The sequence below is a fragment of the Rhizobium sp. NFR03 genome, assembly GCF_900111275.1.
GTDB lineage: Bacteria > Pseudomonadota > Alphaproteobacteria > Rhizobiales > Rhizobiaceae > Ferranicluibacter.
In genome coordinates this window covers 1-57,671 of sequence record NZ_FOGR01000001.1, presented here as the reverse complement: position 1 = coordinate 57,671, position 57,671 = coordinate 1, and the positions used below count along the sequence as shown (strand labels likewise).

Below are 57,671 nucleotides of genomic sequence, written 5' to 3'. Positions count from 1 at the left end.
AGGCCGGCGGAAGCGGCAACGGATTTGATGACGGCTTAACGTGAGACGGGCGTCACGTCTCCGGCATGCGGCGTCTGGCGCCATTGCTGGCGGGGGCCTTGCGCGGTAACACCGTCTCCGTCCGTCCAGCGCTGTCACACGCGAGCGGGATCGTTTCGAAGGAACAGGTTTTGTCGATAGCCGATATTTCAATCTGGACGGCGGTGCTTGCGGGGGCCCTGTCGTTCCTTTCGCCCTGCGTTCTACCACTTGTGCCGCCTTACCTCTGTTACATGGCCGGCGTCTCCGTCGATCAGTTTCGCGGCGGAAATGGCGTGGCGGCGGTTGCAACGCGGCGTGCCGTCTTGCCGTCTGCGCTTTTGTTCACGCTCGGCTTTTCCACCGTCTTCATCTCGCTGGGAATCGGTGCGTCGTCTGTCGGTCTTCTTCTCCGGCAGCATATGGATCTGCTTTCGCGAATCGGCGGCATCGTCGTAATCATCATGGGTCTGCATTTCCTCGGCGTGCTGCGCATCGGCCTGCTTGGGCGGGAGGCGCGCTTTCAGGGCGGTGGGAAGCCGGCCACGCTGTCGGGTGCTTACATCATGGGGCTTGCCTTCGGCTTCGGCTGGACGCCCTGCATCGGCCCCGTGCTCGGGACGATCCTTGGCGTCGCGGCAGCGCGCGATACGGTATCGGAGGGTGCGATGCTTCTTGCCGTCTATTCCCTCGGCCTCGCCATCCCTTTCTGGATCGCAGCCGCATTCTCCGGTGCGTTCATGGGTTTTTTGTCGCGCTTCCGGCGGCATCTGGGGCTTGCGGAGAAGATCATGGGCGGCCTGCTTGTCGTTGCCGGCCTTGCGTTCCTGTTCGGCCTCGTCAGCACGGTCTCCATCTGGTTTCAGCAGACCTTTCCGGTTCTGATGCAGATCGGTTGAGCAGACACGCGCCACCTACGGGATCACGACATGACAGATGTTTTCAGCCTCGTGGCACCGTTCTTTGGCCTGATCCTCCTCGGCTACGGCGCAGCGTATGGTCTCGGGCGGCGAAACAGGGGTGGAGGTGTTCCAACGAGGCCGGGCCTCGAAGGCATGGCGTGGCTGAACGTCTACATTCTCTATCTTGCGCTGCCATCGCTGTTCTTCACGCTCATTTCCCGCACGCCGATACACGAACTGACCCGGTTCGATTTCATTCTGGCGGATGTCGCTGCGACCTATTCCGTTTTTGCGCTCATTTTCGGGGTGGCGTTATGGGTTCGCCGCGCGCCTCTGGCTGAAGCGACGGTGCAGGGGCTTGCCGCTGCCTATGGCAATATCGGCTACATGGGTCCGGGACTTGCCCTTCTTGCACTTGGGGAACGGGCGGCTGTGCCCGTCGCGCTGATATTCTCCATCGAGAACGTCGCGCATTTCATCACGGCCCCGGCGCTCATGGCGATTGCGGGAAGCGAAAAGCAGAACCCGGCACGCCTCGCACTATCCGTCCTGCGCAAAATTCTGCTGCATCCCTTTATACTGGCGACGGCTATCGGCGTCGCCGCGGCTGCTTTTCAGGTGCAGCCGCCCGTCGCGATCCGCCGCCTGATCGAGGCGCTTGCGCCGACGGCAGCGCCTTGTGCGTTGTTTGCGATGGGGGTGACGCTTGGCCTTCGGCCGCTAAAGAGGGCGCCGGTCGAACTGACCTATATCGTACCGGCCAAGCTGCTGCTGCACCCGGCGGTGATGTATCTCGTGCTGAGTGCGGCCGGTCATTTCGAGCCGGTCTGGGTGCAGGCTGCGGTGCTGCTTGCGGCGCTACCGACCGCAACGAACGTCTTCGTGATCGCCGAGCAGTACGGCGTCTGGCAGGAGAGGGCGTCTGCGACAATCCTCATCACGACGGCTCTCTCCATGTTCAGTGTCACCGCTCTTCTCTACCTGATCGGTTCAGGCGGGGTGCCGGCCGATCTTTTCCCGTAAGCCGCCCAGCATCGACCGTATCGCACTTCCCGGGCGCAGACCCTCTTGCATGACAACGCTGCGCAGTGCGCCTGCCGACGAAAGAGCCTGAAGCCCGCCCGCCCGAAGCATCTGAACCGGAAGGAAGCCGGTGAGCAGGGAACGGTTCAGCAAATCCACGCTGACCGTGCGGCTGAGAATATCCGCGCGGCGGCGCCGATCGTAGCGATTACCGAGATCCGCTGGCACGGCCGGCAGTTCGGCGAGCATGGCGACCAGCGTCATGACGTCGCGCAGGCTGAGGTTCAGGCCCTGCGCGCCGATGGGCGGGAACGCATGCGCTGCCTCGCCAACGAGAATCACACGGCCTTTACCGAAGCGGGTCGCGGCCATGCCGGAAAGCGGAAACGTCTGCGGCTCGGTGTCGATATCGACTTTCCCGAGCATGGACTGCATCCGTTGCTCCACCGCGCTCGACAGCGCGGCCCTGTCCCACGTCAGCGTCTGCGATGCGGCATCCGGCGTCATCACCCAGACGAGGCTGGAACGTCTTCCGGGAAGCGGAACCTGCGTAAAGGGACCCTGCCGAGTGTGAAACTCCGTCGAGATGTTCTCATGCGGACGTTCATGCGCGAAATTCAGCACGAGCGCCGTCTGGGGATAGCTCCAGTTGCGCGTCTCGATATGACAGGCATCGCGGACGAGCGAGCGCCGTCCGTCTGCGCCGATCACCAGTGATGCCGTCAGCGCCTGTCCATCGGCCAGCGTCAGGGTGCACCTCGTCGCGTTCTCCACAAGGCCCTGCAGTCTCGCATCAATGCGGGTTATGGCCGGTGCGGCTTCGATGCGGCGGTTCAGGACATCGAGGAATGGCGCGTTCGGAAGATTGTAGCCGAAGGCGTCGAGGCCAATTTCGGCTGCCCGGAATGTGACGACGGGCGCGCGCAGAAGACGATCCGTGCCGTCGATGATGCGCAGGGTTGCGAGCGGTGCGCCGAGCGATGCCGCCTCTTCGCCAAGATCAAGCCGTTTGAGAAAGCCAATAGCCTCGTCCATCAACGCTGTTGTTCGCCGGTCATGCGGGGCGGCCGGTGCGATCAAGGCTACGCTGCGTCCGTCTCTGGACAGAGCGAGCGCCGCAAGCGCTCCTGCGAGGCCGGCGCCGATGATGGCGATGTCGTAGTGATCCATGATTCGGTCCTCTTCCTTCGCCTCAGCCGTCTCATTATCCGCGAAGGGCCCAGGCGCGCACCGTACGATCCGATATCGGCAGCGCCGTGCGTCATACATGACGCACTTAGGTCCGCTGTAGCCTTTTACACCTGCTGCATCATCTTTTGTGAAATCGATTCCGATTTACGGAATTATGCAGTACCGCCTGGCAAGCCTTTTTGGAATGGTCGCCGTTGCCGCACTTGGTGCCTAAGTCCACAGCGGATTACGCAAGGCTATCGGCAATCGTTTGTTTTTGCTGGCAGAGCAGGGCAAACGATGCATATTACGGACATGCCGGCAGCGACACCGTCGCGGCGGAGGAGGCGGTGCGGCATGGCCTGGCGATATCCGGGCCGCTCACCGAGTTTACGCGAAGCGTCAGCACAGGATGCGTCTGCCGATGAAGTTCTTCAATTACAAGCCGGTTCCCTACGCCGAGATCCGCGCTTTCTCGGTCCATGTGCTCACGGCTTCGGGATCGTTTCTCGCTTTCCTCGGCGTCGTCGCCGCTGCGGAACATCGCTTTGTTGATATGTTCTGGTGGCTGGGCCTGGCGCTGGCCGTCGATGGTATCGACGGACCGATCGCACGGAAGGTCCGCGTCAAGGAAGTGTTGCCCAACTGGTCGGGCGATACGCTCGACAACGTCATCGACTATGTGACCTATGTCCTTCTCCCGGCCTTCGCGCTCTATCAGAGCGGCATGATCGGCGAGCCCTGGTCATTCGTCGCGGCAGGCGCCATCGTCATGTCGAGCGCGATCTATTACGCCGACATGGGCATGAAGACCGACGAGTATTTCTTCTCCGGCTTTCCGGTCGTCTGGAACATGGTCGTGTTCACGCTCTTCGTGGTGCAGGCAAGCGAGCTTGCGGCGTCCATCGTCGTCTTCGTCTCGGTGTTCCTCACCTTCATGCCGATCAGCTTTCTCCACCCCGTGCGCGTACGGCGTTTGCGGCCGCTCAACCTCGCAGTCTTCACCGCCTGGTCGGTGCTCAGTGCCTATGCGCTTCTGATGCATTTCGAGACCCCCGGCTGGGTCGTCTGGGGCGTCGTCGGCACAGGCGTCTATCTCTACGTCATCGGGTTTATTCTGCAGATCTTTCCCAATCTCGGACGCGAATAAAGGAACAGGCCATGGCAAGAGCAATCATGATACGGGAGCTTGGCGGTCCCGACGTCCTGAAGATCGAGGGCTTGACCGTTCCGCCGCCGTCGCGCGGCGAGGTTCAGATCCGTCAGGAGGCGATCGGCGTCAACTTCATCGACGTTTACTTCCGGACCGGCCTCTATAAGGCGGCAAGCCTTCCCTTCGTTCCGGGTAAGGAAGGCGCGGGTATCGTGACGGCGGTCGGCGATGGCGTCACGCTTTTCTCGAAGGGCGACCGCGTCGCCTATGCCGGTTCGGACGGGGCCTATGCGAGCGAGCGCAACATCGATGAGCAGCAGCTGATCAAGGTGCCGGACGATATTCCGTTGGAAACAGCGGCCGCTATGATGCTGAAGGGCATGACCGCGCAGTACCTGCTCAACCAGACCTTTGCCGTCGGGCCCGATACGGTTCTCCTGTTTCATGCGGCAGCCGGCGGCGTCGGACAGATTGCCGGGCAGTGGGCCAAGGCACTCGGGGCGACGGTGATCGGCACGGCCGGCTCGCCAGAGAAGATCGCGATGGCGCTCGAGCATGGTTACGACCATGTCATCGACTATCGGTCCGAGGATTTCGTTGCGCGGGTCAAGGACATCACCAAGGGCAAGGGCGTTGATGTGGTGTATGATTCCGTTGGCAAGGACACCTATCCCGCCTCGCTCGACTGCCTGAAGCCTCGGGGTCTCTGGGTGAGTTTCGGCAACTCGTCCGGCGCCGTGGAGGCCTTCAACATCGGCATGCTGTCGCAGAAGGGATCGCTGTTTGCCACCCGTCCGACACTCTACACGTACACCTCCACGCGGCCGCAGTTGGAGGCGTGTGCAAACTCTTTGTTTGATGTTGTGCGGAGCAATAAAGTGCGTATCAATATCAACCAGACCTATGCGCTTGATAATGCCAGCCAGGCACATGCGGATCTGGAAGCCAGAAAGACGAGCGGAACAACTTTGCTGATTCCCTGAGAAGCCGAAAACGGCGCCCGGGCATCTGCGGCTTGAAAGAGAGGGATGGCGTGGCGGTTCAAGGACCCAGCGCCGACAGCACACTGCTGTCGGTCAGCAAGCTGACGAAGATTTTCGGGACATTTGCCGCCTGCAACGGGATCGATCTCGATATACGGCCAGGCGAAATCCATGCGCTTCTCGGTGAGAACGGCGCGGGGAAGTCCACCCTCGTCAAAATGCTCTTCGGCGTGATTGGGCCCACGAGCGGGCAAATCTGCTGGCGTGGCCAGCCGGTGCACATTGCAAGCCCCGGTGCCGCACGACGCCTCGGTATCGGCATGGTGTTCCAGCACTTTTCCCTGTTTGAAGCACTGACGGTTGCGGAGAACATCGCGCTTTCGATGGACCCGGGCATATCGCTCAACAAGATCTCGGAAGAGGCCGCCGCCCTGTCGGTCAGCTACGGGCTGCCGCTCGACCCGAAAGCACATGTGGCCGACCTCTCCGTCGGCGAGCGCCAGAGAATCGAGATCGTGCGGGCGCTGCTCCAGAACCCGCACCTCATCATTCTCGACGAGCCGACATCCGTGCTGACGCCGCAGGAGGCCGACCGGCTGTTCGAGACGCTGGCGAAGCTCAAGGGCGAAGGCCGTTCGGTTCTTTATATCAGCCATCGGCTGGAGGAGGTTCAGCGCATCTGCGACCGCGCGACCGTGTTGCGACACGGCAAGGTGACAGGGGCCTGCGATCCGCGCCGGGAAACACCGGCATCGCTCGCACGCATGATGGTGGGCAGCGATGTTGCCCATGTCAGCGCCTCGGCTACGTCGGCGAAGGGCAAGGTGCAACTCGAAGCGCGACATCTCAAAGCTGCGGCCCGCACACCGTTCGCCGTGGCGCTGAAGGACATCTGTCTGAAGGTGCATGCCGGAGAGGTGCTGGCGATTGCCGGTGTTGCAGGCAACGGACAGGGTGAACTCTTCGATGCCCTGTCGGGTGAATATCCAACCGCTGAGAACGACGCCGTCTTCATCCGCGAAAAACCCGTGGGCAGGCAGGGCATCAACGAGCGACGCGCGCTGGGCGCCGGTTTCGTGCCGGAGGAGCGACACGGGCATGCTGCGGTATCCGCCTTGCCGCTGTCGGAAAATCTCGTGCTGGCGCGCTATTATTCGGACCGCAAGGCCTTCATTGGCGGCGGCGGATTGGGCTTGATCCGCAACGGTGCGGTCAAGCGGGCTGCAAAACGCATTTCGGAAGCGATGGACGTGCGCAAAAGTGGCGAAGATCCGCTTGCCGGCTCGCTGTCGGGTGGAAACCTGCAGAAATTCATCGTCGGGCGCGAGCTCGATCGTCAACCTTCGGTGCTTATCGTCAACCAGCCGACCTGGGGTGTCGATGCCGGCGCGGCAAGCCGCATCCGTCAGGCGCTCGTCGATCTCGCCAAGGCCGGTTCCGCCGTGCTGATCATCAGTCAGGATCTCGACGAAATCTTCGAGGTGGCGACCGAGATCGCCGTCATCAACGAGGGCAAGCTTTCACAAATCTATCCTGCCTCAGCCCTGTCACGCGAAAGGATCGGGCTGCTGATGGGCGGCATGCACGGGACGACGGCGTCCGAGGCGGGTGCTGCCGCGACTGCGAAAGAAACTGCCCATGCGCATTGAACTTGAAAAGCGACCGAAGGTCTCTCTTCTCTACGCCTTCCTGTCTCCCGTCATCGCGCTCGTTCTGACTGTCGTGGCCGGCGCGATCATGTTCGTGTTTCTCGGCAAGGACCCCGGACTGGCGCTCTACAGCTTCTTCATCGAACCTCTGACGGAAGTCTGGTCGCTGCACGAACTCGCCATCAAGGCGGCGCCGCTCATTCTGATCGGTGTCGGGCTGTCGGTCTGCTACCGGTCGAACAACTGGAATATCGGTGCGGAAGGCCAGTTCATCATGGGTGCGGTGGCCGGCTCCGTCATCCCCGTCGTCTTTCACGAGTGGCATTCCGCGCTCGTCCTGCCGCTGATGCTCGTCACGGCCATGATCGGTGGCGCCCTCTATGCCGGTATCCCCGCCTTTCTCAAGGCACGGATGAACACGAATGAAATCCTGACGAGCCTGATGCTGGTCTATGTCGCCCAGTTTTTCCTCGACTGGCTGGTGCGTGGGCCATGGCGCGACCCCGGCGGGTTCAACTTCCCGGTGACGCGCACATTCGCACCGGAAGCAATCCTGCCGGAAATGCTGGCCTCCGGCCGCGCCAATTATGGATTCGCCTTCGCGATCGTCGCTGCATTCGCCATCTGGTTCATGATGCGCTTTACGCTCAAGGGCTTCGAGATCTCGGTTCTCGGACAGTCGGAGCGGGCAGGGCGGTTCGCCGGCTTTTCCTCGCGGCGGATGATCTGGTTTTCGATGCTACTGTCGGGCGCCTTTGCCGGGCTTGCCGGCATTTCCGAGGTCTCCGGCGCCATCGGCAAGCTGCAGCCTGTCATTTCGCCCGGCTACGGCTTCACCGCCATCATCGTCGCCTTTCTCGGGCGTCTCAACCCGCTGGCGATCATCGTCGCCGGCCTCGTTCTCGGTCTCACTTATCTCGGCGGTGAGGCGGCGCAGATTTCGCTCGCCCTATCGGACAAGGTCGTCCGGGTGTTTCAGGGACTGCTGCTCTTCTTCGTGCTCTCCTGCGACACGCTGATCCAGTACCGCATCCGGATCGTCTGGCGCCGAATGTCAGGCGGGGTGGTGACGGGCCAAGCGGTACCGGGCGCAGCGGCTGCGGAAGGAGCACTCTGACATGGGTATCATCGAAGCCATTCTGCTGACCGTGATCACGGCCGCGACGCCGCTGGTGATTGCAGCCGCTGGCGAACTGGTCACAGAGCGGTCCGGCGTGCTCAACCTCGGCGTCGAGGGCATGATGATCATCGGGGCCGTCTGCGCATTCGCTGCCACTCAGGCGACCGGGTCGCCCTATATCGGCATCCTCGCGGGTATTCTGTCCGGCACGGTGTTCTCGCTGCTCTTCGGTTTCCTGACGCTGACGCTGGTGGCGAACCAGGTCGCCACCGGTCTGGCGCTGACCATTCTCGGCCTCGGCCTTTCCGGTCAGATCGGGGAGCCCTATGCCGGGCAGTCGGGTATCAAGCTGCCGCAGATCGTCTTTCCCGTCCTCAGCGATATCCCGGTCATCGGCCGGCTGCTCTTTCAGCAGGACCTGATCTTCTATCTGTCCATCGCACTGATTGCCGGCATCCACTGGTTCCTGTTTCGCAGCCGCGCCGGGCTGAAGCTGCGCTCGGTGGGAGACAGCCATACCTCGGCTCATGCGCTCGGCATCAATGTCATCCGTACCCGTTACCTCGCCGTCATGTTCGGCGGCGCCTGCGCCGGGCTCGCCGGCGCGCAACTGTCGCTCGTCTATACGCCGCAGTGGGTCGAGAACATGACAGCCGGGCGCGGCTGGATCGCGCTCGCACTGGTCGTCTTCGCATCCTGGCGGCCGTGGCGCATCGTTGCCGGTGGCTATCTGTTCGGCGCGGTGTCCATCAGCCAGCTTTATGCACAGGGTAATGGCTTCAACGTGCCGTCGCAGCTTCTGTCGGCGCTTCCCTACCTTGCAACGATCGTGGTGCTCGTGCTCATCTCGCAGAACCGCCGTATGACGATGATCAACACGCCGGCCTCGCTCGGCAAACCCTTCGTGCCGGATCGCTGATCGGCTACTCGTATTCTTCGACAACATAAGAGGTTCAAAATGAAGAAACTTATCCTCGCTCTCGTCGCCACGACGGCGGCTATCGGGTTTGCCGCTTCGGCAAGCGCCCAGGAGAAGGCAAAGATCTGCTTCGTCTATGTCGGCTCCAAATCGGACGGCGGCTGGACGCAGGCTCACGACATCGGTCGGCAGGATCTCGAAAAAGCGCTTGGCGACAAGATCGAGACGCAGTTTCTCGAAAACGTGCCGGAAGGCCCGGATGCGGAACGCGCCATCGAACGCCTGTCGCGCTCTGGCTGCGGCCTGATCTACACGACGTCGTTCGGCTTCATGGATGCGACGGTGAAGGTCGCCGCCAAATTCCCGAAGGTCATGTACGAGCACGCGACCGGCTACAAGACTGCGCCGAACGTTGCAACCTATAACAGCCGCTTCTACGAAGGCCGCTACATCCAGGGGCAGATCGCGGCGAAGATGTCGAAAAAGGGCGTGGCGGGCTACATCGCCTCCTTCCCGATCCCGGAAGTCGTGATGGGTATCAACGCCTTCCTGATCGGCGCGCGTTCCGTCAATCCGGACTTCAAGATCAAGGTCGTCTGGGCGAACACATGGTTCGATCCGGGCAAGGAAGCCGACGCGGCCAAGGCGCTCATCGACCAGGGCGTCGACGTGCTGACGCAGCACACCGACACCACCGCGCCGATGCAGGTTGCAGCCGAACGCGGCATCAAGGCATTCGGCCAAGCCTCAGACATGATTGCAGCCGGCCCGAAGACGCAGATGACGGCGATCGTGGACACCTGGGGCGCCTACTACATCAAGCGCACGCAGGCCTTCCTCGATGGCAAGTGGGAAACCGCTTCCAGCTGGGATGGCCTGAAGGACGGCATCCTCACGATGGCGCCCTACACGAACATGCCCGACGATGTGAAGGCCATGGCCGAAGCGACACAGGCGAAGATCGAATCGGGCGAGCTGAAGCCTTTCACAGGCCCGCTGAAGAAGCAGGATGGCAGCGAGTGGCTCAAAGCTGGCGAGACCGCGGAAGACAAGGTTCTCCTTGGCCTGAACTTCTACGTTGACGGCGTCGATGACAAGCTGCCGCAGTAAGCTCGGCTGAGGGTTCGCCGTAAGACTGTCTCTCTACAAATCTTCCAAGCAGGGCTGCGAAAGCTGCCCTGCTTATCATTTTGCCTCCCGGCAACGACCGATTTCCATTATTGCGTTCGAATTCCATTTCATTCTCGGATGAAATGGAAATTCTACCCTCTCCCTCCAAGACACTCATATTATCATATGATATGATTTTTACGTCGTCCGGGAGGAACGTGGCGACGGAATGTGTATTGAGTCCTACGAGGGGGAAGCATGAAGAAGGGTCCGCTGGAGACGCTGATTACCGGCGTCGATACGCGCACGAGCCATTCGCAGGTTGTGGATGTGCTCGGCCGGGCGATTATTTCCGGTGAATTCCCCGTTGGCACGATCCTGCCAGGCGATCAGGAACTGGCCATGCGCTTCAAGGTATCCCGCACCGTGCTGCGCGAAGCCATGAAGACACTGGCTGCCAAGGGATTGATCGTGCCGAGGGCGCGCATCGGAACGCGGGTAACAGCGCGTAACCAGTGGAACCTGTTCGACAGCGACATCCTTACCTGGCACTTCCACAACGGCATCGACGAGGACTTCCTGACGCATATCAGCGAGGTTCGCATGGCTTTTGAACCGCATGCCGCAGCGCTTGCCGCGATTCATGCGACCGAAGCCGAGATCAGCCACATGATGCGGCTTGCCGTGGCCATGGGCGATCCCGCGCATACACCCGAATCGCTGGCTGTCGCGGATCTTCGTTTTCACCTTGCCGTTGCCGAAGCATCCGCCAATCCGTTCATGCGCAGCGTCGGCAGCCTGATCGAGGCAGCACTGGTCGGCATCTTCAAGCTCAGTTCGCCTGCGGCCGACCGCGAGGGCATCGAAGACGTCTCGCGCAACCATATCCGCATCGTGGAACAGATCAGCAGACGGGATGAGGCAGGGGCCCGCGCGGCGATGGAAGTCGTCATCCGCGTCGGTCGCGCCCGTGTTCGCGTGGCCATGGACGACGTTCCCGAAACGGTTGCGGGCTGACATTCAGCGCACTGCGGCCGCAAGAATGGTAAAACTTGCCCCGTACCGCCTTGCTGCATTGCGCGGTTCCGCCTATTTCATGAAAACGATGAACTCGTAAACCCTCAAACCTGCAGGGTGTCGAGCATCGGTTTTCGAGGATCCATGTCCGAACTGCTCGTCATTTTCGTTCTTCTTCTGATCAATGCCTTCTTCGCCATGTCGGAAATGGCCCTCGTTTCCGTCAGCCGGCCGATGCTGCGGCAAATGGCCCGGCAAGGAAACGTCCGTGCGGAGATGGCGCTGAACCTGGCGGAAGATCCGGGCAAGTTCCTCTCGACGGTACAGGTCGGCATCACGCTCGTCGGTACACTGGCCGGCGCGTACGGCGGCGCGACGATCGCTGACAAGCTGGCTCCGATCCTGAACGATATCAGCTGGATCAACCCCTATGGCAGTACCGTTTCGGTCGCTGCCGTCGTCACCCTGATCACCTATCTCTCGGTCGTCATCGGCGAGCTTATTCCGAAACAGCTGGCGCTCCGCAATTCCGAAGGCATCGCCATGTTCGTGGCGCGGCCGATGTCGATCCTGTCGAAGGTGGTATCGCCGGTCGTCTATCTGTTCGAAGGCTCGGCGAAAGTCTTCATGCGCGTCTTCGGCGTGACCAGCAACAAGGACGCGGTGACGGAAGAGGAGGTTCAGGCGATCATGGCGGAAGGTGTCGAAAGCGGCGCCATCGAGAAATCCGAACATGAAATGTTGCGCCGCATCATCCGGCTGGGAGATCGCAACGTCAAATCCATCATGACGCACCGGACCGAGGTGAGTTTCATCGATGCGAATGACACGCTGGAGGCTGTGCGCGCGAAGATCGAGCAGACCTCGCATTCCCGTTATCCGGTCATGGACCCTGCCACGGGCGAGATCCTCGGCGCCGTGCTCGTGAAGGAGGTCTTGAACGTCGGAGCGCGTGGGGCGTTCGACATTCGCGCCTTCGTCAAGGAACTTCATGCGCTGCCGGAGACGGCGTCTTGCCTGAAGGCGCTGGAAGCTTTCAAATCCTCGCGCATCAACATGGCGATGATCGTCGACGAATATGGCAGCATCGAAGGCATCATCACGATCGCCGATATTCTTGAGGCAATCGTCGGCGTGCTCCCGTCGAACTACGACGATATCGAGCATGCGCTGATTCGCCTCCGCGAAGACGGGTCTTATCTCGTGGACGGTCGTACACCGATCGACGAAATTCACCTGACGATCGGCATTGATGAAATCGATTCGGATGGCAGCTACGAGACCATCGCTGGCTTCCTCGTGCAGGAGTTACGTAAATCTCCTGAGGAGGGGGATGTTGCCGAGGCGTTCGGATACAGATTCGAAGTCGTGGATATGGATAGCCGCCGGATCGACAAGATCCTGGTGTCGAAACTCGACGTCGCTCCGTCGGAAAAGTGAGGCGCGACTAACCGGTACATTCGAGACAAACAAAAAGGCCGGGGGTTGCCCGACCTTTCGTTCTCAGAGTTCCTGTAACCTGCTAGTTCATCCGTAGTCAGATCACCTGACCCTGAGTATCTGCTGGAATGGTTAATGAAGATTTAACGTGCAGGCCTTGCGTCGGCCTTACGCGCTTCAGTTTTCCTGAACCGAAATGCCATTCTCGCCGATCTTGAGTTCGACGCCCTGCGGTTCCTTCTCGCGGTCGTAGATGTAAACGCCCATGACGATGACGAGAACAACCAGTGCGCCCAAGAGAGCGTAGAGTCCGTTTCGGTTCATGCTGATATCCCCTTCGTTACCGATACTTACCAGCAGATGAGATAGGGTTGCGGGCCGTTTTGGAAAGGTCGCCAAAACGAATCGCTGTACGATCCCAATGAACTCTAGAGGTCGCGTAGCAGCAAGACGGTGCAGGCCGATCCCGCGTCTGCAGCCGGTGCGCCCGGCGCCCTGACGATCAAAGCGTCCGACTGGGCAAACGTTTGCATCATCGAGGAATCCTGCCGCTCGAAGGCTGTTGCCGAAAGGCTGCCATCGGCCGAGCGAGCGAGCGTCGCGCGGATGTAATCCTGCCGCTTGTCGTTGGCGGCGAGGGGCCGGGCCGACGTGGCAGCCGCAAGGCGGTTGCGCGCTTTGAGATGGCCGAGGGTGCGGATGAGGGGCTCAAGGAACAGGAACCCGCAAACGAGGCTCGACACGGGGTTTCCGGGAAGGCCGAGCACCTGCATGTCGCCGAGGCGGCCGACCATCAGCGGCTTGCCCGGGCGCATGGCGATGCGCCAGAAATCAAGCTCCATACCGGCGCCGACCAAGGTCGATTGCACGAGGTCGTGGTCGCCGACAGATGCACCGCCGAGTGTGACGAGGATATCGGCGTCCGCCGCCTGTGCAGCCGCCAGCTGTTCCTCTATGCTCGATCTGCTGTCGGGTGCGATGCCGAGGTCGATAATCTCGGCGCCGCTTTCCCGCGCGATGGCGGCGATGCCGAAGGTGTTCGAGGCGACGATCTGGTCGGGCCCCAGGTCGCTCCCGGGCGGCAGAAGTTCGTCCCCTGTCGCGAGAATAGCGACACGGACACGCCGGAAGACGTGTAGACGGGCGTGGTTCATACCTGCAGCCACCGTGAGACGACCAGCATCGAGCTGCTCTCCGCTATGAAGGACGACATCGCCTTCACGGAAATCCTGGCCGCGTGGGCGAATATGACGACCCCGTGCGGGCACGAAGCGCGTCTGTATGCGATGATCGTCAAGCCGCTCGGCATCTTCCTGGATTAGCACCGTATCGGCGCCGTTCGGCACAGGAGCACCGGTGAAGATGCGCACTGCCTGTCCGGGAAGAACTGTCCCGGCAAAGCGGTTTCCCGCCGCGGATTCACCGATGACGGTGACAATGGCGCCGATCTCGGCGATATCCTCGGCGCGTAACGCATAGCCGTCCATGGCAGACGAGTCGAAGGGCGGTTGGGTGAGGCGGGATGCAACGTTCCGGGCCAGGACCCGCCCGTGGGCTTCGCCGATAGCGACCTCTTCCGTCTCCGTCACAGCGCGGGCGGCAGTCAGCAGGCGCGCCAGCGCATCCTCAACGGGAAGCAGGCTCATGGCTGTTCGCTCTCGCGGCTCGTGCTGCCACGCACATAATCGCCGGAGCGTCCGCCCGACTTCTTCAGGAGGCGGATGCCGCCGATTTCCATCTCGCGATCGATGGCTTTCGCCATGTCGTAGATCGTCAGGCAGGCGACGCTTGCGGCTGTCAGCGCCTCCATTTCGACGCCGGTGCGGCCGTTGAGCTTGGCCAGTGTCTCGATACGAAGGCCGGGAAGAGTGTCGTCGGGTACGATATCGACGGAAACCTTGGTCAACATCAGAGGGTGGCAGAGGGGGATGAGGTTGGCCGTCTGCTTGGCTGCCATGATGCCTGCGAGGCGGGCCGTGCCGATGACGTCGCCCTTTTTTGCGTCGCCAGCGAGGATGAGGCGCAATGTTTCCGGTTGCATGCGAACATAGCCTTCGGCAACGGCGATCCGGACCGTCTCACCCTTGTCGCCGACATCGACCATGCTGGCTTCGCCCGTTTCACCGAGATGGGTCAGCGGCGTGTTCGTCATCACTCGGCTGCCTGTGTTGCGGCGGCCTCTGAGAGCAGGAGCCGGGTAGCAGCCGCTACATCCTCCTGCCGCATCAGGCTCTCGCCGACGAGGAACGTGCCAATGCCGGCAGTTTTCAGGCGGGCGCAGTCGGCCGGGGTAAAGATGCCGCTCTCGCCGACGAGGTGCCGATCGTCCGGCACCATCGGCGCAAGACGCTCGGACACTGCGAGATCAACCTCGAAGGTTTTCAGGTTGCGGTTGTTGATGCCAAGGAGGGGGGACGACAGGCGAAGCGCGCGCTCCGTTTCTGGCTCGTCGTGCACCTCGACCAGGACGTCCATGCCAAGCTCGAATGCGCAGTCTTCCAGCCGGCGCGCATCGTCGTCGGTGAGCGAGGCCATGATGAGTAAAATGCAATCGGCACCCCAGGCTCGGGCCTCATGCACCTGATAGGTCTCGAACATGAAATCCTTGCGCAGTGCGGGAAGACCGCAGGCCGCGCGTGCAGCGGTCAGAAATTCCGGCGCACCCTGAAAGCTCGGTCCATCCGTCAACACCGAAAGGCAGGCTGCTCCGCCGCGTTCGTACGCCTTTGCAAGTGCCGGCGGATCGAAGTCGGGGCGGATCAGGCCTTTGCTGGGAGACGCCTTCTTGATCTCGGCGATGAGACCATATTTGCTCGCCCCACGCTTGGCCTCCAGTGCCTTCAGGAATCCTCGCGGAGCTTCCTGGCCGGCAGTCATGGCCTTGAGATCGTCCAGCGAGACACGCGTCTTCGCGGCGGCGATTTCCTCGCGCTTGTAGAGTTCGATGCGGTGAAGAATGTCGCTCATGTCAGGCCTCCTCTGCATTCGATACACGTATCAGCGCTTCGAGCGCGGCGCGGGCCGCGCCCGTTTCCAGGGCGTCGCGTGCCATCGCCATGCCATCCATCAACGAGCCTGCACGGCCGGAAATGACCAGGGCGGCAGCGGCATTGGCAAGGGAAATATCGCGATAGGGCGTCACATCGCCGTCGAGGACGCCGCTCAACGCCTTTGCGTTATATGCGCCATCGCCACCCTTGAGGACGGAGAGATCGACCGTCGGCAGACCGAAATCAGCCGGCGTCAGGTCGAAGGTGCGAATGGCGCCGTTCTCGATCGCGGCAACGTGTGTCGTGCCGGTCGTGGTGATCTCGTCGAGGCCTTCGCCATGGACGACCCAGACACTGACCGAGCCGAGGTCGCGCAGGACTTCGGCGACGGGAACCACCCATTGCGGCGAAAATACGCCGACCAGCTGGCGGCCGACACCCGCAGGATTGGAGAGCGGCCCGAGAAGATTGAAGATGGTGCGGGTGCCCAGTTCGACCCGGGTGGGGCCGACATGGCGCATCGCCGAATGGTGTTGCTGGGCGAACATGAAGCCGACGCCGGCTTCGCGAATGCAGCGGGCGATGGCGTCCGGCCCGATATCGAGCTTGACGCCGAGGCAGGAGAGCGCGTCGGCCGTGCCGGATTTCGAGCTGAGCGCGCGGTTGCCGTGCTTGGCGACGGGGACGCCCGCGCCGGCGACGATCAGGGAGGCGAGCGTCGAAATATTGTAGGTGCCGGCACCATCGCCCCCGGTTCCGACGATATCGATCGCTTCGGGCGGCGCGTCGACCGTGAGCATGCGCGCGCGCATGGCGCCGACAGCACCAACGATTTCATCGACCGTTTCGCCGCGCACCCGCAGCGCCATGAGGAAGCCGCCGATCTGCGATTGTGTCGCGGCGCCCGACATGATGATCTCGAAGGCGGCCCGCGCGTCCTCCCGGTCGAGAGACTGACCGAGCGCCGCCTTGGCGATGAAGGGTTTAAGGTCCGCCATACGATACCGTCCGCCTACTGCTGTGCCAGCGCCGTTTCGGCCACCTGCTGGTTGATCGAAACGCCGTAGCGGGTCTGCAACTCGGTCACCATCTGGTCGAGGATGTCGTCGCCGCTTGCCTGGGCGATGGCATCGACCTGCCGGCTGTCCTGATCCAGCGCATCGCCTGCAGCATTCTCGACGGCCGTCACCTTGAGCAGGATCTGTCCTTCGCCATCGGTGCCGGGCGCGTTCGTCACGAGGCCGTTCGGTCCGCTGAAGGCAGCCGTTACGGCAGCGGGGGAGAGCGCGGCATCCTGTGCCGTGCGGCGGAGACCTGTCTTCGTCTCGACGGCGATGCCCAGTTCCGTCGCAATCGTCTGAAGAGTTTCGCCCTTTTCCACACGTGCCTTCAGGTCCGCGGCGCGCTTGGCCAGCTCGGCGCGTTGCTGCTCGGCCGTCCAGTCGGCGACGACCTTTTCGCGCGATTCGTCCAGCGTGCGGTCGCGGGCGGGCATGACGTCCTCGACCTCGAACCAGACATAGCCGTCGCGGCCGAGATTGATCGGCAGGGTGTCACTGCCCGGTTCGGCCTTGAAAACCTCGGCGAGCAATTCCTGCGGCTGAGGGAGATCGGCGATCCGTTCGCCCTGCGCATCGTTGCCGCGTGCATCGACGGCGGGGATGGAGACAGCCTTCAGGTTGCTTTCCGTCGCCGCATCCTGAAGGGTTGCCCCGGAAATGCGGGCATCTTCGAACTTGTCATGGATCGCTGTGATTTCATTGCTCGCATTGGCAAGAGCGACCTCCTGGCGGAGTTCTTCCTTCACCTCGTCGAAGGACCGCGTGGTTGCGGGACGAATATTGGTGACGCGCAGAATGACCGGGCCGAAGGCGCCATCGACGACAGGCGTGATACCGCCATCGCTGGCCACAGCAAAAGCAACATCGCCAAGCTTTGCATCCGGCACGCGTTCGCGGGTGAAGTCACCTAGCAGGACATCGGCGGAGGTCTTGCCCTGTTCGGAGACAAGTGCATCGAAGGTCGTGCCTGCGGCAAGTTTTGCGGCAGCAGCATCGGCGTCCGTGCGGCTCGCGAAGGTCAGCTGCTCGATCGTGCGGGTTTCCGGCGTGCTAAAGGTGGCCTTGCGCTTCTCGTAATCGGCGCGCAGTTCGTCTTCGGTCACGGACGCCGGGTTGGCGATATCGGTCGGCTCGAGCTTCACGTAGGAGATCTTGCGGAACTCCAGCGCGCGATATTCGGCCTTGTGTTCCTCGAACCATGGCGCAAGCACATCATCCGCCGGTGCCTTGATCGGATCCACATTCGCGTTCGAGAGAAGCAGGTAATCGACTGAACGCGTCTCGTTCTGGTAGGTCTTCAGCGCTTCGGTCAGCACGGTCGGCGCCTTGAAGCCATCCGACAGTGCCTCGACGATCTGCGAGCGAACCGCGACCTGACTGCGATTCGTGATGTAATCGACTTCGCGTAAACCGGCATTGCGCAGGACGCTGGAGAAGACGGTTCGATCGAACTGGCCGTTCACGGCGCGGAAGGCCGGATCCTGGCTGATCAGGGTGGCAAGGCGATCCTGCGACAGGCCGAGGTTCATGTCCCTCGAGAGCTGATCGAGCGTCGCGCCCGCCACAAGCTGCGAGTAGACCTGCGCCTCGACCCCGAAGGCGCGGGCCTGATCACGCGACAGGCGCGTCCCGAACTGGCGGGAAAGCTGGGAAAGCTGTCGTTCATAGGCAAGACGGAAGTCTGCCGGAGATACCTCGATATCGCCGACGGTGACAACGGCCGTCGAAGCGCTCGGCGCGATGGAAGACGAGACGCCCCAGACTGCGAACGAAGCCACGAGAACGATCAACAGGCCTTTGACGACCCAGGTCTGGGCGCCTCTCCTCAGCATTTCCAACATAAGACTGCGCACCTCAACCGACAAAACACGCGTTTGCCCCGTGGCAAACCGTGTCGTTCCTTACTGCATAAATTTCGAAATCGGAATCAATTTAAGGAGAAATTGCAAAGGCCGTCTTATGGCCGCTGCGATCCTGATGACGGGGGCATCAGGCCATTGCGAACAAATGCGTCGTAGCATGGCGTCAGCGTCACGCGGGTATGGGTGGGGAGAAGGGCCGGAGCATAGAGCGCGAGCAGGTCCGTCTGCGTCGGCGTGGCGGGGCAGGTCGGCATCAGCGCAAGATCCACCGTCCGTATGGCGTCGTTTTCCGCATTGCCCGGAGGCGGGACGGCCCTTGTCGGGTCTGCGCCGATAGCAATGTGGCGTGGCGCCTTTCGATCCATCAGCCAAGGGAACGGATTGACGAAATCGATCGACATGACCGTGTCAAACCGAACGTTCTCAAGTGATTCGAAGGCTAGTATCGCGGACACCGCACGATCTGCGTTTTCGAGCCAGGCCCACTGAAAGTCGAAATCGCTGAACAGAAGGACGGAGAAGGGTTCTCCCGCAAGCGCCAGTTCATCGAAGGCTTTCCGGTTCTCGACGAACATCGCTTCCATGAGCTTCGCACGCTCTGCAAAGCTTGGCCGGATGGCAAAGGCGCCCAGTGTCTTCAGGTTGCGGTGATCGAGACGCACTGTTCCCAGCATGCCGACCCAGGCGCGAGTGGCCTTCTGGACGATGGTGACAGCCGGGGGAATGACGACGGCGAGAGCGAGCACGGCGACCACGCCGGAGCGCACCGAATTGCCGTGGCGGCGATAATGATCGAGGCCGGCAGCAAGCACGAGCGGATAAAGAAAAATCAGGGGCTGGCTGCCGGTATTCTGACTTTCGAAGAAGAGGCCGGCAAGAAGGAAAATGGTTATCCAGACGACTGGGAGATCCGCGATCGCGGAAAACGACTTTGCCGATGGTGCGGAGGCTGCGCCGCGCAGGCGCTCGCGGACACGAACGAGATCGGTGACGGCAAGCACGATGCACAGCCCCGCTGTGGCCAGCGAGACGCCGATATTCATCGAGGCAGACTTCAGAAGCCGAGGTAGAAGCGTTTCGTCGTTCAGCTGGAGGAGGGCAAGGATATCGCCGATATAGGCAGAAACCAAGCCCGTCGCGAGTTCCAGGACGAAAAGACAGGTGGCGAAGATGCCTGCTGCGATCGTTGAGTGTTTCAAGCTCAGCCGTCCGGCGGCGAGCGCCGATATGCACATCAGGGCCCCGGCGACGATGCCGGTGATCTTGATGAAGAAGAGCGCCAGCATGCACGCCGCGACGATGCCGCAGAGTCGTCGGCCGTCCTTGACGAAGACGAGGGCTGCAGCGAGCACATAGAGCAGCTGGCAGACCTGACGGTTGTAGATGCCGAAGCCCTCGGAGCCGGGGTAGGGGTAGAAGCTACCGATGTTGAACGGCAGCAGGGCGTACAGGAGAAACGGCGCGAGCAACGCGAAGGCGAGCGCCGGGGAGCGGCGCTGGACGTCGATCAGAACCACGGCCATGAGGGGCGCAGTCACGACCAGCAGCGACCATGCCGATAAAAGGAGAGGATGCCCGTTGGGAAAAAGCCAGTTTGCACCGGCAAACAGGTAGTAACCGAGAGCACCCACCGGCGCGAAGAAATCGATGGAGGGGATCTGACCGCTCGAAATCCGATTGGTGGCGTCCAGATAGATGTAGAGGTCCCACATCATCGCGCCCATCGGCTGATGGAGAGTTTTAAGAAGCCCCAAGGGCAGCACGAGCAGCATAACGCTAAGCACGAGCAACGGCGCGGAGCGCTTCAACCAGTAGCGTTGGCCCTCCGGCGCTGCGAGTCCTTCATTCGCGACGGATGCCATGGAACGCCTCAAAACGGCTGAGTTTTCGAACTGTCCTGCTTATCGCATCGTCGTCTTTTCATTACGTTAACACCGGTTCCGAGCGCTTGCCGCGGGAAGCCAAATTCTCGCCACCGACGCGGATGCATCCGTAAATCCGCTTCGCAAAGCCATGTCTTTTGCTCTATGAGGCTCAGAAACGTCTGGCGGCTTGGCTGGACGAGACCGGGAGATACGCCATGAGCACCGCCAGCACCGACGCCCGTACCTGCCTCGCCGTGGTCCTTGCCGCCGGAGAGAGCACGCGGATGAAGTCCTCGATGTCCAAGGTGCTTCATCCCGTCGCCGGCCGCGCGATGATCGCCCATGTCATGGAATCGCTCTCCGGCGCCGGCATCCAAGCGGCTGCTCTCGTGGTGGGCCGTGACGCGGATGCGGTGGCTGCCGCCGCGCTTCGTGAGGATCTAGTCCTGACGACGCATCTTCAGACGGAGCGGCTGGGCACCGGACATGCCGTGCTCGCAGCCCGCGAGGCCATATCACGCGGCTATGACGATGTTGTCGTCGTTTTCGGGGATACGCCGCTCATCACCGCCGAGCCCTTGAAAGCAGCGCGTGCGCGGCTGGCCGCTGGCGACGACGTCGTGGTCATCGGCTTCCATACCGATCGGCCGACGGGATATGGCCGGCTGATCATCGAGGACGGGACGCTGCTTGCGATCCGCGAGGAGAAGGACGCCTCGGAGGTCGAGCGGGCGATCACCTATTGCAATGGCGGACTGATGGCGATGAATGGCGCACGCGCGCTCGCATTTCTCGATGCGATCAGCAACGACAATGCCAAGGGCGAATATTACCTGACGGATGTGGTGGAGGTGGCGCGCGCTGGAGGCGCCCGCACGATCGCCATCGAAGCGCCCGAGACCGAGCTGATGGGCTGCAACAACCGGGCGGAACTGGCAGCCATCGAAGCTGCCTGGCAGGCGCGCCAGCGTCATGCGCTGATGATTTCGGGGGTGTCGATGATCGCGCCGGAAACCGTTTTTCTGTCTTACGACACGAAACTCGACCAGGACGTGCTTGTCGAACCTAATGTGGTCTTTGGACCCGGCGTGACGGTGGAGCGTGGCGCCGTCATTCACGCGTTCTCGCATCTGGAAGGCGCGCATGTTTCGGCTGGCGCTGCGGTCGGCCCGTTTGCCCGGTTGCGGCCGGGGGCGCATCTCGGGGAGCGCGCCAAAGTGGGCAATTTCTGCGAGGTCAAGAAGTCCGAAATCGGCGAGGGGGCGAAGGTGAACCACCTGACCTATATCGGCGACGCTTTCGTCGGCGCTGGTGCCAATATCGGGGCAGGCACGATCACCTGCAATTATGATGGGGTGAACAAGCATATCACACGGATCGGCGCGAAGTCCTTCATCGGATCGAACTCCTCGCTGGTCGCCCCTGTGACCATCGGTGACGGTGCGCTGATCGCGTCCGGCAGCGTCATCACGGATGACGTGCCGGCGGATGCAGCGGCTTTCGGCCGTGCCCGGCAGACGGTAAAGCCCGGCCGCGCGAAACTGTTGCGCGAGCGGTATCTCGCCGAGAAGGCCGGCAAGAGCGGCAAGGGTTGACATGGGCTGCAGCGCCAGGCGGCGTTACCGACTGATACCGAAAGTGACGGCACGCCGGTTGCTCCCTGCGCAAAAAACAGTAGTCAGCTTCAGGCTCAATGTCTGGGCGCAATTATATCGGAGAAGTTCATGTGCGGCATCGTCGGCATCGTCGGGACACGGCCCGTTTCGGAGAGGCTGGTCGATGCGCTCAAGCGGCTCGAGTATCGTGGGTATGATTCGGCGGGTGTGGCAACGATCCATGACGGGCAGCTCGACCGTCGTCGTGCCGAAGGCAAGCTTTTCAACCTCGAAACGAAGCTCGCCGGCGACCCGCTTCCCGGCCTGATCGGCATCGCGCATACACGCTGGGCAACGCATGGCGCGCCGACGGAAAACAATGCCCATCCGCATTTCACGGATGGGGTTGCGGTGGTTCACAACGGGATCATCGAGAACTTTTCCGAGATCAAGGACGCGCTGATCGCTGACGGCGCAACTTTCTTGACACAGACGGATACCGAGGTCGTCGCGCAGCTTCTCGCCAAGCTTCGCCGGGATGGGCTCGATGCGAAGCAGGCCATGCAGGCGATGCTGAAGGCCGTGACCGGTGCCTATGCCCTCGCAGTCCTGTTTGCCGATGCGCCTGGCACCATCCTTGCTGCCCGTTCCGGTCCGCCGCTTGCCGTCGGCTATGGCAAGAACGAGATGTTTCTCGGCTCGGATGCCATTGCGCTCGCGCCCTTTACCAACGAGATCACCTATCTCAACGATGGTGACTGGGCCGTGTTGACGGCCGATGGCGTCGAGATCCTGGACCATGACGGCAATCGCGTGATGCGGCCGCGGCAGGTGTCCATTGCTGCCGCCTACATGGTGGACAAGGGCAACCACCGGCATTTCATGGAGAAGGAAATCTACGAGCAGCCGGAGGTCATCTCGCATGCCCTCGGACATTATGTCGATTTCACGGAGAACCGTGTCAGCGCCGCCGCCTCGGCCATCGATTTCGCGCGGATACCGAGCCTTGCCATTTCGGCTTGCGGCACGGCCTATCTCGCCGGCCTGATCGGCAAATACTGGTTCGAGCGCTATGCGCGGCTGCCGGTCGAGATCGATGTCGCCTCCGAGTTTCGCTATCGCGATATTCCGCTTTCGCCGGATGCAGCAGCGCTGTTCATCTCGCAATCGGGTGAGACGGCGGACACGCTGGCATCGCTGCGCTACTGCAAGGATCTCGGCCTGACGATCGGCGCGGTCGTCAACGCGCGCGAATCCACCATCGCGCGCTCGTCGGATGCCGTCTTCCCGATTCTCGCGGGTCCGGAAATCGGTGTTGCCTCGACGAAAGCCTTCACCTGCCAGCTGGCGGTGCTTGCAGCGCTGGCCGTCGGTGCAGGGCGCGCGCGCGGCACCATTTCGGTCGAGGAAGAACGCGTTCTCGTGCGCCACCTTGCCGAAATGCCGCGGATCATGGCGCGGGTTTTGAATGCTATCCAGCCCAAGATGGAAAGCCTCGCACGGGAACTCTCCAAGTGCAGGGACGTCCTTTATCTCGGCCGAGGCACCAGCTTTCCTCTCGCCATGGAAGGCGCGCTGAAGCTGAAGGAGATTTCCTACATCCACGCCGAGGGCTATGCAGCCGGTGAGCTGAAGCATGGGCCGATCGCCCTGATCGATGAGAATATGCCGGTGATCGTGATCGCGCCGCACGACCGGTTCTTCGAGAAGACCATTTCGAACATGCAGGAGGTTGCGGCCCGCGGAGGCCGGATCATCTTCATCACCGACGAGCGGGGCGCGGCTGCTTCCAAGTTGGAGACCATGAGCACGATCGTGCTGCCGAACGTGGACGAGCTGATCGCGCCGATGATCTTTTCGCTACCGATCCAGCTTCTGGCCTACCACACCGCCGTGTTCATGGGCACGGACGTGGACCAGCCGCGAAATCTCGCAAAGTCCGTGACGGTCGAGTAGCGCCATCGCAGCCGCAGCATGCGTGGTTGCAGTGCAGCTTTTGCCATTGTCCGCCCGGCCGCAACGCCATATCATTCGTTTGCGGCTGCAAACCGAGCGCCGATGGAATCATCATGACCGAAGCTCCGACGCGCATTTCCCTTGCCACTCGCCTGCGAAACAACTTTCTCGCTGGCCTGGTCATCTGCGCGCCGATCGCGATCACGCTCTGGTTGACGTGGAGCTTCGTGCGCTGGGCCGACAGCTGGGTGAAACCGTACATTCCGGCGCGCTACAACCCGGACAGTTACCTGAATTTTGCCGTGCCGGGCTTCGGCCTGCTCATCGCGCTGATCATGATCACGATCATCGGCTTCCTCGGAAAGAACCTGATCGGCCGGTCCATCGTCAACCTCGGCGAACAGGTGCTTAACCGCACGCCGCTGGTGCGCGGACTTTACAAGAGCCTGAAGCAGATCTTCGAGACGGTGTTGAAGGAACAGGGCACGCCGTTCAACAAGGCGGCGCTGATCGAGTATCCGAGCGCCGGGCTCTGGTCGCTGGTGTTCATCTCGACGGATGCCAAAGGCGAGATTGCCTCGAAATTCGACGCGATGGGTCGCGACATGGTGGCCTGCTTCATGCCGCCGACACCTGTGCCGACAGCCGGGTTCCTCGTTTTCGTGCAGCGCGAGAAGATCGTGCCGCTGGACATGAGCGCGGAGGATGCCGCCAAGCTCGTGATCTCGGTCGGTCTCGTCACACCACCCGAGGGCGGGCCGGTGGCGACGACGCGCAAGGGTCGCAAGGCTGCCGAGCCGGTTCCGGTCGTCATTGAATCGTGACGTTCATCCAGCTCGCAGGAAGCGGATCGCTTCGTCGCGGCGGTGCAGGTAGAGCAGGGTTCGCAACGCTTCTCCGCGCGGCGTGGTGAGGTCCGGATCGCGCTCGATCACGTAGGCTGCATCCTTACGCGCGATCTCCAGGAGGTCCGCATGGGCTTCGAGGCTTGCAATACGGAAGCCGGGCGTGCCGGATTGCCGCGTCCCGAGCAGCTCGCCTTCACCCCGAAGCTTCAGGTCTTCCTCCGCAATCACGAAGCCGTCCTCCGTGTCGCGCAGGATCGACAGGCGGGAATGGGCGGTCTGGCTGAGAGGACCCTTGTAGAGCAGAATGCAGCTCGAAGCCTGATCCCCACGCCCGACACGACCGCGCAGCTGGTGGAGCTGGGCAAGGCCGAAGCGCTCGGCGTGTTCGATGACCATGATCGTCGCATCCGGCACATCCACCCCGACTTCCACGACGGTGGTCGCAACGAGGAGGCGCGTCTCGCCATTCTTGAAGGCAAGCATCGCGGCATCCTTCTCCGGGCCGGCCATTCGGCCGTGAATGAGGCCGGCGACGGGGCCGAGGCGGGCGACGAGAATCTGGAAACGTTCATCTGCCGACATGAGGTCGGACAGTTCAGATTCTTCCACGAGCGGGCAGATCCAGTAGATCTTCTTGCCTTCCTCGATTGCCGCACGCAGCCGTTCGACGATATCGTCCAGCCGCTCGGTCGGCAACGTTACAGTCTGTATCGGCTTTCGGCCGGCAGGCTTCTCGGTGAGCTTGGACACGTCCATATCGCCGAAGGCGGCGAGCACCAGCGTGCGCGGAATTGGCGTCGCGGTCATGACCAGCATGTGCGGCGACACGCCCTTTGCCGTCAGCCGAAGGCGCTGATGGACGCCGAAGCGGTGCTGTTCATCGACCACAGCCAGCAGCAGGCGATGATAGGCGACCGTGTCCTGGAAGAGCGCATGGGTGCCGATGACGATATCGGTTTCGCCGGAGGCCAGCCGCTCGAGCACGGCATCACGCTCGCGACTTTTGGTACGACCCGTGAGCACGTCGATACGCACGCCCGCGGGACCGGCGAGCCGGCTGAGCGTCGTGAAATGCTGGCGGGCGAGAATTTCCGTCGGCGCCATGAGCGCGGCTTGCCCGCCAGCCTCGACGGCCGCCAGCATCGCCATGAGCGCGACGGCCGTCTTGCCCGAGCCGACGTCACCCTGAAGGAGCCGAAGCATGCGCTCCTCGCGTGCCATATCGCCGAGAATATCCGCGACCGCTGCCGTCTGGCTGCCGGTCAGGGAGAAGGGCAGGGCCGATATGACAGGGCCGCTCAGCGCCCCGGTCGCCTTGACCGGGGTTCCCGGCACGGTGCGCAGGCGCTGGCGAACAAGTGAGAGGGACAGTTGCCCCGCCAGAAGCTCGTCATAGGCCAGCCGTCGCCGCGCCGGTGCGCGCGGATCGATATCCGTGGCGTCACGCGGTTCGTGCAGGGCAATGAAGGCATCACGCGCCGGCAAAAAATCCTGCTTTTCCAGAAGAGCCTCGTCCAGCCATTCTGGGAAGTTCGGTATGCGTGTCAGCGCCGCCTCGATGGTGCGCCGCAGCGTCTTCGGCGAGAGGCCTGCCGTCAGTCCATAGACCGGCTCGACCAGCGGTATGTTCTCCGCGTCCTCCTCCCGCACCATCAGGTCGGGATGGACCATGGAGGCGCGGCCGTTGAACCAGTCGACCTTCCCTGAGACGATGACGACGTCGTCGATCGGCAGCTGCTTCTCCAGCCAGTTGCCCTTGACCTTGAAGAAGGTCAGCGCCAGCTCGCCGGTGTCATCCTGCAGGAAGACACGGTAGGGCATGGACGAGCGCCCGGGCGGCGGCGGCTGATGCCGGTCGATCCTGCCCTTGATGGTCACGATCGCGCCGGCGAGCGCGTTCATCACGCCCGGCTGGTGGCGGCGGTCAACGATGGAGTGCGGCGCGTGGAAAAGCAGGTCCACCACACGGCAATCCTCGATGCTCTCACGACCGAACAGCCGGGCGAGAAACTCGCCGACTTTGGGGCCAACGCCGGGCAGCGTATCGAGCGAGGCGAAAAGCGGATCGAGGAGGGCAGGGCGCATTGGGGAACTTCACTTGACGAAACGGACTTTGGCAAGGCTGACAAGTCGTTGTGCAGCGTTTATAGGAGCGGCGGGACCGTGGCAGCAAGGCTCAATTTCGCTCGTCCCGACGACGGTCACGGCACCGCTCATACGCCGCAAGAGGGATAGTCCATGACAGGCATCACCCGCACCAGCGCCGATCTCGATCTGCGCCGCCGCAAGATCCTCTTCCGGGCGTGGCATCGCGGCCTGCGCGAGATGGATCTTGTCTTCGGGCAATTCGCCGACAACGAGCTTGCCGATCTGCCGGATAGCGATCTCGACGAGCTCGAACGCATCATGGCCGAGGAAGACAATGATCTCGTGAAATGGATCCTGGGCGAACGCGACTTGCCCGACCATTTCCGCACGCCGCTCTTCGCGCGCATCTCCGCCTACCGTCCGGACTTCGAACCGCAGACGCGACCGACTGCCACAGGACCTCATGAATGATAGCCGGATTTGACAAGAAGAAGATCGCGGGTGTCGCGCGCGAGATCACCATCGGCCCGGTGCCCGCCGGTGTCGAGCCGCTGCTTCTTGCCGAGATTGCGCGTGCGGAGGGGCCGGTCGCCTACATTCTGTCCGACGGGCAGCGCCTCGCCGACATCGAGCAGATGCTCGGCTTTGCAGCGCCCGATATTCCGGTTCTCACGCTGCCGGGCTGGGATTGTCTCCCCTACGACCGCGTCTCGCCGAGCGCCGATGTGTCTGCCCGGCGCCTCTCCGCGCTGAGCGCGCTGATCGCGCATGCGCGCAAGCCGCATCCGGCCATCGTGCTCGTGACCGTGAACGCAGCGCTTCAGAAGATGGCGCCGAAGGACGTGATAGAGGGCCTTGCCTTCTCCGCCCGGCCGGGCGCGAACATCCGCATGGACGATGTGGCCGGACTTCTGTCTCGCAACGGGTTCGAGCGCGTGGCGACCGTGCGCGAGGTCGGCGAATATGCCGTGCGCGGGGGCATTCTCGATGTCTTCGTTCCCGGCAGCTCGGAGCCTGTACGACTGGACTTCTTCGGCGATACGCTGGAAAGCATCCGCTCCTTTGACCCCGCAAGCCAGCGAACGACGGGGCAGGCGCTGTCGCTCGACCTCAATCCGATGAGCGAGGTTTCGCTGACGCCGGAGACGATAAGTCATTTCCGCACACGATATCTCGCGCTGTTCGGCGCGACGACGCGTGACGATGCACTCTATCAGGCTGTGTCCGAAGGCCGGCGCTATGCCGGCATGGAGCATTGGCTGCCGCTGTTCTACGACACGCTCGACAGCGTGTTCGACTACCTCCCGGGCTTTCGGATCGTCACGGACCATGTGGTCCGGGAGGCGGCGGCCGAGCGCTCCAAGCTCGTGCACGACTACTACGACGCCCGCCGCGAATCGGGCGTGGGGAAGCATCAGGCATCGCAGGGAACACCCTACAAGCCGGTGCCGCCGGAGCAGCTTTATCTGACGGCGGATCAGTTTTCCGCAGCGCTTGCCAGTGGTCATGCCATTCGCCTGTCACCTTTCGCCGAGCCGGAAGGTGAAGGCCGCAAGGTCGTGACCATCGACGCGCGCCTCGGTGTGCGCTGGGCAAAGAATGCCAGCGAGAGCACGCCGGAAGGCGAGCGCGTCAACGTGTTCGATCAGGCGGTCAAGTACATCGCCGACAAGCGCGCCAAGGGTGCCAAGGTGCTGGTCACCGGCTGGTCCGAGGGATCGCTCGACCGGCTGCTCCAGGTGCTGGCGGAGCACGGGCTCGCCAACATAAAGCCGGTCGCCGCGTTCAGTGAAGTCGGCAAGCTGAAATCGGGGGAGGCGGCAGCTGCGGTTCTCAGCCTCGAAAGCGGCTTCGAGAGTGGCGATCTCGTCGTCATCGGCGAGCAGGATATTCTTGGCGACCGGATGGTGCGCCGCTCCAAGCGCCGCAAGCGTGGAGCTGACTTCATCGCAGAGGTGGCCGGGCTGGACGAGGGCTCGATCGTCGTTCACGCCGAGCACGGCATCGGGCGCTTCGTCGGGCTGCGGACCATTGAGGCCGCCGGAGCTCCACATGCCTGTCTGGAGCTCGTCTACGCCGACGATGCCAAGCTTTATCTGCCCGTCGAAAACATCGACCTTCTCTCCCGATACGGCTCGGAGGGTAGCGATGCCATTCTGGACAAGCTGGGCGGTGTCGCGTGGCAAGCGCGCAAGGCCAAGCTGAAGAAGCGGCTGCTGGACATGGCCGGTGGCCTCATCCGCATCGCCGCCGCGCGGCTGACGCGGCGCGCACCCGTGCTGACGACGCCTGAAGGCATCTATGACGAATTCGCCGCGCGCTTCCCCTATGACGAGACCGAGGACCAGATGACCTCGATCGAAGCCGTACGGGACGATCTCGGCGCCGGCCGGCCGATGGACCGGCTGGTGTGCGGCGATGTGGGCTTCGGCAAGACCGAAGTTGCACTGCGCGCCGCCTTCATCGCAGCGATGAATGGCGTACAGGTCGCGGTCGTCGTTCCCACGACGCTTCTGGCACGGCAGCATTTCAAGTCTTTCACCGAGCGTTTCCGCGGACTGCCGATTCGTCTCGCTCAGGCCTCGCGTCTTGTCGGCTCCAAGGAGCTGGCGCTGACAAAAAAGGAGGTTGCCGAGGGCAAGACCGATATCGTCGTCGGCACCCATGCCTTGCTCGGCAGCGCCATCAACTTCGCCAATCTCGGCCTCCTGATCATCGACGAAGAGCAGCATTTCGGCGTGAAGCATAAGGAACGGCTGAAGGAGCTGAAGTCGGACGTGCATGTGCTGACGCTCTCGGCAACCCCTATCCCGAGGACGCTGCAGCTTGCGCTCACAGGCGTGCGCGAGCTCTCGCTGATCACGACGCCACCGGTCGATCGCATGGCCGTGCGGACGTTCATCTCGCCCTTCGACGCGCTGGTGATCCGTGAGACCCTGATGCGCGAGCATTACCGTGGCGGCCAGAGTTTCTACGTGTGCCCACGGCTGGCCGATCTCGATGACGTGCGGGCCTTCCTGCAGTCCGACGTGCCGGAGCTGAAGGTTGCCGTCGCGCACGGGCAGATGCCGGCGACCGAACTCGAGGACATTATGAACGCGTTCTACGAGGGGCGGTACGATGTGCTTCTATCGACCACGATCGTGGAGTCCGGTCTCGACGTTCCCCGCGCCAACACGCTGATCGTGCACCGGGCCGATATGTTCGGTCTGGCGCAGCTCTACCAGCTGCGCGGGCGGGTGGGGCGGTCGAAGGTGCGGGCCTTTGCCCTGTTCACGCTGCCGGTCAACAAGACGCTGACCGGCCCGGCCGAGCGGCGGCTCAAGGTGCTGCAATCGCTCGACACGCTCGGCGCGGGTTTCCAGCTGGCAAGCCACGACCTCGACATTCGGGGCGCCGGCAACCTGCTCGGCGACGAGCAGTCCGGTCATATCAAGGAAGTCGGCTTCGAACTCTACCAGCAGATGCTGGAGGAGGCCGTGGCCGAGCTGAAGGGTGATGAAGACGTCACCGACACCGGCTGGTCGCCACAGATATCCGTCGGTACGCCGGTGATGATCCCGGACGAATACGTGCCGGACCTCCATCTCCGCCTGATGCTCTACCGCAGGCTCGGGGAAATCACCGAGCTTGCCGATATCGATGCTTTCGGCGCTGAGCTCATCGACCGGTTCGGGCCTTTGCCGATAGAGGTGCAGCACCTCTTGAAGATCGTCTACGTCAAGTCGCTCTGCCGGACAGCGAATGTCGAGAAGCTCGATGCCGGGCCGAAGGGCGTCGTCGTCCATTTCCGAAATCGCGATTTCCCGAACCCCGCGGGTCTCGTCGGCTATATCGCCAAACAGGGAACGCTTGCCAAGGTTCGGCAGGACCAGAGCATTTTCTTCCAGCGCGATTATCCGACGCCCGAGAAGCGGCTGGCCGGTGCCGCGATGCTGATGACGCAGCTCGCGGGGATCGCGAAGGGGTGACGGCGTTTATGTGAGTTTTTTCTGAATTAGCATATTGACACGCTATTGGTGTTGATCAACATTGTCACTCGTTAGGCGGGAGATTGGCAATGGATGACTGGCTTGTGCTTGCAAAGAGGATGGTGCCGGATCTTGAGAAGGCGCTGAAGGATGATCTCTCGGGAAATCTCGAAGCGGATGTCATCGGCGTTCTCAAGACAGTCTCTGGAAAAGATTTGTTGGTAGATGCCGAAGCAGTTCTCGCCAATGATCCTGCTCTTGAGAAGCGCGTCGTTACCGAAGTATCGGCCCTGATGGAGAAAGTCAGCGGCGCTGCTTCGGCACCTGCTATTCCGGTGGGTCCCTCGGCATCTGACGAGGTTGCCGAGAAACTTCGACGTCTCGACGTCGAATTCGAAAAGCTTGAGCAAGCGCGCCGGTTTTACCTGGAACTGCAAGCAAGGAACGCGAAGCACATCTGGGTAAATCCGGTTCTTTCGCTCGGCATCACGGGCGGATTTATCGTCCTCGTCTACATGACTGCCTTCGTGGTGATTCCAGCCGCGAACTCGACGGTCTTCAACATCATCCTTGGTGCTTTTTCGACAGCGTTCGCAACCGTAATCGCCTTCCACTTCGGATCATCCGTCGGGTCGAAGGATAAGGATGAGGACAAGCGAAGAGAGGCGATCGAGAAGGCCTCGGCCGGAGATGCCGCGACGATGGCACGGATAGTGGCCACCTAGGACCGGACGAACACTTTAATGGATGTTGGCCTGATTCTTCATCTGGGCGATGTCCCGCAGGGCGCTGACCAGAGCATCGACCGATTGCGCACCCATCACGGCATACTTGCTCTCGATGATAAAGCACGGCACGCCGGTAACGCCCATATCGCGCGCCATGTCGATCTCTGTCTTTACGTCGGCTGCGTCGGCGTCGGAGGCGAGCAGCGCCGTGACAACGGCACGATCGAGGCCACCGGCCTCGGCGATATCGATGAGGGTCTCCCGGTCGCCGACATTGCGACCTTCCTCGAAGTTGGCCCGGAACAGGCCGGATACCACGTTTGCCTGTATGTCAGCGCCTTCTGCCTGCGCCCAGCGGACAAGCCTGTGCGCGTCCAGCGTGTTCGGCGAGATCTTTACGGCATCGAAGTCGAATGCAATGCCATCGGCACGTCCGAGGGCGGCGAGGGTCTCATGCGCCCGCGCAACGGCTGCCTCTCCGCCAAGCTTTGCCGCAAGGTGCGCCTTGTGATCGACGCCTTCCGGCGGCAGGTCCGGATTGAGCTGATAGGGGCGCCAGGTGACTGTAACGAGGATTTCGTTTGCCAGTTCCGCGATGGCCTTGTCCAGCCTTGCCTTGCCGAGATAGCACCATGGGCAGACGACGTCCGAGACGACGTCGATGGTGACGTGTTCCATCGTTGTTACTTCCCTTGTTCGATTTGCTGACCCTGAGGCACGGCGGGCTGCTGCGGGACAGGTGCCGAGGTCTTTTGTGCGTCGACATCCCACCACGTCGGCAGGCTGTACCCGTAGAGTGGCACCGTATTCGGTCTGCCGATGCGCTTATGGCGACCGACCCACTGCGACGCCACGTGATAAAGTGGCACAACATAGAAGTTCGAGACAAGCATCCTGTCATGGGCGCGAACGGCCGCTGTGAAATCTTCCTGCGAGCGTGCCTGGAGGATGTTGTTGATCAGAGTATCGATGTCCTTGTCGGCGACGCCGGCGAAATTTTCGCTGCCCTGCCGATCACGCGATTGCGACGACCATCGACCGACCTGCTCGATGCCCGGCGAAAGCGAGGAGGGGAAGGACTTGATGATGATGTCGTAGTCGAAGGACTGGCTGCGCTGCTGGTACTGAGCGTCGTCGACCGTGCGCACGCCGGCCCGAATCCCAAGCGCGGCGAGGGAGCGCTGGTAGGCGAGCGCCATCTTCTCCTGCCCCTCGTTCTGCGTCATGATCTCGAAGGCAAGCTGCTGACCATCCGCATTCTTCATCTGTCCGTCGCGAATCGTATAGCCGGCTTCGCGCAGCAGCGTCACCGCTTCGCGCAGCACATTCCGGTCGCGCCCGGAGGCATCGGTGACGGGCAGGCGGTACGTTCCATCGAGCACCCCGGGAAGAATGCGGTTGCGAATGTCGCCGAGGAAACCCAGTTCGCGATCGTCGGCCGGCTGGCCGAGATAGGAGAGAACGGAATTCTGCCAGTAGCTCTGCGTACGCGTGTAGGCGCCATCGTAAAGGTTCTTGTTGACCCACTCGAAGTCGAAGACGAGGGCGAGCCCCTGCCGCAGCTTCGGATTGGCGAACATCGCCCGGCGGGTGTTGAAGACGAAGCCCAGCATTCCCGATGGCGTCTTCGGCGAAAAGGTGTCCTTGATGACCTCACCGGATTGGACCGCCGGAAAATTATAGCTGCGCGCCCATCGATTGGGGCTGCCTTCGGGGTAGATGTCGATCTCGCCCTTCTTGAAGGCTTCGAAGAGCGAATTGTCCTGAAGAAAATACTCGACGGAAACACGGTCGTAATTGTCCTGTCCGATCTTCGACGGCAGGTCCTTCGCCCAATAGTTCGGATCGCGCTCGTAGACGATCCGCTCCCCCGGCGTCACGGAGGCGACCTTGTAGGGGCCGGACCCGATCGGGAAGGTCAACGTGGTCTGGTCGAAGGTCTCGACCGGGGTCGCATGCTTCGGGAGTATCGGCGTCATTGCAATCAGGAGCGGGAACTCGCGATCGCTCTTCTCATTGAAGGTAAATCGGACGCTGCGGTCGCCGATTTTCTCCATCTTGGCCACCTTGTCGAGCCTTGAGGCAAAGGGCACGCGGCCCTTATCGCGGAAGATCTCGAACGTGAAGATGACATCCTCCGGCGTCACCGGCTGACCATCGGACCAGCGCGCCTTGGGATTGAGATTGAACTGGATGAAGGTGCGATCCTCATCCCACTCCACCGTTTCCGCCAACAGGCCGTAGAGCGAAAATGCCTCGTCGCGCGAACGCGTCATCAGGGAATCATAGATGAGATTGCCGTATTCCGGATCGAGCATGCCGCGTGCCGTCGTGCGCATGCTCTTCAGAATGAACGGATTGAGATTATCGAACGACCCGACGACGCCATAAGAGATATGACCGCCCTTCTTTACCTGCGGATCGACATAAGGGAAGTTCTTGAAGTCGGCGGGCAGGGCCGGCGTCCCATGCATGGCAATGCCGTGGACGGGCTCGGCAATAGCTGCGCCAGCGGCCGAGAGGGACGTGAACAGGGCAAAGCCCAGAAACAATGCGCGCACGCGGTTCTCCGATGCGGATGGCCCGGCTAAAGTTCGAGCGGATCCAGAAACGATTCCTGCCGACCCTACCATGCCGAGCCGATTTTTGAACCTTCGGTCCACGAAATGGCTCTCGTGTGCCGAGACCTTTGCGAAATGTCCTGTCCGAGAGCGCAATTTTCAGCGCGCATGACTGGATTAGACCGGCGTGACGCGTTAGGAGAGGGAACCGCCACTCGACGGGTCATGCAAATGCCTCAATTGACCAACAGAGGAGCGGGCGGCCGCGCACTCGCCTCCTCACGCTAGCAGACATTGGTCGAGCCGGCAGACGTTGGACGAGCAAGCGACATTGGGATGAGCGGATTCGCTTGGGTGGTTCTCGGGATCCTGGTGGTCCCAGTCAGAACGATCGCAACCGATCCTGTAGTGAACGTGATGTTGCGCGTTTCCTCAAAGGAGCGCTGCACCCGAGCCGCAGAAACGATGGAATTCAGGAGACGGATATCGTTATGACCTTCAAGCCCACCCTCACCAGGAAAGTCGCCATTTCGGCTTTCGCCGGCGCCGTAGCGGCTGCTGCAATGCCATCGGCTTCTTTCGCGCAGCAGGCATCCCAGCGCCCGCCGCAGGGCTGGTTCAAAGTTTGCACCAAGCAGGAAGACAACGACGTCTGCATCGTGCAGAACCTTCTCTCCGCCAATAACGGCCAGCTCATCACTGCCGCCGGTCTCATCAGCGTTCAGGGTAAGGTCAACCGGAAGATCCTTCAGGTGTCAGTTCCTTCCGCTCGTCTCCTGCCGCCTGGCGTGCAAGTCCAGATCGATGGCGGAAAGCCGATCAAGCTCGACTACGCGATCTGCATGCCTGACAAGTGCGTGGCAGAAGCTCCGCTGACAGACGCCGTCATCGCCAGCCTGAAGAAGGGCAGCGAAGTGGTCTTCACCTCGATCAACTTCCAGCGCGCCCCGAACCCCATCAAGATGTCGCTTGAAGGCTTTACCGGCGTATTCGACGGCGAACCGATCGAGCAGTCGAAGCTTCAGGAGCGCCAGCGCCTTCTGCAGGAAGAAATGCAGAAGAAAGCAGAAGACGCGCGCAAGAAGCTGGAAGAAGCCCAGAAGGCTGCCAAGCAGAACTGACCGGAGCCAGTCTCCTCAACAAAAAAGCCCGGATCTCGCGATCCGGGCTTTTTTGTTGTAATGCTCTGAGCGAACACGTCTCGCTTCAGTGCGTGACCACGGCTTTCGGCTTGTACTGACCGATGGTCTCCGGATCAAAGAAAGTCTCGACCTGCGAGTGGCGAACCGGTGTTCCCGTGTCGTCTGACATCAGGTTCTGCTCGGAAACGTAGGCGACATATTCGCTTTCATCGTTTTCCGCCAGCAGATGGTAGAAGGGCTGATCGCGATCGGGCCGAACTTCGGCTGGAATGGCGTTCCACCATTCTTCCGTGTTCGCGTACTCCGCATCGACATCGAAGATCACGCCGCGGAACGGGAAGAGCCGGTGGCGAACCACTTGTCCGATCTGGAACTTTGCATCTCTCTGTTTCATCATGACCGTATTCCTTTCCATCAATATGTGGGAGGAATTACAGCGAGATCAAGGGACGAACGGGGAACGTGAAGGGGTTATGCCCTGAAAACATCCTGCCTGCTCAAGCGGCAAAGCTCCTCATGGCGCGGTACCTTTTCAACGAAAAAGGCCGGCGCTGGTGGCGCCGGCCTTTTTCGTTCAGAACGGCAGCTTATGCCGAGTAGTACATGTCGAATTCAACCGGATGCGGCGTCATATCGTAGCGCATGACTTCCGCCATTTTCAGCTCGATATAGGCATCGATCTGGTCATCATCGAACACGCCGCCGGCGGTCAGGAACTTGCGGTCGCGATCGAGATTTTCGAGCGCCTCACGCAACGAGCCACAAACGGTCGGGATCTTCTTCAACTCCTTGGCCGGCAGATCGTAGAGGTCCTTGTCCATGGCCTTGCCCGGATGGATCTTGTTACGGATACCGTCAAGCCCTGCCATCAGCATGGACGCGAACGCGAGATAGGGGTTTGCAAGCGGATCGGGGAAGCGAACCTCGACGCGCTTTGACTTCGCACCCGAGCCGAACGGAATGCGGCAGGAAGCAGAGCGGTTGCGAGCGGAGTAAGCCAGCAGAACAGGCGCCTCGTAGCCCGGGACCAGACGCTTGTAGGAGTTAGTCGTCGGGTTGGTGAACGCGTTGATAGCCTTGGCATGGCGAATGATGCCACCGATGTAGAACAGGCAGTTCTCTGACAGACCCGCATATTCGTCACCGGCGAAGGTCGGCTTGCCATCCTTCCAGATCGACTGATGCACGTGCATGCCGGAGCCGTTGTCGCCGAAAATCGGCTTCGGCATAAATGTCGCCGTCTTGCCGTAGGCATTGGCCACCTGATGCACGACGTACTTATAGATCTGGATCTGGTCAGCGCTGCGCACGAGCGTATCGAACTTGACGCCGAGTTCATGCTGGGCGGCCGCGACCTCATGGTGCTGTTTCTCGACCGTCACCCCCATCTCGGAGAGAACGGTGAGCATTTCCGAGCGCATGTCCTGGCAGCTGTCGATCGGCGGTACGGGGAAGTATCCACCCTTGACGCGCGGCCGGTGGCCGAGGTTGCCGGTGTCGTAGGCGGTATCGTCATTCGACGGCAGTTCCGACGAGTCCAGCTTGAAGCCGGTATTGTACGGATCGGCCTTGTAACGGACGTCGTCGAAGATGAAGAATTCCGGCTCCGGGCCGACGAAGACGGTATCGCCGATGCCGGATGACTTGAGGTAGGCTTCAGCCTTCTTCGCAGTGCCGCGCGGATCGCGATTGTATGCTTCGCCCGAAATCGGGTCGAGAATGTCGCAGACCACGACCATCGTCGACTGAGCGAAGAACGGGTCCATGTGAACCGTTGCCGCATCCGGCATCAGCACCATGTCGGATTCGTTGATCGCCTTCCAGCCGCCAATGGACGAGCCGTCGAACATCACGCCATCGACGAACATGTCTTCATCGACGCAGGACACATCCATGGTCACGTGCTGAAGCTTGCCCTTGGGATCGGTGAACCGAAGATCAACGAACTTGACGTCGTTTTCCTTGATCTGCTTGAGGATGTCGCTCGCAGTCGTCATATCGGAGATGTCCTTCCCTGACGGTTATGGCCGCCGCGCGAATGCGGCGGCATGAAATCAGATAGCGTCGACGCCGGTTTCGCCCGTGCGGATTCGGATAACCTCTTCCACATTCGACACGAAGATCTTGCCGTCGCCGATCCGCCCTGTCTGGGCGGCGTTCCGTATCGCCTCGATGACCGCATCGGCGTTCTCGTCCGCGAGAACAACCTCGACCTTCACCTTCGGCAAAAAGTCCACGACGTACTCAGCGCCACGGTACAATTCGGTATGGCCCTTCTGCCGTCCGAACCCCTTGGCTTCCGTCACCGTAATACCCTGGAGCCCGACTTCCTGAAGGGCCTCCTTCACTTCATCCAGCTTGAATGGCTTGATGATCGCTTCGACCTTTTTCATGAGAAAATGTCTCTCCGCTTCTCCCGTTGGAACAGGGGAATCCCCGCTCGCTCCACCATATGCATTTAGCATGCCATGTCTTCAAAATCTCGACGCATTTACCGTTGGGATGCAGGGATTGGAAGCTCGTCTCATCATTCCTATTCATCATTGCAGGCGAATGCCTATTTCTTGTGAAATGCGAGCGGTTTACAGCAATTTGATGCACTGCGGAACGGAATGAGCCAAGTTTAGCATGATATTTGAGCGCCAAATATATGCAGATGCTCAGTTATTGGTCAACACGCATTCCTGTGAGAGGCTTGATTTCCGGACGCGGCGTCTACACTGTAAGATCAGGATCACGTATTTCCGGAAGGGTGGCAAGATGGGCTTAGAGGCAAGTGTTGCATCCTGGATCCTTACGCCATCCGACATGGCCATGGCGGACCGCGATGCCGCTGCCTCCGGAATCTCCTCCTTCGGACTGATGCGTGCGGCGGGACATGCGGTCGCCGCATCCGCGCTGCGCCATTATCCCGAGGCCAGCCGCTTCGTCTGCCTTTGCGGCTTCGGCAACAATGGCGGCGACGCGATGATTGCGGCGGAGGCGCTCGCCGATAGCGGAGCGGACGTCGCGGTCTACCTCATGAGTGATTCCTCCCGTCTCACGGCAGACGCGGCCCGTGCATTCGCTGCGGTCTCCATGCCTTGCCGGCCGCTCGACACCTATGTTCCCACAAAAGGTGACGTCGTGATCGACGGGCTGTTCGGAGCCGGGCTCTCGCGTCCGATCTCCCCCGACATTGCAGGCCTTATGAGGACCGTGACCGATTTGGCTCTGCCTGTCATCGCGATCGACCTGCCGTCTGGGGTCGATGGCCGATCCGGCGAGGTGCTTGGTGAAAGCTTCAGCGCAGCACGCACGGTAACATTCATGACGCGCAAGCCCGGCCATCTCCTTTTGCCGGGCAGTGCCCTGTGCGGAGCGCTTGATGTCGTCGACATCGGAATTCCCAGCCGCGTATTGCGTGCACATCGGACACGCGTCGTCGAGAACACGCCAGCGCTATGGACAGATGCCGTGCAGGCGCTCGATCCTGCGGCTCACAAATATCGGCGCGGGCACCTGGTCGTCTTCTCCGGTGCGGCAAGGACCAGTGGCGCCGCCCGCATGAGCGCGACGGCCGGCCTTTCCGCCGGTGCGGGATTGGTCACCATGATCGCGTCTTCGGAAACGTTGCCGACGCTTGCCGCCCATCTGACAGCGGTCATGCTGAAGCCGGTCGATGACGACACGATGCTAACCGACCTTCTCGACGACACACGCCTGAACGCGTTCGTTCTTGGTCCCGGCTTTGGTGTATCGGACCGCGCCCGCCGGTATGTCGCCGCTCTATCCGATCGCTCGCTCGTGCTCGACGCAGATGGAATCACAGCTTTCCGCGATGATCCCCAATCCCTGTTCGACGCCTTCCGCGGACCCGTTCGCCTTGTGTTGACGCCCCATGACGGAGAGTTTGCCCGGCTCTTTCCGGACCTCGCCGCCCGCAAAGCGCTTTCCAAAATCGATCGCGCGACCATGGCCGCTGAGCGGAGCAACGCCATCATCATCCTCAAGGGCTCGGACACCGTCATCGCGGCTCCCGACGGACGGCTAGCGATCAACACCAACGCACCACCGTGGCTTGCGACAGCAGGCTCTGGCGACGTGCTCGCGGGGATTGTCGGTGCACACCTCGCGCAGGGCATGCCTGCCTTCGAGGCAGCGACGAGCGCCGTCTGGCGCCATGGCGCAGCGGGACATGAAGCTGGGGAAGGCATGACGGCGGAAGATTTGCTCCGCGCTATCGCGCCATTGCCAAAACGTTCGCTGCTTAGATGAAATATTTGAACGCCCTACGCGCGCAAATCAATGTTTCTCTTCAACGCGGATTGACGAGAGTTTCGGTTAATCCTCCGCTATTCGAAGCGGTTCTGAAGCGCCATTGCGCCGTTCGGTGCATTGACCTTTCCCTCATGAATGAAAAAGGCAAAGACGTCGCGAGGTTGTTTCGCGATCGGGTCAGCCAGCAGTGGAAGGCCTTTGGCCACGTCGCCCGATCGCCAGGCGTCAAGGCGGGCTTTCCACTCTGAAAGACGCTTTTCATCATAGCAGGTCTCGATGTCGTCACTGCCGGTCTGCAAGCGGGCGTATGCGAAGTCAGCGGTCACGTCGGCGATCATCGGATAGGTCGCATGATCCGCACAGACGATGGCAACGTTGTGCCGACGTGCCATCTCTACGAACTCAGGGACCTGAAACGAGCCGTGCCGAACTTCTACGGCATGTCGCAGCGTCAAACCGTCCTGTGTCTCCGGCAGAAGGCCAAGAAAAGCCTCGAAGTCCGGTGCGTTGAACGCCTTCGTCGGCATGAACTGCCAGAGGATGGGACCAAGCTTGGCACCAAGCTCTGATAGGCCCTGACCAAGGAAGCGCGCCACGGACTCCCCTGCATCCGCCAGCACCTTCTTGTTCGTGGCGTAACGGCTTGCCTTCAGCGTGAAGACAAAGTCGTCCGGAACCTCGGATGCCCATTTCGCGAATGTTTCAGGCTTCTGGGAACTGTAATATGTCCCGTTCACCTCGATGACCTTCAGCGCCTTGCCGACAAACTCCAGTTGCCGCTTCTTCGCAAGGCCCTGAGGATAGAACGTTCCCTCCCAGGGCTCGAACGTCCAGCCCCCGATACCGACCCGGATCCTGCCCGCCTTATCCATCCTACCGATATCCTCTCTTGGCGCCTTACCTGCCGCGTTTCTTTGCCAGTCCTATTCAGCAGCCACGGCCTTTCGCACGGGGCGACGCTCCAGCAACTCTTTGAGGAAGTGACCGGTGTGGGATTGTTTCTCCCGAACAATCTGCTCCGGCGTGCCCTCCGCAACGACCTGACCTCCGCCATCACCGCCTTCGGGACCGAAGTCGAGGATCCAGTCCGCCGTCTTGATCACCTCGAGATTGTGCTCGATCACCACAACAGAATTGCCCTGATTGACGAGCTCGTGCAGCAATTCCAGCAGCTTTGCCACGTCATGAAAGTGAAGACCGGTCGTTGGTTCATCCAGAATATACAAGGTTCGCCCGGTGGACCTTTTCGACAGCTCCTTGGCCAGCTTCACGCGTTGCGCTTCGCCACCCGACAGGGTGTTCGCCTGCTGACCTACCTTGATGTAGCCGAGTCCGACCTCGTTGAGGGTGACGAGCTTATCTCGAACAGCCGGGACGGCTGCGAAAAATTCGACTCCTTCCTCGACGGTCATGTCGAGCACGTCGGCGATCGATTTTCCCTTGAAGGTGACATCGAGCGTCTCGCGATTGTATCGCTTGCCGTGGCAGACGTCACAGGTCACATAAACATCCGGCAGAAAGTGCATCTCGATCTTGATGACACCATCGCCCTGACAGGCTTCGCATCGTCCGCCCTTCACGTTGAAGGAGAATCGGCCAGGCTGGTATCCGCGTGCCTTCGCCTCAGGCAGACCGGAAAACCAGTCGCGGATAGGGGTGAAGGCGCCCGTATATGTGGCGGGGTTCGAACGCGGCGTGCGACCGATCGGTGACTGATCAATGTCGATGACTTTATCGATATGCTCGAACCCATCGATGCGGTCGTGGTCCGCGGGAATCTCGCGCGCGCCCATTACCCGTCGTGCAGCCGCTTTGTAGAGCGTCTCGATCAGAAAAGTGGACTTTCCACCACCTGAAACACCTGTGACGGCCGTGAAGACGCCAAGCGGAATCGACGCGGTGACGTTCTTCAGGTTGTTGCCACGCGCTCCAACGACGGTCAGTTCCTTTTTTTTCTTCGGCTTGCGTCGCTCCGACGGAACAGAAACCGTGAGGTCGCCTGAGAGGTATTTTCCCGTCAGCGACGTTGGATGATCGATGATTTCCTGCGGGGTACCGGAGGCCACAACCTGACCGCCGTGGATGCCGGCCGCGGGACCGATGTCCACGACATAATCCGCCGTGAGGATTGCATCCTCATCATGCTCGACCACGATGACCGTATTGCCGATGTCGCGCAGGTGCCGCAGCGTATCGAGCAGACGCGCGTTGTCGCGCTGGTGCAGCCCGATCGATGGCTCATCCAATACATAGAGAACGCCGGTAAGGCCCGAGCCGATCTGGGACGCAAGTCGGATTCGCTGGCTCTCTCCGCCCGATAGCGTACCGGAATTTCGTGAAAGGCTGAGGTAATCGAGCCCGACGTCATTCAGAAAGCGTAGACGATCGCGAATCTCCTTCAAGATACGCACGGCGATCTCGTTCTGCTTATCTGTCAGACGGGCAGGGAGATCCTCGAACCAGTCGCGCGCGACACGGATCGACATGTTCGTGACCTCACCGATATGGAGGCGATCGATCTTTACAGCCAGGGCCTCGGGTTTGAGCCGGAAGCCTTTACAGGCCGGGCAGGGGGCCGCCGACATATAGCGTTCTATCTCCTCGCGCGCCCAGGCGGATTCGGTTTCCTTCCATCGCCGCTCCAGGTTGGGAACGATCCCTTCGAACGTTTTCGTGGTGTTATAAGAGCGGGCTCCGTCGGCGTACTGGAAGACGATCTTATCGTCGGTACCACGGAGAATTGCCTTCTTTGCAACGTCTGAAAGCTCCGCCCAGGTACTGCTCAGCTTGAAGCCGAAGGCTTTGCCAAGCGCCTCCAGCGTCTGATTATAATAGGGAGAGGAGGATTTGGCCCATGGTGCAATCGCTCCATTCTTCAGCGTGCGATCATGCTCCGGCACGATCAATGCCTCATCGATCTTTTGTTGGCTTCCGAGCCCATCGCATGTCGGGCAGGCGCCGAAAGGATTATTGAACGAAAACAGGCGTGGCTCGATCTCCGAAATGGTGAAGCCGGAGACAGGGCAGGCAAACTTCTCCGAGAACAACACGCGCTCATGCGTTTCATTCAGTGACTTGTTGGCCGAACCACCAGCGGATGTCTCCTTCTCAGGCAAAGGCTTGTCGGCAAATTCAGCAATCGCCAGACCATCCGCAAGCCGGAGTGACGTCTCCAAGCTGTCTGCGAGCCTTGCCGCGATGTCGCCGCGCACGACCAGCCGATCGACGACCACGTCGATGTCGTGCTTGTACTTCTTGTCGAGCGCTGGAACGTCCGCGATCTCGTAGAACTGACCATCCACTTTGACACGCTGGAAACCCTTCTTCATGAGTTCCGCGAGTTCTTTCTTGTATTCACCCTTCCGTCCACGGATCATCGGCGCGAGGATATAGAGGCGAGAGCCTTCTTCCATCGCAAGAATCCGATCGACCATCTGGCTGACGGTCTGGCTCTCGATCGGCAGACCTGTGGCTGGCGAATAAGGGACGCCGACGCGCGCGAAGAGAAGGCGCATGTAATCATAGATCTCGGTGACTGTTCCCACGGTCGAGCGAGGGTTTTTCGACGTCGTCTTCTGCTCGATGGAAATCGCAGGCGAAAGACCTTCGATCAGATCGACATCCGGTTTCTGCATCATCTCAAGGAACTGGCGCGCATAGGCCGAAAGACTCTCGACATAGCGGCGTTGCCCTTCGGCATAGATCGTATCGAATGCAAGCGACGATTTCCCGGACCCGGACAGACCGGTCATCACGATCAGCTTGTTGCGCGGCAGGTCGAGATCGACGCCCTTCAGATTATGCTCCCGCGCACCGCGGATCGAAATGGTCTTGAATTCGCTCATGGTCTGACGCTCTGAATGGGGACGAAGCCCTTACTTAAGATCATTACTTCATATGTCGAGGCGGCATTTCGGGAAACCGCACTTCATCCGCCACCCTGGCGCAGTGTCCGCCCTCCGCATCAGCCCCGCGCTTGACAGGATCATACGCGAGACTTAGAACAAATAAAGAACGAATTTGCAAACTGTTGTGGATTGCTGCCGCCTGAGGGCGAAATAGCGCGCTTAAGAGCGTAGGCTCCGTGCACCATGCGGATCGTTGAACCGCTTTCAGGAGACAGGACAAAAAGATGGCTGGTAGCGTAAACAAGGTGATCCTCATCGGAAACGTTGGGGCGGACCCTGAGATCCGGCGGACGCAAGATGGCAAGCCGATCGCGAACCTGCGGATTGCGACGTCTGAAAGCTGGCGCGACCGGAATTCCGGCGAGCGACGCGAGAAAACGGAGTGGCACACCGTCGTGGTCTTCAACGAGGGCCTGTGCAAGGTCGTCGAGCAGTATGTGAAGAAGGGTGCCAAGCTCTATCTCGAGGGAGCGCTGCAGACACGAAAATGGCAGGACAAGGACGGAAACGATCGTTACTCCACCGAAGTGGTGCTGCAAGGCTTCAACTCGACACTGACCATGCTCGACGGGCGTGATGGTGGCGGCGGTGGCGGTGGCGGAAGTCGCGCCGGCTCAGATTATGGCGGCGGAAGCGGCGGGTCGAACTTTGGCGACGATTACGATCGGCCGGCTCAGTCCTCCGGCGGCCGGTCGGGCGGCAACACCGGTGGGTCGAGCGGCGGATTCTCCCGCGATCTGGATGACGATATACCGTTCTGATTCGAGTGGGATGCCTTCACGCAAGGTTTCCAGCGCCGTCATGAGGAGGCTCATGGCGGCGTTGCCGTTTCTAGATGTCGATGAGACTACGGTCGACAGCTGTTCCCGTCGTGAGATGAAAGAAACAAGGCTCAGCGCTGCAACAGCTTGCGCAAATTTGCGTAGCCGTCTCGCAACGGCAATAAGTATCGTAGCGGCGAGAACGACAGCGTCTTGACTGATACTGACTATGCCCACGCTCTGCGCATTCAATTCGGCGATCATTCCGGTTGTGGTTTATCGGGAATGCCGCTTGCAGAACACATGAGGAACATATAACACTGTTCTTGCTTTGTTTCGTGACTCTGGAGTCGTTTGATCATGCTCACCCGTAAGCAACAGGAACTGTTGATATTCATTCATGAGCGCATGAAGGAATCGGGCGTTCCCCCATCTTTCGACGAAATGAAGGACGCGCTGGAGCTTGCATCCAAATCCGGTATCCATCGGCTGATTACCGCACTTGAGGAGCGTGGATTTATTCGGCGTTTGCCGAACCGTGCACGGGCTCTTGAGGTCATCAAGTTGCCGGAATCCTACTCCGCGGCCACGCCGCCGAAGCGCGGCTTCTCGCCCAGCGTCATTCAGGGGAGTCGCGGAAACGCAGCACCGGATAACGTAGCCAAGACGACGTCCGGGGCAGGCAATGACAACACTGTATCTGTTCCGGTGATGGGGCGCATCGCCGCAGGGGTCCCGATTTCTGCCATCCAGAACAACACTCACGACATTTCCGTACCGGCCTTCATGATCGGCAACGGCGAACATTATGCTTTGGAGGTTCGAGGTGACTCGATGATCGAGGCCGGTATTCTCGACGGTGATACCGTAATTATCCGCAATACCAACAGCGCGAGCCCTGGCGAGATCGTCGTGGCTCTTGTGGATGATGAAGAAGCGACGCTGAAGCGCTTCCGCCGCAAGGGTGCCTCCGTCGCACTTGAGGCAGCCAATCCGGCGTATGAGACACGAATTTTCGGCCCCGAGCGCGTAAAGGTTCAGGGGAAGCTCGTCGGCTTGATCCGCCGCTACCAGTGAGCGGGATGGTGCTGTCGTGAGGGTGCCGAAGCTTTCGCTCTAAGACGAATGAATTTGCTGCAGCGCATTTAGCGATAATATTGTATTGGTTCAGCCTAGAGGGATACCGGGGAGTATTGTTTAAGACGTCAGCCGTTAGCATTGCGACGTCTGACGTCTTCATTCACTTACCTGATTGCGGTCATTTAGCTTTGTACGTTTCCGAGGGCGGTTCTTACGATTTCCGCCTCGTTGTCGTAAAAACTTGGAGAGACGCGCGCTCTTCTTTTGGCGCCAGCATATTTTTGACTATGTGAGTTTGATCGCCGTTCCGTTTCACGCTGTGAACTATGTGCGAAGAAAAGCAGTGGAACCACTAGGCTAGGACGGCATTTAACGTGTGAGTGTAGCAGGGGCGGTAATGCGGCTCATGTCACGCCTTTGAGTTCTTGCTAAAGATTGGCCTTAGGTTGGGTGGCGCAATGCTCTGATATGCGATTAGGCAACTGAGCATAGATGTTCCCAGAGCAAATGGTTGGATTTGCGTCTAAATCGAGCTGCTCCGAAGTTATTCCTGTGAAACGATCGCGCAGCCGACCAATAATGTGCGGAGAATAGCCTAGCTGGCAACTTTCATCGGCTGGAATGATACCTTTAAACAACCATACTTATTCGCGCACATCTAGCGCTCGAAAGGCTTGTTATGAGAATGATATTTGTCGGGATGCTTGCATCCGTCCTCAGTATTTTGGTTATTAAGTATGTTAATAACGACTTGGGGAACAGCGTTCCGTTACAGACGGTGGGAGCAGTCAGCTCGCTTTAATATCAGAAAATAGCGACCAACTGCTCCTACACGTTCGTTATCGGATCATGTGCTACGCGACCCTTCGTTTATTCGTGAATGGTATAGGATCCCATCTCACACAGATTTTGTTTATCTTCTGTGGTTGCAAGATTTGAACTTTCTTCGAATTCAAAGCGCATGTCGTAATTACAGACATCCCGGCCATCTGCGATCGTTAGCTCGATCGTTTCGCCCGGATTGAGCACTTGCTCCCCGAAGACATCCCCCTCCCATTCACTGACACCGACAGGCGATGTGTAGAACCGTGTAAGGACGGACTTTGTGCCGTTCTTCAGCGTAAACACGAGATCTTCTGCTTGTGCCGTCCCCGACATGAAAATTGCACCGACGATAATCGTGCCTGCCGTAATGATGTTTTTCACTGTTCCCCCAAAAATGTATGATCGCGCGAATTAGTTGGCGCTAAATGGATATTATCAAGTCTTTAGCCGTATTCAACTGGATTGTGGAGGTTATGATCGTGGCTTCGATTGTTTTGGACCATCGGGACATTGATAGCCATTCACACGAGTTCTCAAAGAAACTGCGGCTTGCATTATTGCCGCCGTAGATATTGAGGGTGCTCCGTTAGCTGTTGATTATCCCGCTGCCTCTAATTCGAACGTCTGATAAACAGATTTAGGAGACCGTGCTTATCGTGCACATGCGTCTTTGCATGACGCTGGATCATCCGCCGCAGTCTCCGCGACGTCGAAAAACCCAAACTGGACGGCCGCCGTAATCTCGAGGCAGCGACGTGACGTCAATCTGTCGCCCGACCCCGTTCTAAAGTTAACGGCAGTCGCGTCCACGCGCCTTGTGCCAGAATCGAACCCCTACGTCCACTGCGGCCAAATGGTAATGATCCGAATGAGCGTCGCGTTATTCGATTGAACGAGAAACGCGACCTGATAGCTGAGCCTGAGAGTATCTACGAGCTAGCATTGCGTATAACCGAGTTTCGCAAGAGCCAGCTAGCGGAAATTTCTCATCACCATGTGCCATATGGATACGGCATACAGGACCTTTCGATGCAGGTATGGGGGCAGGCTTCGTTTTGAGCCAAGAAGATACCGACGTCAGCAGACACCGCCTTTATACCCGATACCTTCCTCATGATGGCGGTTCTCAAGCATTTCCCGGACATGGCGGACGCCATAGACCGTTCGAAACCAGAACGGATTGCCATACCGAATTTCGCTCAACGAATTGTCGGAGGCTCAAGCTGCCACCTCGAAAATAGATGTGCGTTGGCAACGGCATAGGTCAGGGGTAAATGGAAATGGAGGCCTCGCCCGGAATTGAACCGGGGTGCAAGGATTTGCAGTCCTCTGCGTCACCACTCCGCCACGAGGCCTCATCGGGTCGAATATACCAACCGTGGGCAGCGTTTAGAATCATCCTAGACGAAGCGCAATAGGTGCGGTGAGTTTTCGGGAATTTTCTTGGCCATGATCAACGTTGCTGGCGAAGCCCCCAGGGTTCCAAGCTAGCAAATTGGAATGTTCTGCCACTCAGCGGACAATCGAAGAGCCGTTGTATCCGAGCAAGCAAATCACCGATCAAGCGTGCCTACGAGGCTGACTCATGTCGCCAAGGTGGCTGCTGTTCTTGGAAACATAGTTTTTGCAACCGAAGACATGGCGGAAGAGGTGGGATTCGAACCCACGGTACGGTCTCCCGCACGCCGGTTTTCAAGACCGGTTCCTTAAACCACTCGGACACTCTTCCATAGGCTCGTCGCCTGTCGAGGGTTCGATTGGATTAGCTGTTGCAAAGCGGTGCGTCAACTCGGGGTTTTCGAGAGATATCGAGGGTGGGCTTGTGGAGGGGCTGCGTGATCGAGAGGGATCAGGTTCGTCCTGTATCTGGAACAAAAGGAGATTGGAGATGTTGCACGATGGATTAACCGCGGCAATGGAGATCGAGCGATGCGGAAGGTTCTGATGTATGCGGCTTTGAGCTTTGGTGCTGTTGTCTCTCATCCTGCTTTTGCAGCATTGGGAGATCCGACGTCCTATGCGAACGCGGAAGTCGCGCTGGCAAGTGCTGCGTATCCAACACCCGCTGTCAGCGTTTCTGACGACAACTCTCCCGGCATCTGCATTCCGCCTGAAGAGCAATATATACCGTCCTTCGTGCGGGATTTGAGCGGCCGCATCGTCGGCATGAATTACACGATTATCGAGTATGTCTGCTAAGAGTGCCCAACGGCATCGTCAGGCTGCCCTAACCAATCATTAACCATAAAAACCAATTCCGTGACACCTGCGATGCTCCTATTCGCATTTATGCCACTTTGCTGTCATTTTTGACGACTGTATCCTTTTGGTACGATCGGTACGCCTGCGAGGGGCTCGGGCGTTTCGATTTCGTCAGACAAGCGGCAATGTGGGACAAATGACTTTCAGACAATACGCACGTTTCCTCGCGAGAGGCGCAGGCTTTGCGGCCGTTCCGGCGATCTGCCTGGCGCTGACGTCTTGCGGAACCACGGCGCAAGTCGATGCTCCGAAAAAGCGTAACAAAGAGTATTTTCCGGAATCGGTCTATGGCGTCAAGGCAAGCCCCCGCGTTGCCGACGGCAAGAATATTCCGAAGGGCGGCGGCCGGTATCAGGTCGGCAAGCCCTACAAGGTCAAGGACAAGTGGTACACGCCGAAGGAGGACTTCAGCTACAACAAGGTTGGCATCTCCTCCTGGTACGGCTCTGCTTTCCACGGCCGCCTGACGGCGAATGGCGAAGTCTATGACACCGCACATCTCTCTGCTGCACACCCGACGTTTCCGCTTCCCAGCTATGCCCGCGTGACCAATGTCGAGAACGGCTCGTCCGTCATCGTTCGTGTCAATGATCGGGGCCCTTACGAGTATGGACGCATTATCGACGTATCCTCGAAAACAGCTGATCTTCTTGACATCAAGCGCAAGGGCAGCGCGCAGGTGCGGGTCCAGTATGTGGGACGTGCACCGCTTGAGGGCAACGACATGCCCTACCTGATGGCATCCTATGCAGCGAAGGGTAGCCGCGTGCCCGGCATCGCTCCGGAGGGTCAAATCGCTTCCGGCGTCATGGTCGCTTCGAACGAACCTTTGGCGCGTCAGATGAAAAACCTCGGATCCTCGGATCTCGGAACCGTTTCGGTTCCGACCAAAGCCCCGTTGCCGCAAGCGGCGCGCAATCACCAGATGCCGTCTGCCAGCCCATCTCTCGATGGCGGCTCCTCGATGACGGCGCTTGCCGAGCCGCAGAACGTTCTGCGCGCGCCGGGCGCCATGGAGGCATTGGACGCGTTCGTTACGCTGCCTGACATCGGCCCGGTCCCTGCAGAGCGGCCGGGCACCTTCGGCAAGCCGGGCAATGGCATTCTCTATGCAGCAGCCTATGTGGAAGCGCGCGTCAGCACGTCGGAAACTGCTTTCGATGCCATCATGGTTGATCCGCATGCTCTGACATCCTCCGCCATCGTCGCGCATGCCAAACGTAACACACGCTAAGACCGGCGGGATGTCTGCTGCCCCTGTGGAGGAGTCGTGAGGCGGCGAGTGTTAGAGAGGACTTTGCTTCTGACAGTGGCGCTTGTGCTCTTCGGCGCCGCTTCCCGCGCCGAAGAGTTCGAGACGAAGGCGCGGCAAGCGCTTGTAATCGACGCGCTCACGGAAACCGTTCTCCTTGAGAAAGCCGCCGACGAAGCCGTTCCCCCCGCTTCCATGGCCAAGATGATGACGGTCGAGCTGGTGCTCTCGGCGTTGAAGGACGCGCGCCTGTCGCGCGAAACGCTGTTTCCTGTGAGCGAGCATGCCTGGCGAACGGGCGGGGCGCCATCCGGCACCTCGACGATGTTCGCGGCGTTAAATTCCAGAATCTCTGTCGGCGATCTGCTTCAGGGCGTCGTCGTTCAATATGCCAATGATGCGTGCATCGTCCTGGCGGAGGGTATGTTTGGCAGCGAGACCACCTTCGCGGAGCGCATGACGGCACGCGCGCGGGAAATCGGGCTGACGTCATCGATATTCGTGAACCCCACCGGACTCCCTGCCTCGGGCAATGTGACGACGATGCGGGACCTCGTAACGCTCGCGCGTCATCTTCGCGCTACCTACCCTGATGATGTCGCGCTGTTCCGGCAGCCCGAGTTCGAGTGGAACAGGATCCGCCAGCGAAACCGCAACCCTCTGATCTCCGCCGATATCGGCGTCGATGGCTATGTCACCGGTTTTGCCGAAGGCTACGGGTATGGCATCGTCGCTTCCATGGACCGGGATGGGCGCCGCATCGATCTGGCGCTGAATGGCCTCGCCACGGACAAGGACCGCGTCGCGGAGGCGAGGCGTGTCTTCGACTGGGCGATGACGAATTTTTCGGAAAGGCGGCTGTTCGCAGAGGGAGAGGCCATCGCCGACGCGAGCGTCTATGGCGGCGACCGTCCGACGGTGGGGCTGGTCACTGCGGGGCCTGTGGATGTTCTGCTCCCGGTGAAGACGCCGGCGAAGCTTTCTGCCCGTGTCGTTTATCGTTGGCCTCTGACGGTGCCGGTGCGGGCAGGGGATGTTGCAGGTACGCTACGCATCTGGAACGGGGAGCAACTGCTGCGGGAGGTGCCGCTGAAAACGGTCGCGTCTGTCGAGGCTGGCTCGCTGACGAGCCGCGCTGCAGACGCATTGCAGGAATTGCTGTTCTTCTGGCTGTGACTGTTCTACCAGCGCGCCGCGACGGGATATAACGCCGCCGTGCGGCCTTTTCCGGCGGGCGTGTTTTCAGACGACGAGCAATAGGCTACTGCATCTTATCCGCCCGCAATGCCTTCGGTACTTCCGTCATGGCGCGCACGGTAATCGGCGCTTGTTTCGCGCGGTGAAGGATGTCCGGTAAGAGGCAAGGCAATTGACGGCAGACGCGATGTTCGTGACATTCGAAGGCGGCGAGGGGGTTGGGAAATCGACTCAGATCCGCCTCCTGGCCGGCGCGCTGGAAGCACAGGGCCATGCCGTGCGCATTACGCGCGAGCCCGGCGGTTCTGCCGGGGCCGAGGCCGTCCGGCATGTCATCCTGTCGGGAGCAGCAGAATCCTATGGCGTCCGCATGGAGGCGCTGCTCTTCGCCGCGGCACGAAGCGATCACGTCGAGACGTTGATTCGTCCGGCACTTGACGGTGGCAGCATGGTTCTCTGCGACCGCTTCATGGACTCGTCCCGTGTCTATCAAGGCATTACGGGAAACCTGCCCGAACCCCTCATCGATGCCCTCGAGTGCCTGGCGATCAATGGCCTGCGGCCCGACATCACCATCATCCTCGACATGCCAGCGGCCGCGGGCCTTGAGCGGGCGCGGGCTCGTGCTTCCAAGGGTGACGATGCTGCCGCCTCCGTCCCGGATCGCTTCGAGAAAGAGGAACTGGAGACGCATGAGAAGCGCCGCGAGGCTTTTCTCGACATTGCGACGCGTGACCCCGCCCGCTGTCACGTCATCGACGCCACGCGCCCTGTCGATGTGATCGCGCGAGACGTTCTTTCGGCCGTGGAAACGCTCTTGGCCAAGCGGCAGAACGCAAGGATAGACGCGTGAGCGAAGGTCGATCTGATGTGCTGGACGGCGCTATCGCGCCATCCGAAAATACCGTGCTGTTCGGGCACGAAGAAGCGCAGACGTTTCTCGCGGCTGGGTACCGTTCCGGCAAGGGGCATCACGCTATCCTCATCGAGGGGCCGGAAGGCATTGGCAAGGCGACGCTCGCCTTTCGCTTTGCAAACCACGTCCTCAGTCATCCCGAGCCAACCGACGCACCGGCCCGGATCGCTGATCCCGATGCCGGTTCCGTGGTCAGCCGGCAGATTGCCGCAGGTTCGTCGCATAATGTCCTGCACCTCACCCGTCCGGTGGACGAAAAGACGGGCAAAGTGAAAAGCGCGATTACGGTGGACGAGGTGCGCCGGGCAGGGCGGTTCTTCTCGCAAACCTCGGGCACCGGAAACTGGCGCATCGTGATCATCGACCCGGCCGACGATCTCAATCGCAACGCAGCCAATGCGATTCTCAAGATTCTCGAAGAACCGCCGAAGCGTTCGATGTTTCTCGTCCTCACGCATGCGCCGGGCCGCCTGCTGCCGACCATCCGCTCCCGCTGTCTTCCGCTGACTCTCAAGCCTCTTGCCGATGCCGATATGACGAAGGCATTGGCGCATCTCGATATCCGGCTGGAGGGGGAGCGGGGCGCACGCGTTCTCGCGGCTGCGAAGGGCAGTGTCTCCGAGGCGCTGAAGCTGATCAATTACGGTGGGCTCGACATCATCGACGCGTTCGATCACATGCTCGGCCATCCCGACGACGCTCCGGCGCGGCGCGAGATGCACAAGCTCGGCGATATCCTTGCCGCGAAGGACAGCGATACGATCTTCGACTTCTTCGCGACGCTTGTTGCCCGTCATGTAAACGGGCAGGCCAAGGCGGCCGGCTTGGGCGGCGATCTGGCCGCGGCCGAACGTTTCGCACGGCTTTCGTCGGAGCTATCAGAGCGGCTGACGGTTGCCGATGCCTACAATCTCGATCGCAAGCAGACCGTTCTTTCCATTCTCGATGATCTCAGGATGGCTGGCCGGGTTTGACGCTCAGGAAGCAGGCTCCTGTACTCCCGTCGGCGAGAAGTTCCATTTTCGCTGGATAGCAGCATCGAGGTCCAGCCAATGTCGGTGGGCAAGAAGCAGCACGTGACCGAGAAGGTCAGCCGCCTCGTCTTCGATGGCTATCCTCAGGGCGGCTTCATCGAGACCCTGTACACGAGCCCGACCGCCCCCTGTTGCAGGTCTGCGTCAACTCGCCCACCTCCTCGACCAGTTTGATGACGAACCCGTCGTGGTCCCGAAGGATGCCGTACGTCTCTGCAGTGCGGCAAAAACCACGGTCGCTTTTTGCAGTGTTTGCATTCCCACCGCCCATGGGATGGTTTAAGAGCGGGATAGGCCAGAAATGCTCCCAGCCAGAAGTTCGATATTGCCATGACAGACACATCCCCTTTCTACATCACCACCGCCATCGCCTACCCCAACGGGCGGCCCCATATCGGTCATGCCTATGAGCTGATAGCGACCGATGTCGTGGCCCGGTTCGAGCGGCTGGACGGGCGCGATGTCTTCTTTCTGACGGGGACGGACGAGCATGGGCAGAAGATGCAGCAGACGGCACGCCGGGAAGGTCTAACGCCGCAGGAGCTGGCGGACCGCAACGCGGCCGAGTTCCAGGCGATGGTCAAGCTGCTCCAGGGGTCGAACGACGACTACATCCGCACGACGGAAGCGCGCCACCACGAGGCCGTAAAGGTCATCTGGAACAGGATGGCCGAGGCCGGCGACCTCTACAAGGATGCCTATTCCGGCTGGTACTCGGTGCGCGACGAAGCCTACTATCAGGAAAGCGAGACCGAGGTTCGGGCGGATGGCGTTCGCTACGGTCCGCAGGGAACGCCCGTCGAGTGGGTGGAGGAAGCGAGCTACTTCTTCCGTCTTTCGGCCTATCAGGACCGGCTGCTTCAGCATTACGAGGACAATCTGGATTTCATCGGCCCCACTGAGCGCCGCAACGAGGTCATTTCCTTCGTGAAGTCCGGCCTGAAGGACCTTTCCATGTCGCGCACGACATTCGACTGGGGCATCCCTGTCCCCGGCGATCCAGCGCATGTCATGTATGTCTGGGTCGACGCCCTGACGAACTATATTACGGCCACCGGCGCCCTGACGGACCCGGATGGGCCGCGCGCGAAATACTGGCCGGCGAGCATTCATATGATCGGCAAGGATATTATCCGCTTCCACGCCGTCTATTGGCCCGCATTTCTCATGTCGGCTGGTTTGCCGCTGCCGAAGAAGGTCTTCGCTCACGGCTTCCTGCTCAACAAGGGCGAGAAGATGTCGAAATCTCTCGGCAACGTCGTCGATCCCGTCAATCTGGTGGAGCATTTCGGCCTCGACCAGATCCGCTATTTCTTCATGCGCGAGGTCTCCTTCGGCCAGGATGGCAGCTATAGCGAAGAGGCGATCGCCACCCGCATCAATTCGGATCTCGCCAACGGCATCGGCAACCTTGCGAGCCGCTCGCTGTCGATGATCGTGAAGAACTGCGACGGGGTTATCCCCGTATGTGGCGCATTGAGCGAGGCTGACGAGGCCATGCTTGCCTCGGCGGACGCCCTGCACGCCTCGACGCGCGCCGACATGGACGCGCTCGTCATCCACAAGGTTCTCGCCTCCATCATTGCGGTGGTTTCCGAAGCCGATCGTTATTTCGCGGGGCAGGAGCCCTGGGCGCTGAAGAAGACCGACCCGGCGCGCATGGCGACGGTGCTCTATGTGACGGCGGATGTGGTGCGCCAGGTGGCCATCTTGCTGCAACCCTTCATGCCCGGCTCTTCCGCCAAGCTGCTTGACCTCGTCGCCGTGCCTGAGGATCAGCGCAGCTTCGCCTTTCTGGGGAAGGCCGGCCGCCTCGCGTCGGGAACCCCGCTTGAGGCGCCCAAGCCGGTCTTCCCGCGCTACGTTCCTCCAGAGGTTTGATCGTGGCTCCTCCTTTACTGATCGACACGCATTGCCATCTCGATTTTCCCGATTTCGAGGCCGAGCGGGATGACATCGTCGCCCGCGCGGCCGAGATGGGCGTCCACAAGCTGGTGACGATCTGCACACGCGTCAGACGGTTCGATACGATCCTTGCCGTGGCCGAGGGATATGACAACGTATTCTGTTCGGTCGGCACGCATCCGAACAATGCGGATGAGGAACTGGACGTGACGACGGACGATCTGGTCCGGTTGTCGGCGCATCCGAAAGTCATTGCGATCGGCGAGGCGGGTCTCGACTACTTCTACGATACGCAGAAGCCCGAGGACCAGAAGACCGGTCTGCTTCGCCACATCGGCGCTGCGCGCGAAACCGGCTTGCCGCTCGTCATCCACAGCCGCTCGGCGGACGAGGATATGGCCGCGATCCTGCGGAGCGAAACAGGGAAGGGGGCTTTCCCCTTCATCCTTCACTGTTTCTCGTCAGGACCCGATCTTGCCCGGGTGGGCGTGGAACTTGGTGGATACATCTCGTTCTCCGGCATTCTCACCTTCCCGAAATCCGAAGAGCTACGCGCGATCGCCCTCACCGTGCCGCGCGACCGACTGCTGGTTGAGACCGACGCGCCTTATCTTGCACCCAAGCCCTTTCGCGGAAAACGCAACGAACCAGCCTACGTCGCGCACACGGCGCACGTTCTCGGAGAAACGCTGGGCGTCTCCTTCGAGGAGATCGCAGCAGTGACAACCGACAACGCCTTCCGCATCTTCTCCAAGATGCCGCGATCCTGAACCGGTGACGTTGATGGCGGCACGGCGGATTTTCACCATTCTCGGCTGCGGATCGTCTCCGGGCGTTCCACGCATCACCGGCGACTGGGGTGCCTGCGATCCGCTCAACCCCAAGAACCGCAGACTGCGGGCGGCCTTGCTGGTGGAGCAGGTGGCTGAGAATGGCGGCCGGACGACGGTGCTCATCGATACCGGGCCGGACCTGCGCGAGCAGCTTCTATCGGCGAGCGTGAAAGACCTCGACGCCGTGGTCTACACGCACTCGCATGCCGACCACCTGCATGGCATCGACGACCTCAGAGGCTTCGTCATCCATAATCGCCGTCAGACCCCGATCTGGGCGGACGCCTTCACATTGGCGCGGATCCGCGAGGGATTCAGCTACTGTCTGGAATCTCCGCCCGGAAGCAACTACCCGCCAATCATCCGTGCCTGCGTGATCGAGCCATCGCTCCAACCGTTTCATGTCGATGGTGCGGGCGGCACAATCACGTTCCAGCCTCTGCTACAGATGCACGGTTCCATCCATTCCCTTGGCTTCCGCGTCGGCAATTTCGCCTATTGCACCGATGTCAGCGATTTCCCGCCGGAGACGATCGACCGGCTGGCCGGCTTGGAAACGCTGGTCATCGATACGCTGCAATATCAATATCATCCGAGCCACCTTTCCCTCGAGCAGTCGCTTGCGTGGATCGAAAAGATCGCCCCGCAACGCGCCATTCTCACCCATATGCATGTGCCGCTCGACTACGAAACGGTCATGCGGGAAACGCCGGCCCATGTGGAGCCGGCGTATGATGGCTTGCAGATCTTGGTCGAAGCCTGATCCGGCGTTTACGCGAAGTAGGGCGCGAGATTGCCTCGCACGCGATCGAGAACGGTTGCGCCGCGTAGATCGGGCTCGAAACGCTCGCCTGTGATCGTCTCATAGGCCTCGATATAGACCTTCGACGTTTGCGCGATCAGCGCTTCCGGGATCGCCGGGATCGGATCCTTGTAGGGGTCGCACCGCTCGGTCACCCAGGCGCGCACGAAATCCTTGTCGAAACTCTTCGGCCGCCCGCCCGCCGCGAAGCTCTCCGGGTAACTTTCTGCTATCCAGTAGCGGCTGCTGTCCGGCGTGTGGATCTCATCAGCCAGCACGATGCGCCCGGCAGCATCGGTCCCGAATTCGTATTTCGTGTCGACAAGGATCAGGCCACGCTCCGCCGCCAGTTCCTGTCCGCGCTGGAACAGTGCCAGCGCGTAAGATGATACCGTGTCCCACTGCTCCTGTGTCAGGAGCTTCTGCTCAATGATCTCTTCGGCTGAGAGCGGCTCGTCATGGCCGCCGTCGAAAGCCTTGCTCGTCGGTGTAATGATAGCGGTCGGAAGCTTCTCATTATCCTTCATTCCGTCAGGAAGGCGGGTTCCGTACATGAATCGCTCGCCATTTCGGTACTTCGTCAGGATCGACGTGCTTGTCGTTCCCGCGAGATAGCCGCGTACGACGATTTCCACCGGTAGAATGTCGAGCCGCGTTCCCACGACGACATTCGGATCGGGGTATTCGAGCACGTGGTTGGGGCAGATATCCGCCGTCTTCTCGAACCAGTATCGCGCCGTCTGCGTCAGCACCTGACCCTTGAACGGGATCGCGGTAAGCACGACATCGAAAGCGCTGAGCCGGTCGGTCGCAATGATGATCCGTCGGCCATCGGTCAGATCGTAGTTCTCCCGAACCTTGCCATTATAACGTCCCGGAAGCTCGGGAATGAAGGCGTCTGGCAGGATACGCTGATTGGTGTCGGTCACGGGCCATCTCATTGCTTCGGGAAAGGAAAGTCTCACCGTGGATAGACGCGCGGCCGCCATTGCGTCAATGGGATGATATAGGCCGTTGCGATCCCTGAGATCGATCGGCTCGGGTCGGAACCGCGGTCGTGGAACAGTCCACCCCGCCGATTATCCAGACATATGTTCCATAATCTATATTATCTGACCCATTGATGTAGCGGCTATTTAGTAATGCGACAGTCGGGCCAGTTAGAGATGCGACAGCCTCGCCTCTTGATGCACTGGTCAAAGCCAACGTCGGGAGCAAGGATGACGACTTCGAGCTTGGTCGAGACCATGAGCGGTTGGAGTCGTCATGTCCTGTTTGATCACCATGTCGCAGAAAGAATTGCATCGCCTCGAAGTCATTCAGAAGATCCGTGACGACCGCCTGAGCGTCGTCCAGGCTGCCGAGCAGCTTGATCTCAGTCGAAGTCAGGTCCATCGGCTTTTGCAGGCCTATGACCTTTATGGTGCAGCTGGTCTTGTTTCAAAGAAGCGATCTCGGCCGAGTA

At 60.5% G+C, this 57,671-nt stretch carries 46 protein-coding genes, 2 tRNA genes and 1 pseudogene; 29 read left to right on the top strand and 20 right to left on the bottom strand.

The window, feature by feature from the left end; translation table 11 throughout:
• The first annotated feature begins 170 nt into the window (after positions 1-170).
• The gene (locus BSG19_RS00250; RefSeq protein WP_092983789.1) at positions 171-917 is read left to right on the top strand and encodes a cytochrome c biogenesis CcdA family protein; all 747 of its coding nucleotides are present in this window, start codon (positions 171-173) and stop codon (positions 915-917) included.
• Between the two features lie 30 nt (positions 918-947).
• Positions 948-1,943, top strand: coding sequence for an AEC family transporter (locus tag BSG19_RS00245; protein WP_092983787.1), 996 nt, complete (start codon positions 948-950; stop codon positions 1,941-1,943).
• Here the strand turns inward: BSG19_RS00245 and BSG19_RS00240 are convergent.
• A complete protein-coding gene (locus tag BSG19_RS00240) occupies positions 1,911-3,113 on the bottom strand; it encodes a UbiH/UbiF family hydroxylase (RefSeq protein ID WP_092983785.1) in 1,203 nt (400 codons plus the stop codon). The genes BSG19_RS00245 and BSG19_RS00240 overlap by 33 nt on opposite strands.
• A 424-nt stretch (positions 3,114-3,537) precedes the next feature.
• Here BSG19_RS00240 and pcsA point away from each other — a divergent pair, with 424 nt between their 5' ends.
• From pcsA to BSG19_RS00200, 8 genes are all read left to right on the top strand, one after another.
• On the top strand, positions 3,538-4,263 hold the full coding sequence (pcsA, locus tag BSG19_RS00235; protein ID WP_092985415.1) for a phosphatidylcholine synthase: 726 nt from the start codon (positions 3,538-3,540) through the stop codon (positions 4,261-4,263).
• A gap of 11 nt (positions 4,264-4,274) precedes the next feature.
• Positions 4,275-5,249 carry a quinone oxidoreductase family protein gene (locus tag BSG19_RS00230; RefSeq protein WP_092983783.1) on the top strand — a complete coding sequence of 325 codons (975 nt, stop codon included), beginning with the start codon at positions 4,275-4,277 and terminating at the stop codon, positions 5,247-5,249.
• Between the two features lie 50 nt (positions 5,250-5,299).
• The gene (locus BSG19_RS00225; protein ID WP_092983781.1) at positions 5,300-6,898 is read left to right on the top strand and encodes an ABC transporter ATP-binding protein; all 1,599 of its coding nucleotides are present in this window, start codon (positions 5,300-5,302) and stop codon (positions 6,896-6,898) included.
• On the top strand, positions 6,888-8,015 hold the full coding sequence (locus BSG19_RS00220) for an ABC transporter permease (RefSeq protein WP_092983779.1): 1,128 nt from the start codon (positions 6,888-6,890) through the stop codon (positions 8,013-8,015). The genes BSG19_RS00225 and BSG19_RS00220 overlap by 11 nt, the downstream gene beginning before the upstream one ends.
• A 1-nt stretch (position 8,016) precedes the next feature.
• Complete coding sequence (locus BSG19_RS00215; RefSeq protein WP_092983777.1) at positions 8,017-8,937, top strand: ABC transporter permease; 921 nt, start codon at positions 8,017-8,019, stop codon at positions 8,935-8,937.
• A 39-nt stretch (positions 8,938-8,976) separates the two neighbouring features.
• Positions 8,977-10,047: a BMP family ABC transporter substrate-binding protein gene (locus tag BSG19_RS00210; RefSeq protein WP_092983775.1), complete on the top strand. Its 1,071-nt coding sequence runs from the start codon at positions 8,977-8,979 to the stop codon at positions 10,045-10,047.
• Positions 10,048-10,305: 258 nt separating this feature from the next.
• Positions 10,306-11,064, top strand: coding sequence for a FadR/GntR family transcriptional regulator (locus tag BSG19_RS00205; RefSeq protein ID WP_092983773.1), 759 nt, complete (start codon positions 10,306-10,308; stop codon positions 11,062-11,064).
• A gap of 144 nt (positions 11,065-11,208) precedes the next feature.
• Entirely contained in the window at positions 11,209-12,504 is a 1,296-nt protein-coding gene (locus BSG19_RS00200; protein ID WP_092983771.1) for a hemolysin family protein, read from the top strand.
• Positions 12,505-12,681: 177 nt separating this feature from the next.
• Here BSG19_RS00200 and BSG19_RS25915 read toward each other — a convergent pair whose 3' ends face one another.
• The 7 genes from BSG19_RS25915 to BSG19_RS00165 form a co-directional block, all read right to left on the bottom strand.
• Positions 12,682-12,828 (bottom strand): hypothetical protein, encoded by a 147-nt coding sequence (locus tag BSG19_RS25915; RefSeq protein WP_092983769.1) that lies wholly within the window; start codon positions 12,826-12,828, stop codon positions 12,682-12,684.
• A gap of 104 nt (positions 12,829-12,932) precedes the next feature.
• On the bottom strand, positions 12,933-14,150 hold the full coding sequence (gene glp, locus BSG19_RS00190) for a molybdopterin molybdotransferase MoeA (protein ID WP_092983767.1): 1,218 nt from the start codon (positions 14,148-14,150) through the stop codon (positions 12,933-12,935).
• Positions 14,147-14,656 (bottom strand): cyclic pyranopterin monophosphate synthase MoaC, encoded by a 510-nt coding sequence (gene moaC, locus BSG19_RS00185; RefSeq protein WP_092983765.1) that lies wholly within the window; start codon positions 14,654-14,656, stop codon positions 14,147-14,149. Before moaC ends, glp begins: the two co-directional genes overlap by 4 nt.
• Entirely contained in the window at positions 14,656-15,471 is an 816-nt protein-coding gene (gene trpC / locus BSG19_RS00180) for an indole-3-glycerol phosphate synthase TrpC (protein WP_092983763.1), read from the bottom strand. The genes moaC and trpC overlap by 1 nt, the downstream gene beginning before the upstream one ends.
• Position 15,472: 1 nt before the next feature.
• On the bottom strand, positions 15,473-16,492 hold the full coding sequence (gene trpD / locus BSG19_RS00175; RefSeq protein WP_092983761.1) for an anthranilate phosphoribosyltransferase: 1,020 nt from the start codon (positions 16,490-16,492) through the stop codon (positions 15,473-15,475).
• 14 nt (positions 16,493-16,506) lie between these two features.
• Entirely contained in the window at positions 16,507-18,396 is a 1,890-nt protein-coding gene (locus tag BSG19_RS00170) for a peptidylprolyl isomerase (RefSeq protein ID WP_092983759.1), read from the bottom strand.
• 116 nt (positions 18,397-18,512) lie between these two features.
• Complete coding sequence (locus BSG19_RS00165) at positions 18,513-20,279, bottom strand: hypothetical protein (RefSeq protein WP_244529041.1); 1,767 nt, start codon at positions 20,277-20,279, stop codon at positions 18,513-18,515.
• Positions 20,280-20,497: 218 nt separating this feature from the next.
• On the opposite strand from BSG19_RS00165, the gene glmU reads away from it, so the two are divergent.
• The 3 genes from glmU to BSG19_RS00150 all read left to right on the top strand — a co-directional run bounded on the left by glmU (position 20,498) and on the right by BSG19_RS00150 (position 24,657).
• Complete coding sequence (gene glmU, locus BSG19_RS00160; RefSeq protein ID WP_092983757.1) at positions 20,498-21,877, top strand: bifunctional UDP-N-acetylglucosamine diphosphorylase/glucosamine-1-phosphate N-acetyltransferase GlmU; 1,380 nt, start codon at positions 20,498-20,500, stop codon at positions 21,875-21,877.
• 129 nt (positions 21,878-22,006) lie between these two features.
• A complete protein-coding gene (gene glmS, locus BSG19_RS00155; protein WP_092983755.1) occupies positions 22,007-23,833 on the top strand; it encodes a glutamine--fructose-6-phosphate transaminase (isomerizing) in 1,827 nt (608 codons plus the stop codon).
• A gap of 113 nt (positions 23,834-23,946) precedes the next feature.
• Positions 23,947-24,657 (top strand): DUF502 domain-containing protein, encoded by a 711-nt coding sequence (locus BSG19_RS00150; RefSeq protein WP_092983753.1) that lies wholly within the window; start codon positions 23,947-23,949, stop codon positions 24,655-24,657.
• A 3-nt stretch (positions 24,658-24,660) separates the two neighbouring features.
• Here the strand turns inward: BSG19_RS00150 and recG are convergent, their stop codons facing one another.
• Positions 24,661-26,766 (bottom strand): ATP-dependent DNA helicase RecG, encoded by a 2,106-nt coding sequence (recG, locus tag BSG19_RS00145; protein ID WP_092983751.1) that lies wholly within the window; start codon positions 26,764-26,766, stop codon positions 24,661-24,663.
• Between the two features lie 153 nt (positions 26,767-26,919).
• Between recG and BSG19_RS00140 the strand changes: the two genes are divergently transcribed.
• The 3 genes from BSG19_RS00140 to BSG19_RS00130 all read left to right on the top strand — a co-directional run bounded on the left by BSG19_RS00140 (position 26,920) and on the right by BSG19_RS00130 (position 31,465).
• Positions 26,920-27,240, top strand: a complete 321-nt coding sequence (locus tag BSG19_RS00140) for an FAD assembly factor SdhE (RefSeq protein WP_092983749.1) — start codon at positions 26,920-26,922, stop codon at positions 27,238-27,240.
• Positions 27,237-30,740 (top strand): transcription-repair coupling factor, encoded by a 3,504-nt coding sequence (mfd, locus tag BSG19_RS00135; RefSeq protein ID WP_092983747.1) that lies wholly within the window; start codon positions 27,237-27,239, stop codon positions 30,738-30,740. The genes BSG19_RS00140 and mfd overlap by 4 nt, the downstream gene beginning before the upstream one ends.
• A 119-nt stretch (positions 30,741-30,859) precedes the next feature.
• Positions 30,860-31,465, top strand: coding sequence for a hypothetical protein (locus BSG19_RS00130; protein WP_139274700.1), 606 nt, complete (start codon positions 30,860-30,862; stop codon positions 31,463-31,465).
• A 15-nt stretch (positions 31,466-31,480) separates the two neighbouring features.
• Here the strand turns inward: BSG19_RS00130 and BSG19_RS00125 are convergent, their stop codons facing one another.
• Both BSG19_RS00125 and BSG19_RS00120 read right to left on the bottom strand, forming a co-directional pair.
• Positions 31,481-32,146, bottom strand: coding sequence for a DsbA family oxidoreductase (locus BSG19_RS00125; protein ID WP_092983743.1), 666 nt, complete (start codon positions 32,144-32,146; stop codon positions 31,481-31,483).
• A gap of 74 nt (positions 32,147-32,220) precedes the next feature.
• Positions 32,221-34,020, bottom strand: a pseudogene (locus BSG19_RS00120) (extracellular solute-binding protein); the annotation flags it as partial.
• 500 nt (positions 34,021-34,520) lie between these two features.
• Between BSG19_RS00120 and BSG19_RS00115 the strand changes: the two are divergent.
• Entirely contained in the window at positions 34,521-35,150 is a 630-nt protein-coding gene (locus BSG19_RS00115) for an invasion associated locus B family protein (RefSeq protein WP_092983741.1), read from the top strand.
• Between the two features lie 85 nt (positions 35,151-35,235).
• Here BSG19_RS00115 and hspQ read toward each other — a convergent pair whose 3' ends face one another.
• The 3 genes from hspQ to BSG19_RS00100 form a co-directional block, all read right to left on the bottom strand.
• Positions 35,236-35,565: a heat shock protein HspQ gene (hspQ, locus tag BSG19_RS00110; protein WP_092985409.1), complete on the bottom strand. Its 330-nt coding sequence runs from the start codon at positions 35,563-35,565 to the stop codon at positions 35,236-35,238.
• Between the two features lie 193 nt (positions 35,566-35,758).
• Positions 35,759-37,168, bottom strand: coding sequence for a type I glutamate--ammonia ligase (gene glnA, locus BSG19_RS00105; protein WP_092983739.1), 1,410 nt, complete (start codon positions 37,166-37,168; stop codon positions 35,759-35,761).
• A 57-nt stretch (positions 37,169-37,225) separates the two neighbouring features.
• The gene (locus tag BSG19_RS00100; protein ID WP_092933760.1) at positions 37,226-37,564 is read right to left on the bottom strand and encodes a P-II family nitrogen regulator; all 339 of its coding nucleotides are present in this window, start codon (positions 37,562-37,564) and stop codon (positions 37,226-37,228) included.
• Between the two features lie 367 nt (positions 37,565-37,931).
• On the opposite strand from BSG19_RS00100, the gene BSG19_RS00095 reads away from it, so the two are divergent.
• Positions 37,932-39,428 (top strand): NAD(P)H-hydrate dehydratase, encoded by a 1,497-nt coding sequence (locus tag BSG19_RS00095; protein WP_092983737.1) that lies wholly within the window; start codon positions 37,932-37,934, stop codon positions 39,426-39,428.
• 77 nt (positions 39,429-39,505) lie between these two features.
• Here BSG19_RS00095 and BSG19_RS00090 read toward each other — a convergent pair whose 3' ends face one another.
• Together BSG19_RS00090 and uvrA are read right to left on the bottom strand one after the other, a co-directional pair.
• Positions 39,506-40,303 (bottom strand): DUF72 domain-containing protein, encoded by a 798-nt coding sequence (locus BSG19_RS00090; protein WP_092983735.1) that lies wholly within the window; start codon positions 40,301-40,303, stop codon positions 39,506-39,508.
• A gap of 51 nt (positions 40,304-40,354) precedes the next feature.
• On the bottom strand, positions 40,355-43,276 hold the full coding sequence (uvrA, locus tag BSG19_RS00085; RefSeq protein WP_092983733.1) for an excinuclease ABC subunit UvrA: 2,922 nt from the start codon (positions 43,274-43,276) through the stop codon (positions 40,355-40,357).
• 287 nt (positions 43,277-43,563) lie between these two features.
• On the opposite strand from uvrA, the gene BSG19_RS00080 reads away from it, so the two are divergent.
• Entirely contained in the window at positions 43,564-44,100 is a 537-nt protein-coding gene (locus BSG19_RS00080; RefSeq protein WP_092983731.1) for a single-stranded DNA-binding protein, read from the top strand.
• A 360-nt stretch (positions 44,101-44,460) separates the two neighbouring features.
• Positions 44,461-45,177, top strand: coding sequence for a transcriptional repressor LexA (gene lexA / locus BSG19_RS00075; RefSeq protein WP_092983729.1), 717 nt, complete (start codon positions 44,461-44,463; stop codon positions 45,175-45,177).
• Between the two features lie 873 nt (positions 45,178-46,050).
• Here the strand turns inward: lexA and BSG19_RS00070 are convergent.
• The 3 genes from BSG19_RS00070 to BSG19_RS00060 form a co-directional block, all read right to left on the bottom strand.
• The gene (locus BSG19_RS00070; RefSeq protein WP_092985407.1) at positions 46,051-46,338 is read right to left on the bottom strand and encodes a hypothetical protein; all 288 of its coding nucleotides are present in this window, start codon (positions 46,336-46,338) and stop codon (positions 46,051-46,053) included.
• Positions 46,339-47,286: 948 nt separating this feature from the next.
• Positions 47,287-47,360, bottom strand: a tRNA-Cys gene (locus tag BSG19_RS00065).
• A 284-nt stretch (positions 47,361-47,644) separates the two neighbouring features.
• Positions 47,645-47,734 (bottom strand) — tRNA-Ser (locus BSG19_RS00060).
• A gap of 200 nt (positions 47,735-47,934) precedes the next feature.
• On the opposite strand from BSG19_RS00060, the gene BSG19_RS00055 reads away from it, so the two are divergent.
• The 8 genes from BSG19_RS00055 to BSG19_RS00015 all read left to right on the top strand — a co-directional run bounded on the left by BSG19_RS00055 (position 47,935) and on the right by BSG19_RS00015 (position 56,167).
• Positions 47,935-48,204, top strand: coding sequence for a hypothetical protein (locus BSG19_RS00055; protein WP_092983727.1), 270 nt, complete (start codon positions 47,935-47,937; stop codon positions 48,202-48,204).
• Between the two features lie 199 nt (positions 48,205-48,403).
• Entirely contained in the window at positions 48,404-49,501 is a 1,098-nt protein-coding gene (locus tag BSG19_RS00050) for a septal ring lytic transglycosylase RlpA family protein (protein WP_092983725.1), read from the top strand.
• Positions 49,502-49,564: 63 nt separating this feature from the next.
• Positions 49,565-50,695, top strand: coding sequence for a D-alanyl-D-alanine carboxypeptidase family protein (locus BSG19_RS00045; protein WP_244529039.1), 1,131 nt, complete (start codon positions 49,565-49,567; stop codon positions 50,693-50,695).
• A gap of 208 nt (positions 50,696-50,903) precedes the next feature.
• Positions 50,904-51,569 carry a dTMP kinase gene (gene tmk, locus BSG19_RS00040; protein WP_092983721.1) on the top strand — a complete coding sequence of 222 codons (666 nt, stop codon included), beginning with the start codon at positions 50,904-50,906 and terminating at the stop codon, positions 51,567-51,569.
• Positions 51,566-52,606 carry a DNA polymerase III subunit delta' gene (locus tag BSG19_RS00035; RefSeq protein ID WP_092983719.1) on the top strand — a complete coding sequence of 347 codons (1,041 nt, stop codon included), beginning with the start codon at positions 51,566-51,568 and terminating at the stop codon, positions 52,604-52,606. The genes tmk and BSG19_RS00035 overlap by 4 nt, the downstream gene beginning before the upstream one ends.
• 390 nt (positions 52,607-52,996) lie before the next feature.
• Positions 52,997-54,547: a methionine--tRNA ligase gene (gene metG, locus BSG19_RS00025; RefSeq protein ID WP_092983717.1), complete on the top strand. Its 1,551-nt coding sequence runs from the start codon at positions 52,997-52,999 to the stop codon at positions 54,545-54,547.
• A complete protein-coding gene (locus tag BSG19_RS00020; RefSeq protein ID WP_170865863.1) occupies positions 54,547-55,341 on the top strand; it encodes a TatD family hydrolase in 795 nt (264 codons plus the stop codon). The genes metG and BSG19_RS00020 overlap by 1 nt, the downstream gene beginning before the upstream one ends.
• 13 nt (positions 55,342-55,354) lie before the next feature.
• Complete coding sequence (locus BSG19_RS00015) at positions 55,355-56,167, top strand: MBL fold metallo-hydrolase (RefSeq protein ID WP_092983713.1); 813 nt, start codon at positions 55,355-55,357, stop codon at positions 56,165-56,167.
• An 8-nt stretch (positions 56,168-56,175) separates the two neighbouring features.
• On the opposite strand, the gene BSG19_RS00010 is transcribed toward BSG19_RS00015, so the two are convergent.
• Positions 56,176-57,135 (bottom strand): phosphoribosylaminoimidazolesuccinocarboxamide synthase, encoded by a 960-nt coding sequence (locus BSG19_RS00010; protein WP_348272111.1) that lies wholly within the window; start codon positions 57,133-57,135, stop codon positions 56,176-56,178.
• 337 nt (positions 57,136-57,472) lie between these two features.
• Between BSG19_RS00010 and BSG19_RS00005 the strand changes: the two genes are divergently transcribed.
• Positions 57,473-57,671, top strand: a 199-nt coding sequence (locus BSG19_RS00005) for a helix-turn-helix domain-containing protein (protein WP_139274699.1), incomplete at its 3' end; no start/stop codon positions are given.

Excerpts from the sequence above, each read along its gene's own strand:
- BSG19_RS00245 (WP_092983787.1), top strand. The coding sequence starts at position 948 with ATGACAGATGTTTTCAGCCTCGTGGCACCGTTCTTTGGCCTGATCCTC.
- BSG19_RS00240 (WP_092983785.1), bottom strand. The coding sequence starts at position 3,113 with ATGGATCACTACGACATCGCCATCATCGGCGCCGGCCTCGCAGGAGCG.
- pcsA (WP_092985415.1), top strand. The coding sequence starts at position 3,538 with ATGAAGTTCTTCAATTACAAGCCGGTTCCCTACGCCGAGATCCGCGCT.
- BSG19_RS00230 (WP_092983783.1), top strand. The coding sequence starts at position 4,275 with ATGGCAAGAGCAATCATGATACGGGAGCTTGGCGGTCCCGACGTCCTG.
- BSG19_RS00220 (WP_092983779.1), top strand. The coding sequence starts at position 6,888 with ATGCGCATTGAACTTGAAAAGCGACCGAAGGTCTCTCTTCTCTACGCC.
- BSG19_RS00215 (WP_092983777.1), top strand. The coding sequence starts at position 8,017 with ATGGGTATCATCGAAGCCATTCTGCTGACCGTGATCACGGCCGCGACG.
- BSG19_RS00210 (WP_092983775.1), top strand. The coding sequence starts at position 8,977 with ATGAAGAAACTTATCCTCGCTCTCGTCGCCACGACGGCGGCTATCGGG.
- BSG19_RS00205 (WP_092983773.1), top strand. The coding sequence starts at position 10,306 with ATGAAGAAGGGTCCGCTGGAGACGCTGATTACCGGCGTCGATACGCGC.
- BSG19_RS00200 (WP_092983771.1), top strand. The coding sequence starts at position 11,209 with ATGTCCGAACTGCTCGTCATTTTCGTTCTTCTTCTGATCAATGCCTTC.
- BSG19_RS25915 (WP_092983769.1), bottom strand. The coding sequence starts at position 12,828 with ATGAACCGAAACGGACTCTACGCTCTCTTGGGCGCACTGGTTGTTCTC.
- glp (WP_092983767.1), bottom strand. The coding sequence starts at position 14,150 with ATGAGCCTGCTTCCCGTTGAGGATGCGCTGGCGCGCCTGCTGACTGCC.
- moaC (WP_092983765.1), bottom strand. The coding sequence starts at position 14,656 with ATGACGAACACGCCGCTGACCCATCTCGGTGAAACGGGCGAAGCCAGC.
- trpC (WP_092983763.1), bottom strand. The coding sequence starts at position 15,471 with ATGAGCGACATTCTTCACCGCATCGAACTCTACAAGCGCGAGGAAATC.
- trpD (WP_092983761.1), bottom strand. The coding sequence starts at position 16,492 with ATGGCGGACCTTAAACCCTTCATCGCCAAGGCGGCGCTCGGTCAGTCT.
- BSG19_RS00170 (WP_092983759.1), bottom strand. The coding sequence starts at position 18,396 with ATGTTGGAAATGCTGAGGAGAGGCGCCCAGACCTGGGTCGTCAAAGGC.
- BSG19_RS00165 (WP_244529041.1), bottom strand. The coding sequence starts at position 20,279 with ATGGCATCCGTCGCGAATGAAGGACTCGCAGCGCCGGAGGGCCAACGC.
- glmU (WP_092983757.1), top strand. The coding sequence starts at position 20,498 with ATGAGCACCGCCAGCACCGACGCCCGTACCTGCCTCGCCGTGGTCCTT.
- glmS (WP_092983755.1), top strand. The coding sequence starts at position 22,007 with ATGTGCGGCATCGTCGGCATCGTCGGGACACGGCCCGTTTCGGAGAGG.
- BSG19_RS00150 (WP_092983753.1), top strand. The coding sequence starts at position 23,947 with ATGACCGAAGCTCCGACGCGCATTTCCCTTGCCACTCGCCTGCGAAAC.
- recG (WP_092983751.1), bottom strand. The coding sequence starts at position 26,766 with ATGCGCCCTGCCCTCCTCGATCCGCTTTTCGCCTCGCTCGATACGCTG.
- BSG19_RS00140 (WP_092983749.1), top strand. The coding sequence starts at position 26,920 with ATGACAGGCATCACCCGCACCAGCGCCGATCTCGATCTGCGCCGCCGC.
- mfd (WP_092983747.1), top strand. The coding sequence starts at position 27,237 with ATGATAGCCGGATTTGACAAGAAGAAGATCGCGGGTGTCGCGCGCGAG.
- BSG19_RS00130 (WP_139274700.1), top strand. The coding sequence starts at position 30,860 with ATGGTGCCGGATCTTGAGAAGGCGCTGAAGGATGATCTCTCGGGAAAT.
- BSG19_RS00125 (WP_092983743.1), bottom strand. The coding sequence starts at position 32,146 with ATGGAACACGTCACCATCGACGTCGTCTCGGACGTCGTCTGCCCATGG.
- BSG19_RS00115 (WP_092983741.1), top strand. The coding sequence starts at position 34,521 with ATGACCTTCAAGCCCACCCTCACCAGGAAAGTCGCCATTTCGGCTTTC.
- hspQ (WP_092985409.1), bottom strand. The coding sequence starts at position 35,565 with ATGAAACAGAGAGATGCAAAGTTCCAGATCGGACAAGTGGTTCGCCAC.
- glnA (WP_092983739.1), bottom strand. The coding sequence starts at position 37,168 with ATGACGACTGCGAGCGACATCCTCAAGCAGATCAAGGAAAACGACGTC.
- BSG19_RS00100 (WP_092933760.1), bottom strand. The coding sequence starts at position 37,564 with ATGAAAAAGGTCGAAGCGATCATCAAGCCATTCAAGCTGGATGAAGTG.
- BSG19_RS00095 (WP_092983737.1), top strand. The coding sequence starts at position 37,932 with ATGGGCTTAGAGGCAAGTGTTGCATCCTGGATCCTTACGCCATCCGAC.
- BSG19_RS00090 (WP_092983735.1), bottom strand. The coding sequence starts at position 40,303 with ATGGATAAGGCGGGCAGGATCCGGGTCGGTATCGGGGGCTGGACGTTC.
- uvrA (WP_092983733.1), bottom strand. The coding sequence starts at position 43,276 with ATGAGCGAATTCAAGACCATTTCGATCCGCGGTGCGCGGGAGCATAAT.
- BSG19_RS00080 (WP_092983731.1), top strand. The coding sequence starts at position 43,564 with ATGGCTGGTAGCGTAAACAAGGTGATCCTCATCGGAAACGTTGGGGCG.
- lexA (WP_092983729.1), top strand. The coding sequence starts at position 44,461 with ATGCTCACCCGTAAGCAACAGGAACTGTTGATATTCATTCATGAGCGC.
- BSG19_RS00070 (WP_092985407.1), bottom strand. The coding sequence starts at position 46,338 with ATGTCGGGGACGGCACAAGCAGAAGATCTCGTGTTTACGCTGAAGAAC.
- BSG19_RS00055 (WP_092983727.1), top strand. The coding sequence starts at position 47,935 with ATGCGGAAGGTTCTGATGTATGCGGCTTTGAGCTTTGGTGCTGTTGTC.
- BSG19_RS00050 (WP_092983725.1), top strand. The coding sequence starts at position 48,404 with ATGACTTTCAGACAATACGCACGTTTCCTCGCGAGAGGCGCAGGCTTT.
- tmk (WP_092983721.1), top strand. The coding sequence starts at position 50,904 with ATGTTCGTGACATTCGAAGGCGGCGAGGGGGTTGGGAAATCGACTCAG.
- metG (WP_092983717.1), top strand. The coding sequence starts at position 52,997 with ATGACAGACACATCCCCTTTCTACATCACCACCGCCATCGCCTACCCC.
- BSG19_RS00015 (WP_092983713.1), top strand. The coding sequence starts at position 55,355 with ATGGCGGCACGGCGGATTTTCACCATTCTCGGCTGCGGATCGTCTCCG.